We start from the raw sequence: 55,202 nt of genomic DNA on the forward strand, positions 1-55,202 counted from the left end.
GTGACGGCGTATGCTTTGGGAGTCACCGCGCTGGCCGCCTCCTACCACGTCGCCAACAACATCCCCAACATGGTCTTCGAACTGGTTGCCGGCGGAATCATCTCCTCCCTATTCATTCCCGTTTTCATGGAGCGATGGAAGCAGGATAGCGAAGAAGACGCTTGGCGCTACGCCAGCTCGCTGTTCAACATCACACTCATCGCACTTGGAATCATCGCTGTTCTTGCGACCGTGTTCGCCAGCGAGGTAGTGCGAACCCAGACCTTCAGGATCGATCCTCAAGATGCTGAGCTAGCCGTCTTTTTCTTCCAGGTCTTCGCCGTGCAGATCGTTTTTTACGGTGCTGGCGCGATCATCTCGGGACTCCTCAACGCCCATCGTGACTTTTTGTGGCCCGCACTCGGCCCTGTCTTCAACAACCTGACGGTGATCGTCACCCTGTTGCTCTACGTATACTTCTCCGCCGAAGATCCACTCCTGGCCAAGTGGGTGCTTGCTGTGGGCACCACGCTCGGAGTGCTGGTGATGTTCGCAGTCCAGATCCCGAGCCTGATCAAACTGAGGCCCCGGTACTCCTTCCGAATCGACCTACGTCACCCGGGATTGCAAGCCATGGGTCGCATGGCTGTCCCAACGATCATCTACGTCGTAACCAACATCGTGGCCGTATCGTTTCGCAACGCCTACGCTTTCGACGTCTCACTCGAAGGCCCAGCGATCCTTAGTTACGCGTGGATGTTCTATCAGCTCCCCTACGGAGTGCTCGCCGTATCGCTCGCCACCGCATTCTTCACCGAGCTCTCCGATGCCGCCGGCCGCAAAGACGACGAAGTCTTCCGCAAGAGGTTCGCCAAAGGCCTTTCGGCGACAGCGGTACTCGTGATTCCTTCGGCGGCGATGCTGATCGCCCTGGCCACACCGCTCATCACCCTCTACCGCGCTGGAAGATTCCTTGCCGAGGACATCGAGCGCGTCGCCCAGGTTCTGCAGTGGTGGGCTGCGGGCCTCTTCTTCTTCGCAGCGTTCATGTTCGTCCTGAAAGCGTTCTACTCCCTCAAGGACACGCGCACACCGATGCTCGTGAACCTTGTGCTCACGGTGCCGCACATTGGTCTCTACGCCATCTTGACGACCGGGGCTCTTGGGTTCCCTGGCATCGGGCTTGTGGGGATCCCGATCTCTGATGCTCTGTTCTTCGCTTCCGCCTTCGTCGTTTTGATCTACCTACTGCGGCGCAAGATCGGTGCCTTTGGCGGCAATGCGCTCGTTCGCACCATTGCCGGGATGACGCTGGCCTCAGTCGTGGGCGGTGGTATCGCTGCTGGCATTGCGTACCTAGTGCCCAATCCCGACTACTCGATGAAGATCGCACTCGCGACAGTGGTGGTTGCCGGAGCCTTCGGATTGCTGGCAACCTGGGGTGTAGCAAGATTGCTGAGGATCCAGGAGGTTTCAGTGGCCGTGAACCTGGTGCGTAAGGCTGTCGCAGTGGTTACTGGACGCAAGAGGTCGCAACAATGAGATCCCTCGCACTCGTCCCCGCCTTCAACGAAGGGTCGCGCATCGGCTCCACGGTACGGGCCATCCTCCAAAGTGATGCGGTAGATGAGGTGCTCGTGATCGACGATGGCTCCGCCGATGACACAGCGATGCAGGCCGAGGCTGCTGGAGCCCGTGTGCTCAGGCTGGATTCGAATGCCGGGAAGGGTGGAGCCCTCCAGGCCGGACTCGATAGCCTGGCCGAGCTTCCCGAGGTAGTCGCGTTGCTCGACGCAGACCTAGAGGAAAGCGCCAATCAAGTAGCGCTTCTCATGCAACCGATTGCCGACGGCACCGCCGACATGTCGATCGCAAGCTTCCCAAGACCTGCGGGCAAGGCCGGATTCGGGCTCGTGATGGGGCTCGCACGATTCGGCATACGCACGCTGGGGGGTCCGCTGGATGCCACTGCTCCCCTCTCCGGGCAGCGAGTGCTCAACAGGCGTGCGCTGGAGGCTGTGGGGCCATTCGCCTCTGGTTACGGCGTCGAGGTGGCTCTAACTATAAGAGCGCTTCGCCACGGACTCGCCGTAGTCGAGGTCCCGACCACGATGCGACACGCCGCGACTGGTCGCAACATAGCAGGTTTCCTGCACCGAGGGCGACAGTTCGTCCACGTGACGGCCGCACTCTTTCGACTGGCACTTGAGCGGCGACCGCGCTAGATGGGCACTCATGCTATCAGGCCCGAAGCGCCCCTCACTGCGTTGCAACGATAGGGAACCTGCCGTCGGCTTCATCCAGAAGCCCGAAATGCCCCTGGGCCTGCTGCGCCAACACCATGACGACCGAGTAGGCACCCTGCGGCGTGTCTACATGGTCCACAGCGGATAAGCCTCCCTCGACGGCGGCTAAGACGAGGCCTGCTCTAGCGGTGGTACCCTCGACACCCAAGACAGCAACGCCTCGGGCAGCAAGTTGCACACCAAGCTCAACAGCTAAGGCGTCCGGCCCGTCCTCCCAAGATGCCATCACTGCCAGGCCTCGAACTCCGACGTCATCGGGAAGGACTTCGCCACCCAGGACACCCAGTTCTCGCAAAGCATCCGAGACGGGCCTGGGCCCGGTAGTGGATAGTTCGGCGGCGAGCGAGGTAATCACCGAGGCTCTCAGGTCGGTCGTCGTGGGCGGAAACAGGGTGGCTACCGCCTCAAGTGTCTGAGTCTCGTCCAGGGAGAATCCTGGCTCGCTTATAGCAACCCGAAGCGGCTGGCCTCCGGCTTCGAGTACTGCATCCACTGTCGCCGAGTATGCGTCCTCGTTTTGTCCCTCTGCGATCAAGATCGCTACGGTTGCGCCATCGAGTCTGCCTCCTACTAGCGTTGGGAGTGCGCTGTCGATGAACTCCGCGTGGGCATCGTTGTCCTGGGACAGTCGACTGTTGGCCTCGGACAGGGCGGCGAAGTCCTTCTGCAGCCCCGCAACCAGAGCCTCGCGCTGCCTGTCGAGGACCCCTCGCTCGGCAACGACGGTGCCCAGCAAAAGTCCCACCGTGAGCGCCAAGAAGACTGCCACAAGTGAGGCGACGTGATAGCGAAGGTTGTACATTGCGAAAACCCCTAACTGTTCAGATCCCGATCATTGCCCGAAGGCGCAACAACACCAGCGCCAACATCTCTCGAACCGAAGGAGAGATCATGACGACAGCAGTGATGACTGCGATTCCAGCACCCGCCAACAACAGAAGGTCGCTCGTTCCGACCGTCGACCGATATAGCTTGTTCACGCCCTTGGCGTCGACCAGACGATGACCGACCTTCACCCTCACGATGAATGTGGAAGCCATCCCTTTACGCCCTTTGTCCAGGTAATCGACAAGGTTGGCGTGGGTTCCGACCGCCACGATCAACTCAGAGCCCGATTCGAATGCCAGCAGTAGCGCGAGATCCTCGCTGGTTGCCGAGAGCGGCCACGGCTGAGCGGTCAGGCCCAACCCTTGGATGCGCTCCATCCCGGGAGCCCTGCCGTCCTCGTAGGCATGAACGATCAGCTTGGCTCCGGATCGCAAAGCCTCATCTGTCACCGAGTCCATATCGCCGACGATAACATCAGGCTTAAAACCGGCCTCTAGGATCGCATCGGCACCGCCATCGACACCGATCAGTACGGGCCTGATCTCCCGAATGTAAGACTTCAGGGCATTGAGGTCCTTCTTGTAGTCGTAACCCCTGACTACGACCAATGCATGTTTGCCGTGAAAGTCGATGCCGGTTTCCGGAACAGCAATCGCTCCGGTCAACAGCTCCTTCTCGTTCTCAAGGTAGTCCAAGGTGTTCCTGACGAAACTATCGAGTTGCGCTCCCATCTCACTGTCGGCTTCAAGCATTGAGGACTCGATGGATTCAACTGTCAGCCACTGTCCAGAAGCTATGAGTTCGCCTTCAAGGAACACATCGTGCCCGATGATGTTTATGGCCGCTCCATCTTGGATGCGCTCGAAGACGGCGGGCCCGACGTCATCAAGGATGTGAACCCCACCTCTGGCCAAAAGGATCGGGCCGGTGTTCGGATATGCGCCCGAAATGGAGCGAGAGGCATTGATGACGCACTCAACGCCGACTCCGAGAAGACCTTCTGCGCTGACCTTGTCGATGTCCTGGTGGTCGATGATGGCGATATCATCGCTGCTCAAGCGCTTGACGAGGTCCTTGGTGCGACTATCGATCCTAGCGGTTCCCGACAAGCGCATCCTTGCGACCCTCCGTCCTGGATCGCTTTGCACTAGCGAGCAGCTCGCTCGCGTGTGCGAGTCCGGTCTCGCTGGAACCCCCCGAAAGCATCCTCGCCACTTCGGCGATTCGGGCTTCATCGGCGACGTGATCGACCTGCGTGCGCACTCCGTCAGAGTCGACAGACTTGGTGACAACCAGATGCCGGTCAGCGAATGCCGCCACCTGGGCAAGGTGCGTGACGACCAAAACCTGATGCTTTTCGGCCAACAGGCTCAAGCGTCGGCCGATTGCGGTGGCCGTGGCGCCTCCGATTCCGGCATCAACCTCGTCAAAGACGAGGTCGATGCCGGTTTCCGGAACAGCAATCGCTCCGGTCAACAGCTCCTTCTCGTTCTCAAGGTAGTCCAAGGTGTTCCTGACGAAACTATCGAGTTGCGCTCCCATCTCACTGTCGGCTTCAAGCATTGAGGACTCGATGGATTCAACTGTCAGCCACTGTCCAGAAGCTATGAGTTCGCCTTCAAGGAACACATCGTGCCCGATGATGTTTATGGCCGCTCCATCTTGGATGCGCTCGAAGACGGCGGGCCCGACGTCATCAAGGATGTGAACCCCACCTCTGGCCAAAAGGATCGGGCCGGTGTTCGGATATGCGCCCGAAATGGAGCGAGAGGCATTGATGACGCACTCAACGCCGACTCCGAGAAGACCTTCTGCGCTGACCTTGTCGATGTCCTGGTGGTCGATGATGGCGATATCATCGCTGCTCAAGCGCTTGACGAGGTCCTTGGTGCGACTATCGATCCTAGCGGTTCCCGACAAGCGCATCCTTGCGACCCTCCGTCCTGGATCGCTTTGCACTAGCGAGCAGCTCGCTCGCGTGTGCGAGTCCGGTCTCGCTGGAACCCCCCGAAAGCATCCTCGCCACTTCGGCGATTCGGGCTTCATCGGCGACGTGATCGACCTGCGTGCGCACTCCGTCAGAGTCGACAGACTTGGTGACAACCAGATGCCGGTCAGCGAATGCCGCCACCTGGGCAAGGTGCGTGACGACCAAAACCTGATGCTTTTCGGCCAACAGGCTCAAGCGTCGGCCGATTGCGGTGGCCGTGGCGCCTCCGATTCCGGCATCAACCTCGTCAAAGACGAGAACCGGGACAGGATCCGCGCCGCTGAGCACGCTTTTCAAAGCGAGCATGACGCGCGATAGCTCGCCGCCGGATGCGATCTTGGCGAAAGGGCGATATGGCTGTTCTGGACCGGGAGCGTAGGTGAATTCAACGCGATGAGGACCATCGTTGCTCCACGCATCGAGTTCAAGGGGCTCCATCGAGACCTCGAATCTTGCCCCGTCCATCGACAGGTCAGCGACCGCATCATGCAATCTGCTGACGAAACCCGGAATCGCAGCGGACCTGATCGAGGCCAGAGTCTCCGCCACAACCTGGTAATCGGCGACAGCGGCCTCCACTCTGGATGAGGCTCCAGCGATGCTGTGGTCCGCATCCTCTAACAGCGCAAGGCGCGCGACCGCATCGGCCCGGCACTGCAAGACCTCTTCGATGGTCACACCGTACTTCTTCTTGAGCAGGGTCAGGGTAGCAAGTCGGTCGTGCCCGAACTCGAGCTGATCGGTATCGTGCTCCAAACTCTCGCCGTACTCACGCAGCTCCCCCGCGATGTCATCGAGCCCGCCGAGGAGAACCTCTAGGCGACCTCGGAATGCCTCTACCGCGGGATCGAGCGAGGCAACTCGCGTGAGTGCCACGAGGGCTCGGCTAGCGCCTTCAGTGGCGCCGTCCTCGTCCCTCAGGGACCCGAATGCCTCGGCGGTGGCTTCCGTCAGCCTGCCGCTGTGCTGCAAGATGGCCACACGTGCTGCGATCTCCTCGTCCTCCCCCATCGCAGGGGCGACCGAGTCGATGTCGGCAATCAAAGACGTCAGCTCCTCAGCCTCACGCTGAAGATCCCCGATCGTCGCCTGAAGTTTCGCAAGAGCCTCGGTGGCAGCGAAGAACTCTGTGCGAGCCGCAGAATACGTCTCCCTAGCCGCCCGTGCGGTCGTGCCAATGTAGCCGTCAAGGTAAGAGACGTGGTTTGCGGGTCGCAACAACGATTGATGGTCATGTTGGCCGTGAAGATCTACCAGAGGGGCGAGCCCTCCCGCCAGCGCCGAAACCGATGACATTTCCCCGTCGACAACACAACGGGAGCGTCCATCGACTCCCACTCTCCGCTTGACGAGGATCTCGCGGGCTTCATGCTCGAACACGCCCTCTACCAGAGCTTCCGTAGCACCGGCTCGGACCATTCTCGAATCCGACCGGCCGCCTAACAACAACTTCAGGGCTACCACGAGTGCGGTCTTTCCTGCGCCCGTCTCTCCAGAGATGACGTTCAAACCAGGCTCGAACTCCAGCCAGGCCTCATCGATCAAAGCAAGATCGCGAACGTGCAACTCGCGAAGCACCCTACCTCCTCAAGAATTCATCGCGTACGACTTCGAAGAAGTCCCGACCCTGCAACTTCAGGAGCAAGACCTCGTGAGAAGCGGGCCCGATCTCGACCTTGTCGATGGCGCTTCGGCAGGGCATCATCACGCCGTCGACGTACAGACAGGCATCTCGCCTGGCCGGATTAGGGAACCGCAACTCCACGCGATCGCTCATAGAAAGCACCATTGCACGTTGGATCAGGGTATGTGGAGCAACTGGGATCACGATCTGACACTGCACATCGGGCGAAACGATCGGCCCTCCCGCGGAAAGCGCATACGCCGTCGAACCGGTCGAAGTCGCGATGATCACTCCGTCGCAAGTGAAAGTCGCCATGTTCATCCCATTGATATCCAGCGCGACCTCGATCACCCGCCCGGAGCCCGAGCGACCCACGAAGACCTCGTTGAGCGCCCTGTATCGGCCTCCTACCCGCCCATCCATCGTCACTTCGGCCGCAAGTGTGGTGCGCCGCTCTAAGCGCCCTTCGCCGGCCAACGCCGAAGCAACGACTTCGGTCAGTCGCTTTGCCGAAGCTCCGGTCATGAATCCCAGCCGGCCCAGGTTTATGCCGAGTATCGGAACCTCGACATCGCCAAGGATGTGCACCGCCTTCAAGATGGTGCCGTCGCCGCCCAGCGCCACCGCGAGTATCGGCGAGCCGATCTCCGAAGGCGACACACCATACGACCCGACGCCCATCTCGGCAGCGTCATCGAGCGTCAGGACCGGGTCAAAGCCGCCTTCATCAAGCCAAGCGATGAGCTCGGCAACCGCCGAGGAGCTCGCCTGCTTCGCTGTATTCGGAACCAGTAACACTCGCACCGGCATCATGCCCCTAACGTCTTGTGTGCATCGGCGACCGTAGTCTCGATATCGATGCCCGATTCGCCACAAGGCCCCTTGTTCGAGGCCCACAACCAATACTCAATGTTACCCTCTGGGCCCTTGATAGGCGAATTGCAGATTCCGGCAACGCGCAAGCCAAGCCCACAGACGTGCTCCGACACCTTGTGCAGGACTTCGACGTGTAGCGCAGGATCTTTCACCACACCCTTTTTTCCCACACGGCCCTTACCAACTTCGAACTGAGGCTTAGCCAAAGCCAAAAGATGCGCGTCCGGAGTAAGCATCGAGACCACCGGAGCGGCCACCAGCGTCAGGCTGATGAAGGACACATCGATGACAGCCAGCTCGAAAGGCCCACCCAAAACGGCGGGGTCCACATGCCGGATATTCGTCCGCTCAAAGACACTCACCCGTGGATCGTTGCGCAAACTCCACGCAAGCTGACCGTACCCGACATCCACAGCAGCAACGTTCGTCGCCCCACGCTGCAGCAAGCAATCGGTAAATCCCCCCGTCGAAGCACCCACATCGATCGCACGGCGTCCTGCGACATCCACACCGAAAGTCTCGAGCGCCCCTTTGAGCTTCAAGCCACCGCGGGACACGAACTCCAACGCCGATGAGACCTCTAGCACGGCTCCCTCATCGACCTGGTGGCCGGGCTTGTGCACCACCACCGAATCGGCCTTCACTGTTCCGGCCAACACTGCTGCCTGGGCCTTCTCTCGGGACTCGAAAAGCCCCCGATCAACGAGTGCGATGTCGATCCGCTGGCGCGCCATCTTCCTGTCTCTCCATAGTGTCGACGCCTGGCATGCCGAGAAGCCGCCCGAGTACCGCGCCTCGCACACCTTCGGGCGTAAGGCCGATCTCTTCAAGCAGCTTGTTCGTCGATCCGTGGGTGACGAAGCAGTCCGGAATCGCCATTCTCAGGACCGGGGTCTCAATCCCTAAGTCGGCGAGCGTTTCGAGAACGGCGGCCCCGAAGCCACCCGCTCCCGTATTCTCCTCGACAGTCACCACCAGCCTGTGACTCAAGGCAGCCTTGGAGATCGCGACGATATCGAGGGGCTTGAGCCACCTCATGTCCACGACGGTCGCCGAGACCCCGTCTGATGCGAGCAGCTCAGCGGCCTTCTCGGCGGTCTGGGTCATCCTGCCGATCGCGAGAATCGCGACATCGGTGCCTTCACGCACCGGCCTGGACTCGCCGGCAGGCAGCTCGACTGGGGTAGCTGGAATCGCCTCGCCGATGCCGAACCCGCGCGGGTATCTGATCGCGACCGGTCCATCGGCGGCAAGCGCTGTGCGAAGGGCGCTCGTGAGCTCGGCCTCGTTGGAGGGCGCGAGGATCATCAGGTTCGGGATCGACCGTAGGTAGGTGAGATCGAACACGCCATGGTGTGTGGGGCCGTCCTCGCCGACAAGCCCGGCGCGATCGACGCAGAAGGTCACCGGCAGGTTCTGCAGCGCGACATCCATCATGAGCTGGTCGTAAGCGCGCTGCAGGAAGGTCGAGTAGATGGCGACCACCGGCCGCAAGCCGCCCAGCGCAAGTCCCGCGGCCAATGCGACCGCGTGTTGCTCGGCGATACCGACATCGAAGAACCGCTCAGGGAATCGCTCGGCAAAAGTGTCGAGGCCGGTTCCGGCGGGCATGGCGGCCGTGATCGCAACGATGCGCTCGTCACGCTCAGCCTCGGCCACGAGCGATCTGCCGAAAACCTCGGTGTACGAAAGCAGCCCGTTCTTCTTCGAGGAGGTCTTGCCAGTAGCCACCGAGAACGGGCCGACACCGTGGAACTCGTCGGGTTTGTCCTCTGCGTGCTCGTATCCTGCCCCTTTGCGCGTGACGCAGTGGATGATGACAGGGCCGTCAACGAGCTTCGCCCTCTCCATCGCCGAGGAAACCGCTTCGATGTTGTGGCCATCGATGGGGCCGACGTACTTGAGGCCCAGCTCCTCAAAGAGCATCCCCGGGACCACCAGCTGCTTGAAGGACTCCTTCGCTGCCTCACCGGCGGCGACCATGACCGCGCCCAGGCGGGTCCTTGCCAGCGCTGACTCGACGTCATCGCGGAGGCGATTGTAGCGCGGGTCGAGGCGGACCTTGGCCAGGTAGCTGGCGAGCGCACCGACGTTCTGCGCGATCGACATCTCGTTGTCGTTCAGCACGATCACGAGCGGCGTTCCGATATGCCCGACGTGATTCATCGCCTCGAAGGCCATGCCTCCCGTAAGCGAGCCATCCCCGATGACCGCGACGACCGTCTCGTCCCTCCCGGCTGCGTCGCGCGCCAGCGCGAGCCCGTGCGCAACAGACAGCGAATCCGAGGCGTGCCCAGTGTCGAAGGCGTCGTACTCGCTTTCGGAACGCTTCGGAAAGCCGCACAGGCCGCCGTACTGCCTCAAAGTGCCGAAGCGGTCCCTTCGGCCGGTAAGAAGTTTGTGGACGTAGGATTGGTGCCCCACATCCCAGATGATCTTGTCCTTGGGGCACTCCAGCGCCAGATGGATACCGATCGTGAGCTCGACCACTCCCAGATTGGGAGCCAGATGACCGCCGGTTTTCGCGACCGTGGCGATGAGCTCTTCGCGGATTTCAGCAGCCAGGGTTTGAAGCTGAGCCGCCGAAAGGCCGCCAAGCCCACAAGGCGACTCGATGGTGTCCAGTATGCGTTCAGTAGTCAACCGGGCATCCTCACCGCTCAAGAGAGTCGGAACCCTCCACGCTCTCGCTGTGTGCCTTGCTCGCGCCCTCGGCGCGGTCATCGCTCGCATTACCGTCGGGCGTTTCGGACTCGACCTCGCCGTCAGCTGGACCCTCAAGGGCCTGCCTCAGATCCGTCTGGTCGGAAAGCTCGGTGCAGATGTTGGCTAGCCGAATCCCCTCCTCAAGCAGGTCCAAGCTCTGCTCCAGGGAGACATCCTTCTTGCGAACCTGCGTGACGATCTCCTCGAGACGCTCGCGCGCCATCGTGAATGAGTAGCGCTCATCGGACATCCTCGGGCCTCCAACCTTCCTTCATCCGCGCCGCCGAATCAGCCAACCTGCCGAGAACCCCGTTGACGAACTTCGAGGAGTCCTCTCCCCCGTAGAGCTTAGCGAGCTCGACGGCCTCGTTGATCGATACCGACACCGGGACGTCATCCGCGTACACGATCTCGTAAGCGGCGATGCGCAGGATATTACGGTCGACAAGCGGCATGCGGGCGACCGTCCAGTGCTCGGAGATGCGGCCCAGAAGGTCGTCGATCCCGCTCTGGTGTTGCTCCACGCCCTGTGACAGCTCAAGACCGAACGGAAGCAGCTCTCCCTCTTCGCGGCTGTAAGAGCCATCGCGCATGATATGCTCCACGCTCTCACCAGTGATTTCTCGCTGGTAGAGGATGTGAAGGGCCTGCTTCCTGGCCTTGGATCGCTCTATCATCATTCGGCAAACACCCGCCCGATAAACCTCATGCAGGAAAATCGATGCCGTCGATATAGACGTCGACAGCATCGGTCTTCAGGCCGACTTGGCTAGCCAGCGCATCGGCGATCGCTTCCTGCGTCCGTTGGGCGACTTCCCTGAGCGGGTGGCCGTACAGGGCTCGCACGTGGATAGCAACGTTGACTTCCGAGGAATCGCCCAGGCTGACCTCGACGCATCGACCGGGACCCATGCTACTCGACTTGCGGACCATTCCTGCAAGCCCCGGATAGCAAACCTGGGCCACGCCATCGACACTCTCGGCGGCCAAGGTCACAATCGTTTCAAGGACGCCGGGCGCTATGGCCAGTCCTTCGATCTTTATCTCTTCAGACATCATATAACCCCGCAGACTTCTCGGTTTCAGCTCGACGACATGTGACGGTCGACGAAATCAGTATAGACCTCACCGGCCTGGAATGCAGGATTCTCGACGACTCGTTGATGAAATGCAACTGTCGTGGGTATCCCGACCACGATGAACTCATCGAGGGCGCGCTTCGCTCGCGCTAGGGCCTCATCGCGATTCTCGCCCCACACGATCAGTTTTGCAAGCAAGGAGTCGTAGTTGGGCGGCACTCGATAACCTGAGTATAGGTGGCTATCGATCCGCACGCCGAACCCTCCAGGCGGATTGAAGACCTTCACCTCTCCGGGACCCGGGCGGAAGTCGTGCTCGGGATCCTCGGCGTTTATGCGGAACTCGATTGCGTGGCCCCGAATCTGGATGTCGCTCTGCTCGGTGTGGCGCATCGGTAGGCCGGCAGCGATCCTGAGCTGCTCTTTGATGATGTCGACTCCGGTGATCTGCTCGGTGACCGGGTGCTCGACCTGGACCCGGGTGTTCATCTCCATGAAGTAGAAGCTGCCATCGATATCGAGCAGGAACTCGACGGTTCCGGCGTTGCGGTAGTCAACAGCACGCACGAGACTCAGGGCCGCTTCGCCCATGCGTTCGCGCAGCTCAGGGGTGAGCGCAGGCGACGGTGCCTCCTCGATGAGCTTCTGATGGCGCCGCTGCACCGAGCAATCACGCTCGTAGAGGTGAACCGCGTTGCCATGGGAATCCGCCAACACCTGGAACTCTATATGCCGAGGACGCGACAGGTACTTCTCGATGTACACGCCATCGTTGCCGAAGGCGGCGCCTGCCTCGTTGCGAGCCGCGACGAATGCCGTTTCGAGCTCCTCGGCGCTGGTCACGACCCTCATGCCCTTGCCGCCACCACCAGCAGAAGCCTTGATGATCACCGGGAAGCCCACACGCTGGGCGAATGCCAGGGCGTCCTCAGCGCGCTCGACCTCACCATCGCTTCCGGGGACGCAAGGCACGCCTGCAGCCATCGCGGTCGAGCGCGCGACCGCCTTGTCGCCCATCTTCTCGATGGCTTCGGCGGACGGGCCTACGAACACCAGGCCGGACTCTTCGACAGCGCGCGCAAAAGCCGCGTTCTCGGCGAGAAAACCGTATCCGGGATGGATCGCCTTGGCGCCACTCATCAGCGCCGCCGAGATGACGTTCGCCATGTTGAGATAGCTCTTCGTCGAGATGGCCGGCCCGATACACACCGATTGATCGGCCATACGGGCGTGCAGGCTGTCGCGGTCGGCCTCGCTGTAGACGGCGACCGTTTCTATCCCCATCTCCTTGCAGGCCCGAATCACCCTCAGGGCGACTTCGCCCCTATTCGCCACGAGGACTCTGTCGAACATCAGCTGCTCGGTGCCGGGTCGTAGTAGAAGAGCACGGTACCGTACTCGACCGGCGTTGCGTCATCGACGCACACTTCCTTGATGACTCCGGATTCCTCGGCAGTGATCTCGTTCATGAGCTTCATGGCTTCCAGGATGCAAAGCGGCTGATTGACGCTGACGGCATCGCCGACGCTCACGAACTCAGGTGCGCCGGGTGACGGCGAGCGGTAGAAGGTGCCGACCATCGGGGCCGTGACCTGCTTCCATGCCGAAGGGCGCTGGTCGCCGTTGGGCGAGGTGGCCGCAGCCAACACAGGTGCTGCCGAAGGAGCCGCCGCAGCCGCCGGTGCGGCTACGACCGGGGCCGCCTCTTGTGCAGAAACCCCACCCTTGCGGATTGCGATCTTCGCGCCGCCCTCCTCGATGACAATCTCGCTGACATCCGATGCCTCGATGATCTTCACGAGTTCCTTGATCTGGTTCACGTCCATGGACTGATCTCCCTCTTTGGCTGACTTGATCTCTTCGCCCATCATGAATACGGCGTTCTTCAGGCCGTCCTTGTTTGCGGTCAGGTAAGCGCGTGCCTCGTTCGGGAAGAGGGCGTACATGAGCACGTCCTCCTCGGATTTGGCCAGATCACCAATCTCGGCTTCGACGTCGGCGTATGTGGTTGTCGCCATCGAGCCCGGACGTACGTCCGGATCGAGCGGAGCTGTTCCGCAAAGAACCTTCGCCACGACATCTGGGTCCATCGGACCTGGCGCCCTGCCGTACAGACCGCGAATGTAATCCTTCATCTCCTGGGGCACGATGTTCCAGCGCTTGCCAGTGAGCACGTTGATGACAGCCTGTGTGCCGACGATCTGCGAGAGTGGCGTGACGAGCGGCGGATAGCCGACCTCTGCGCGGACTCTTGGGATCTCCGCAAGGACATCAGTCAGCCTATCGCTGGCGTTCTGCAGCTCCAGCTGACTAAGCAGGTTCGAGAGCATGCCTCCTGGCACCTGGTGGCTGAAGACCTCCATGTGCATGAGTGATGTCACACCGCGCTTGAAGTTATTGCGGATGCGGACATCCTCCCAGTACTCGGCGATCTCGAAGAGCAGCTCCAGGTCGATGCCTGTGTCGTACTTCGATTCCTTCAGAGCCGCGACGATCATCTCCACCGCAGGCTGACTGTTCCCAAAGGCAAGCGCCACGACCGCTGTATCCACGATCTGCGCCCCGGCCTCAATGGCTTTGAGGTAGTTCATGGGAGCCATTCCGCCGATGTAGTGGCAGTGCACCCGGATCGGAAGCCCGATCTCCTTCTTGAGTGCCGCGACCATCTTTTCGGTCCGAAACGGGGTGAGCATTCCGGCCATATCCTTGATACCGATCAAATCAGCGCCGGCGTCTTTGAGCTCTTGAGCGTGCTCGATGTAGGAGTCCAAGGTGTGGACCGGGCTCACAGTGTAGCTGAGTGCGCCCTCGAACAGTCCCCCACACTCCTTGATCGCCTCGGCGGTCACCTGGACGTTTCGGATGTCGTTCAGGGCATCGAAGTTGCGGAAAACATCGATTCCGTTGCGCTTAGCGGCGAAGACGAACCTTCGGCAAAGGTCATCGGAGTAGTGCCTGTAGCCGACCAAGTTCTGGCCGCGGAGCAACATCTGCAGCGGAGTGTTCGGGCAATGCCGCTTGATGGCCCTCAGGCGATCCCAGGGGTTCTCGTCAAGGAAGCGCAGGGCCGCGTCGAATGTCGCGCCGCCCCAAACCTCGAGCGACCAATAACCGACCGAGTCCATCTTCTCGAGGATTGGCAGCATGTCGCCCAGACGCATCCGAGTCGCCCACAGGGACTGATGTGCGTCGCGCAAAGTGGTATCTGTGATGAAGACGCGTGCCATGCCGTGCTCCTTGCCCAATTAAGGATCGAACGTCCGGCCCGCTAGACGCGGGTGACGTAGCGCCCATCGCGTGTATCAATACGTAGCTTATCGCCGGTCTCGACAAAAAGCGGAACCTGCACCACGGCACCGGTCTCAAGTGTGGCCGGCTTGGTTCCGCCCTGGACCGTGTCGCCCTTGAATCCGGGATCGGTCTCCGTGACTTCGAGTTCAACGAACATCGGAGGCTCCACGCCCATATACTCGCCGTCTGCGGTGAGCATCTCAACCTCGTCGGTCTCGCGGAGCCACTTAGCCGCCGAGCCTACGAAATCGGAATCAAGCTCCACCTGCTCGTAGCTCTGCGCGTCCATGAAGTGGAACGTCACGCCATCTGAGTACAGGAACTGCATCTTCTTGTTCTCAACTCGGACGTCATCGAACTTCTCGCCAGCCCGAAACGTGTAATCAACGATCCGGCCGGACTTGAGCTCCTTTAGCTTGGTGCGCACAAACGCACCTCCCTTACCGGGCTTGACGTGCTGGAACTCCACAATCACCCATCGCTTGCCTTCATGGACGATGCACATACCGTTCTTGAAATTGCTCGTAGATACCGCCATATAGTCAGTACTTTCCTTCCAGGATCAAAGCTCGAGGAGCTCACGCGGAGAACCGCTCAACAGGGTGTAACCCTCGGACTCCACAACAGCGAGGTCCTCTATTCTAACACCGCCAAGCCCCGGGATGTAGATACCAGGCTCCACAGTCACCACACTTCCCGTGAGCACAGCCGCCCTGCCGCGAGGGCTCACTGTAGGCAACTCATGAACCTCCAGCCCAACACCATGCCCTAGCCCGTGGCCGAAGCGTCCGGCAAACCCCGCCGATTCGATGACTTCGCGAGCCTTCGCGTCGATATCCTGGCCGCGCAGTCCACCTCGAAGCGCCTGCAAGCCGGCAGCGTGCGCCTCCAGTACGACCGCGTGAAGCTCCCTCTGCTGTTCCGACGCCTTGCCGATGACGACTGTCCGGGTCATGTCGGCGCAATAGCCATCGACTTTCGCTCCAAGGTCGATCGTCACGAGATCCCCAAGCTCAAGCACCTTTTCCGAGGCGATCGCATGCGGCCTCGAGGAGTTCAGCCCGCTCGCCACGATGGGCGGGAATGCGAGGCCGTCGGCGCCCTCAGAGCGCATGAACGCCTCAATCTCCCAGGCGATCTCCCGCTCGGTAACTCCAACGCCCAAACGAGTGAGAATATGCTCGAAAGCGCGATCCGTGAGCTTGGCCGCTTGCTGGATTCGATCTAGCTCCTCAGGCTCCTTGACCTGACGCTGCTCCTCGATCCACTGGTCGATCATCTCAACATTGCCGTCGAAGCACTCAGAGATGAAACGAAATCGTCCGTACGGCATCGAGGATTCGAGCGCGAGCGAACCGACTCCTGAACCTGCAAGTACGTCACACAATTCGACGTAAAGGGACTGGTCGACTGCGCGGACTGACCAGTCCGTGCCCACAGCGGCCTCAACGGCCGCCTCGGTGTACCGAGAGTCTGTGAATGCCTGGGCAATTGACTCTGTCACCAGACACGCAACGTTCGCGTGACTGAACCTGCAAGTACGTCACACAATTCGACGTAAAGGGACTGGTCGACTGCGCGGACTGACCAGTCCGTGCCCACAGCGGCCTCAACGGCCGCCTCGGTGTACCGAGAGTCTGTGAATGCCTGGGCAATTGACTCTGTCACCAGACACGCAACGTTCGCGTGATCGTCGAAAACACCCTCAAAGCCGGTGATGTATCGGATGTTGACCACATCAGTGACCACGATCGCTGGAATCCCAGAATCCGCAAGCCGCTTTCGGAGCAGTCCCAGCCTGCGGCCAGGGTTCATCGGGCCACTCCAGCAGCCGCGATCGCAGCGTGGACGCCAAGGACATACGAATATGCCCCGAAGCCGCATATCTGTCCCGAGCACACGGGAGCGATGACACTGCTTTTCCTGAAATCCTCTCTTGCGGAGATATTGCTCAGGTGGACCTCGACCACTGGCACCTTACAGCCAGCCACAGCATCCCTGATAGCGTAAGAATAGTGGGTGAAAGCTCCTGGATTGAACACGACGGCATCGTATCTGCCGACAGAATCCTGTAAGGCATCGATCAACGATCCCTCGTGATTGGACTGGAAGAAGCCGACGTCCACGCCTAAGGCGCTGGCTTCCTGAGCCACTGTGGCTTCCACATCATCAAGGGTTACATTGCCGTAGACTTCAGGCTCACGGGTTCCCAGCGTGTTGAGATTCGGTCCGTTCAGTACTAGAACTCGCAACATGACGCTCCCCCTGTTCGGTGAGGCTCACATGGACTTGTGGCGTTCGATATCGGCAGCCAGAAACGCATTCAGCTCGTCGGCAATAGTTCTCTCGTCTACCGGGACGACTACCCACGATCCGGGTTCGGTCGCAAAGACGAAGCGTATCTCACCAGCGCGCACCTTCTTGTCGGACCGCATGGCATAGCGTACCGCATCGACGTCCAAATCGGCCAGAGCTGGACTCAGACCAAGTGCGTCGAGCAGGGCGACTTGCCTAGTGCCGAAGTGTTCGGAGGCCATGTCGAGCCGAACAGAGAGCCCTGCTGCGAACCTGAGTCCGGCTGCGACGGCAAGACCATGCGGAATGACGCCGTAACCAGCAACCTTCTCGATCGCGTGTGCCAAAGTGTGTCCAAGATTGAGGGATTCCCTGGGGCCAGCCTCGCGTTCGTCGGCTTGCACGACCGAAGCCTTGGAGCGCACACAGTCGGCCACAACTTCCGTAAGAACCGCAGTCTCACCTGCAAGCAGACTCTTCGAGTCGCGCTCCAGCCGGGCCAGAAGCGATTCACCATCCAGGAATGCGGTCTTGACCACCTCCGCAAGTCCGCTCTTGAGCTCACTTTCCGGCAGCGTTGCGAGGAGCGCCGTGTCCGCGATGACCGCCCGTGGCTGGACGAACACTCCGGCTAGGTTCTTCCCGGCAGCCAGATCCACCCCCGTCTTCCCGCCCACCGAAGAATCCACCTGGGACAGGAGTGTTGTGGGAATCTGGTAGTAGTCGATGCCTCGCATATAGACCCCGGCCGTGAAGCCTGCGATGTCGCCCACTACTCCGCCGCCGAAAGCGATGATCGCTTCATCTCGCTCGACGCGTTCATGGGCCAGCTGCTCCAGTAGCCGACCGGCTAACTGCCAGTTCTTGGATTGCTCGCCGGGAGGTACCTGCATGACTGTGAACGATATTCCTGCGCCTGCAAGCGACTTTTCGAGTACGGACCCGTGAATTTCGTATGCGGTCCGGTCGGCGATTATCGCGACTCTTGGTCGACGAAGAAGGTCAGCAAGGACGGGTCCCGTGGCGCCGAGCGCACCAGGGCCAACAAGAACCTCGTAGCTACCCCCTGAGCACTGGACTGGTACCACAATCATGGCGTTGTCCTGTCCGAGAGCACCTTCAATGCGGTCTGGGCCACGTCAGAGATAGAAAGCCCACGAGTGTCGATGGTTGCGTCGGCAAGTGCGTCGTAGAGGCACTCGCGCGCAGCCAGTAGCGATGTGGCTGCCATGGAGCCCGCAGGGCCCGCAAGCAAGGGTCTGGTCGAAGTGTCGCCGATCCGGGCCAGCGCCTCCGCGGCATCGACCTTGAGGTACAAGACCATGCCCATACGCTTCAGTGCCGCCCTGTTGGCAGCAGTGAGGACGACTCCCCCTCCGCACGCGACCACCGAAGGCGTCGAGTCTTGCAAAGCAATGAGTGCGTCGGTCTCCAACTGCCTGAACGCCACTTCACCCTGGGACTCAAAGATCTCAGGAATGGTGCGTCCGGCATTGGTGACAATGGACTCATCCAGATCGATGAAGGGAACGTCGAGATCCGCTGCCAGCAGTCGCCCAACGCTCGACTTGCCCGCCCCCATAAAGCCGATCAGGAACAGATGCCCTACCATGACTCGAGCCTCTGCAGGTAAGCGTGCTGTGCAACCTGGATGTCCATCAAGTTGTTTCCGCCGAAGGCTTCGATGTGCGCAGCAGCCAACACAAGGCACACCTCGGCTTCCGCAACCACAGCTGCTGCAGGGACCGCACACACGTCGGATCGCTCCTTGGAGGCGTCCACGATTGCGTGAGAGTCTATGTCGACGGACGCTAGTGGCGTCATCAGTGTCGGAATCGGTTTCATCGCTGCGCGAACGACCAGCGGCTGTCCGTTGGTCATGCCACCTTCGAGACCGCCAGCGTGATTGGTCAGCCGATGATAGCCCCGAGTAGCATTGTGATAGATCTCGTCGTGTACTTGGGATCCGACCTGCCCCGCCGAAGCGAACCCAGTGCCGAACTCGACGCCCTTGATCGCCGGTATGGATATCACCGCTGCAGCCAATCGTGCGTCGAGACGCTGATCGGCCTGTGCGTACCCACCGAGTCCGGGCACAAGGCCCGTCGCAGTCACATAGAAGGTCCCGCCGAGGCTCTCCCCTGCGGCTTGAGCCTGATCGATAGCCACACGCATCCTGCCTGATGCCTCAGCATCCGGACAGCGCAGGTCACTACCCTCAACCACCTTGTGGTCAATAAGCTCGGGATTGAGAGGGGCTTGGATCGACACTTCGCCGACAGAAGCAACAAAGGAGTGAACCTCGACTCCAAGTTGGCGGAGGAAGGCGCGTGCCACCGCGCCGGCTGCCACCCTAGCGGCAGTCTCTCTGGCACTTGCACGCTCAAGGATGTCGCGCACATCACGGGTCCCGGTCTTCATGATGCCAGCTAGGTCTGCATGGCCGGGACGAGGAGCCTTCACTCGGGCTTCTTCGCGAAGATGGCCAGGTGCGGCCTGCATCACATCGGTCCAGTTGTCCCAGTCGCGATTGGCCACAGTCAGGGCGATAGGCGACCCAATAGTACTGCCAAGCCGCACCCCCGCCGAGATAAGCGCCCTGTCACGCTCGATACGCATACGCCCGCCACGGCCGTAGCCGACTTGGCGGCGTGCTAGATCATGGTCGATCATTGCCTGATCGATGGGAATGCCAGCAGGGACGTCACTAATGATGGCAGTCAAGGCTCGTCCGTGGGACTCGCCGGCGGTGACATAGCGCATGGGGATTCTTCCTCCGAGCTTGGTTGGCTACTTGCCCACTGGAGTGATGACCCCTGGCTCATTCGGGTCAACTACCGCACCAACCCCGACTGCAAGTCTGATGGAGGCGTCACCATAGGCGAATGTAGCAGATCGATCGGCGATACTCCGAACCATCCAGGGAGTACCAGCGATGGACTCTCCTGCGGCCAAGGTGTGGGTTACGCCGTTCAAGTCAACGACCACGTTTGGAACCCCATCCTCGACAACGATGTTGACGAGAGTCAGTCGATCGACCCCCGCAGTCCCCGTAGCTACGGCACCCGGGGTGACAGCTGCTGACGGTCGAATAACGGGCTTGAAGATATCCCTGAATGTGAATAGCTCCGACGAAGGTATCGCTGCAGGCTCAACGATCTCTTCGGGCACAGGCGTCGGTGACGTCTCGGCTGGCTGTTCCACAATGACTTCGATCTCATCGAGGGCCTGCGCCTGCATCACATCGGTCCAGTTGTCCCAGTCGCGATTGGCCACAGTCAGGGCGATAGGCGACCCAATAGTACTGCCAAGCCGCACCCCCGCCGAGATAAGCGCCCTGTCACGCTCGATACGCATACGCCCGCCACGGCCGTAGCCGACTTGGCGGCGTGCTAGATCATGGTCGATCATTGCCTGATCGATGGGAATGCCAGCAGGGACGTCACTAATGATGGCAGTCAAGGCTCGTCCGTGGGACTCGCCGGCGGTGACATAGCGCATGGGGATTCTTCCTCCGAGCTTGGTTGGCTACTTGCCCACTGGAGTGATGACCCCTGGCTCATTCGGGTCAACTACCGCACCAACCCCGACTGCAAGTCTGATGGAGGCGTCACCATAGGCGAATGTAGCAGATCGATCGGCGATACTCCGAACCATCCAGGGAGTACCAGCGATGGACTCTCCTGCGGCCAAGGTGTGGGTTACGCCGTTCAAGTCAACGACCACGTTTGGAACCCCATCCTCGACAACGATGTTGACGAGAGTCAGTCGATCGACCCCCGCAGTCCCCGTAGCTACGGCACCCGGGGTGACAGCTGCTGACGGTCGAATAACGGGCTTGAAGATATCCCTGAATGTGAATAGCTCCGACGAAGGTATCGCTGCAGGCTCAACGATCTCTTCGGGCACAGGCGTCGGTGACGTCTCGGCTGGCTGTTCCACAATGACTTCGATCTCATCGAGGGCCTGCTGGGCACGAGTCTCAAGAAAGTCCAGAACGAAGAATGTGGCAGCTCCGGCCACAACAAAGAACAGAAGGACTGCTCCGATTATCAGGATCAGACTCTTGCGCGCGAAGCCTTTAGTAGCCGAAGCGTCCTGAGTCGCGCCGCTTGCTGAGTCCACCTTCATCTTATCTGTCATCATGTCGCCCACGTAAAGTCATCCTTCATCTCTCACTGGGCCGGTACCTCCGCAGGAGGAGCTTCAGCGGCTGGCGGGGTTGGTGCTAGGGAGTAGATCTCTAACTGCATGGTTACGTCAACTTCTTGCTCGGGAGCCGGGGCGCCCGGGGTAGGAGTAGCCTCAGTAGCCGGCTCAGCGTACGGTGTTACATCAAAGCTGACGATACGAACTTGCCTGACCACCCGTCTTAGGCGCTGGGTGAGGTCAATGATATCGGCCCATTCGCCCCTGATCGTCACCGAGATACCGATGGTGCTAAATCCAAGGCCCCCATCAACGGGCAGGGTTGGTGAAAGCATGGAGAACTCCAAGCCAGATTCATTGATGACATCTTGCAGTTCAATAATGAATGCAGGTAGTTCAGGGCTGGCAGGCAGCTGGTTTGAGAGACGTAGAAGCTGTGTCTCTGTCTGTGCAGACTGTGCCTTGATTTCCTGTCGCTGCTCAAGCAGGAGTCGTGCAGCATCTGCCTCACCCTGCGCAGCTTGAACTTGGGATTCGATTTCTGCCAACCGAGTGAACTGAGGTACGACGAGAAGTGCCACAATCAACACGGCGACAAGGACCATACCAACAACGATGGCTAGGAGCTTCTGTTTGGGCGTGAGTTTCATCTCAGTGAAGCCTCATCTCACGGAGTCGCTGTGGTCGAGGGGTCAGGGGCATCGGTCGATATCGCTTCCATCTGATCAGGACTCATGACCTCACAGGTGACCTGGAATCTAAGTACCGGCTGGCCAGGAGCATCTGCGACCCCGGGCAACTCTGTCTTCTGGGAGCTCGTCAGCCAGACGCTGCTGAGCATCTCGATGTTCGCCAAACGAGCAAGCGTCCTTGCGACCGCCTTGTGGCCCATGTCGGGTACGTCAGTTGCAGAGTCAACTGCAATCGCACTTAGGGTCAAGCCTGTGTCCTGTGCAGCCTGGAGGCTGTCCAGCCATACATCCGTAGGCAAAACCAATGAAAGCTCGTTGAGAAGCCTGCCCCAGTCGATACGTTGCTTGACCGCCTCCTGCATGACAATTTGACGTTGAGCCAGATCGGCCTCTTTGTCTTCGAATATCTGCAATGCGCTAGCCTGTGCGCTAAGAGTAGCCGCCAGGTCTTTGTGTGACTGGAGTTCGGCGGTGCGCTGAGATAGCATCCACTGCGTGAACCCGAAGACTGCGAACAGCACCAAGTAAACAACAAGTGCGGCTAGCGCTGCGATCTTGATCGCAGTCTCGAAATTTCTCTTTTCGCTGATCTCACGAGGGAGTAGGTTGATGCGAACCATCTACCCTGCACCCCCCATTGACAGGCCGACTGCTGGCGCAATTCCCATTCTGTCGCTCATGACCACGGGCTCCAGCGCTGCGGGAACCTGGAGAAACTGCATAGGGTCAACGACACGCACTTCTGCCTGGAGACCCTTCGAAAGATAATCAGTCAGATGGGTGAGTTGTGACCCACTTCCGGTGACATATATCTTAGAAATCGACCTGACCTGTGTTGCCTGCGTCAGGTAGTAGTCCAACGACCGACGAACCTCCGCGATGAACTTGTTGACTTCACGCTCCAGGGTGTCCTGAGCAACTTGTACCGCATGATCCTCCGTCACTGGTGCCCCGCCCTCGATGTCAGGGAGGCCAGCTCTCAGCTTGAGCTCCTCAGCCTCGTCGAACGTCAGATTGAGCACGTTCGAAATCGCTTGAGTGAACTGATTTCCTGCGATTGCAGAGACGCGCGTGAAGCGAGGAACGCCCTTTTCCACCACTGCTATGTTGGTCACGCCCGAAGAGATATGGATCACGCCGATCGCCTCGCCTGGCGCCTCTTCGTGCGCGGGTAAAACGCTGTCTACTGCGCCGAAGAGCGCTCTTACTAGGGCGAACGATGTTACGTCGATTCTTACAAGCCGAAGGCCGGCGGCCTCGACTGCTGAAACAGCGTTGTCGATCATGTCGCGGGCGGCGGCCACCAACAAGACCTCCATCATATGCTCATCGGTCGGGGTCATATAGTCGCCGATGATCTGGAAATCGAGGATAGCATCCTCTACGGGGATCGGGATGTAATCCTGAGCCTGATACTGGATCGCGCCTTGAAGCTCCGCGCGCTCCATGTAGGGAAGGTCGATCAAACGTACTACAACCTTCTGATTGGATACCCCGATAGCGACGTCCTTGCCCTTGAACCCCCCGAGTCGCCAAGCATCCTTGACGGCATGGGTGACAGCCATCTGATCGAAAATCTCCCCTTCGACAACAGCACCCAAGGGCATGCCGACCTTGCTGTAAGCAGATAGTATGAAGCCAGAGCCTGACGGCTTGACCTGTGCGATGCGTACCTGATCGGTCCCAATATCGAGACCAACCGGTATCGTCTGAGCTCCTAAGGATACGAGACCCAACGGAGGCCCCCTTCTGCCATCACTGCTACGAAACTGCTACGACTGTTGCTGCATCAAAACAATCCTGTGAAAGATTGTACCCATAGCTTGTGAATATACGCAATACCCGAGTTCACTGGCGGGACCAACCACTCATGCTGACGGCATTCATGCCGTGACCCGGCATTGCTGGGGAAAGCACTTCCCCAAGATTTGGGCTGGTTCTGAGGTCCATATTGTTGTTGCCTACAATATTCATTCCCCCGGTTATCAAAGAGCCCACGACTAGCACTTTCTTGTCGATGCTGATCGTTCCGTTGGAGAAGAAAGCCCCTGCATGAGTGGGCGGACCGTACGGGTTCTGCTGATTGCTGTCCGTGGACGGAGACAGGTGTATGCTAGAAGGAGTAGCCAGTCCTATGACCGCTTCACTTCTGAACAACTGATGCGGTAGGCCGTCACGCACACCATCCTCAGGGCGGCCATCCATTAAGCCCCCAAGAGGAACGAAGTTTGTATTTTCGAACCTGATTTCGCCGTTCGCAACTATTGTGCCCTGACCTTGGTAGCTCACGAGGCTGCCTACGGCGATTGTCAAGGGGCCGTCGACGAACACAGTTCCCCGCACGGTCAGCACACGATTGGTGCCATCCCACGCAAAGTCGTCGGTAAGGCGCCCAAACGAGGGAGTCGAAGCATCTATCCGCAAGCCAGTATCCCCGTCCACATCGTTATCGCTATCGACAACTTTGTAGCGCTCAGGACTCGCCCCAGGGGCGTGTATGCCCGGATAACGGCCACTTTGGTCCCTTTCGTCGTTGGCGATCCCCCCCGCATGCCCTTGAACATTATCCCTCGACTGTGCAGCAGCATCAGAATATGCCCTCTGGAGATAGGCCTCATCAACCCTGGGCACAATCATCCTTGGCACTGGCCGGATGACTGTTGTGCCAGCTACATCCGGAACAGTAGCCCCTTGGTCGGCATACAATATTCGAACTTGATCTCTTTGAGAATTTCCTCCGCTAGCATTGAGGGCCTTTTCCGGATTGTTCATGATGAAGTGCCCGTTCGTTACAAAGAGCGGACCCCAGCCAAATTCTACACTTTGTCCGATCTCAGCATTCCCCCTAAGGCTGCCATGACTGTAGAATGGCCCGAACACGGTAGAGTTTCCGCCCATCTTCCCACCGGCACTCGTGACCCCTGTGCTATGTGCGATATTCATCCCATATAGATCCATGACCCACAGACGCATGCTGATCGTCTCCTGACTCCCATCGGCTCCACGACCGACCGAAGTCAAGACATATTCGAAAGGATTGGTAGGCCTAACAGTCACAGTTGCGCTGCCCGAAACCAGTTCCTCCGCACTAAAGATCATGGGAGCAGTTGCGACGGCGGATGCCCCATGACGAAATCGCGCGACGGCAGCGTCCAGAGCGCCGTTGGCGGCCTGGAACGCCTGGGTCTCCTGCCGATTGACGCTCGCCTCGTGGATCGCCTGTCGCGACATAGCGAATCCCCCGAAAGTGACAACGGTCAGAACCGCAATGATCCCCATCACTACCACGACTGCGTAGCCTGAGTCGGATGCGGTGCTTGTGGGTATCCCACACTTGAGTCGACGCTTCATCGCACGTCCTCCATTGCTATCGGTCGCGGTTTCTAAACACGACAACCACCGAATCGGTGATGGTTCTATCATCGTTTCTCGCCTGTATCGTGACACGAACGCTACGTGCTTGCCCTCTGACTAAACCCATGTCTGTAATCGCTTGCGGTTCGGTTCCAGAAGGGTAGTATGTGAACAATGGTACTCCGTCCTGCAAGTTGGTTATTCCGGGCCCGTAAGTGTTTCGGAGTCTAGCTGGCGTTATGCGTACTCCGGCAGCAGTCATGTTGTAGGACACATGCTCGATGTAAGTTTCGCCTGCGATGGTGATGATCCTGAAGTTATGCTGCTCAGGAATGTCATCGAGATTCTGGTCGGTTCTGACCGACAGCGAGTATGGCGTTGGAGCAGGGTTGACCTCGATTGTGGTGTTCTGAATCAGGATCTCGCTCATCCTACTCATGGGGTACGTTATGGCTCTCGCCTGATAAGTCTCTCTATCAGCCGTTCGCTGGCCGGCAGAGACAACCTGGGCGACTGTGAACGCCATGGTAAGAATCACTCCAAGCAGCGCCATGAACACCAAGAGCTCTGCCAGGGAGAACCCTGACTCCCTGTGTGACGGGATTCCGCGAAGCGTCATTGACCCCACATCTCCCAATTGATTTCAGGTGTTACCGTGGGCGGTGTCTCCCAACGAGTCCATTCGTCAACGCCGCGTGTGGTGTGGCCCCTTGCGCTATCCTGACGCGTGAACCGAACCACTGAGGATGGAATCTGCATAAGGGCGCCACCATTGGGCGTCACAGTTACCAGGCAACGGAACTCTATCCAGCCCCTTGGAGCGCCTCCGATGAGGCCAGCGAACTCTCCGTTGAGCGGTGCGGACCAGTTGTTCAGTGTGAGAGCGGCCAAGGTCGACGGCGTGATTCCAATATTGATCCAAGCGGTCGTAGGCTGGCCATCTATGAAGTATCGGTACTGCCATCTGTAGTTAGTCACTGCAGTGGTATGAAATCCTGGAGTGTTACTGGTCAGCGAGATATTGAAAGTTGCCGCACGGTTGTTTCTCCCCCTATCGATCATCTCAACGGTTCCCGTGAACGAAGGTCTCGAAATGAAGGTTGCGCTGACTGGGCTGGAAGTGTGAAACGGCACCGTTTGCCCTTCTGCGATGGGCCCCTGCGAAGTGACATCAATGCGATACCTGCGGAAAGCCTGCGTGCTGCCAGTCCACTGAATTGGATCATCCATATCTGGTGGCGTAACTTCCGCAGAAGAAGGTGCAAGAAAGGTGCCGTTCACCGGAGACTGCTCTGACCAACTGACACTATATCGAGGCACCCACCAATTCCCGTCCCTGGCTGGATCCCAGCCAAAGGTCACAGAGGTGTTGCCAGCTGTAGAGCGCACCACAGGAGTAGTTGGAGCCTCTGGCGGATTGTTATCTACAATCAGGTTCCAGTCGAAGGAAGTTACCTGACCGCGACTGTCTAGAGCTTCTGCTCTCATCATATAGAGGCCGTCTGGGAAACGCTGGGTGCCGCCTGGGTTCAGTGCCAGGGTGTTCCACTGTCCTGAAATGGAGTCACTGGGTTCGGTTATACCCGATTTGAACAATATGCTTGCTGGATTCACTCCTGTTGAACTGGTCAGTATCTCAATCTCATTCAATGTCACCCCGGAGCCACCGGCAACCGCTGTCATGCCCATCGGCACAGCACTTCCACGAACGGCGCCGCCTCGTGGGGTGTTGGGTGTCAAAGTGATTGTGGCTGGATACAGCGGAGGCTCAGGAACCCCGGGGGGTCCGGTCGCATTAGGGGTTCCGGGAGGTGATCCAGTGGGCCGCAGCTCGCTGACGAAAGTGCCGGTCCTCAGAACGAAGGGCCTTCCCACCGGACCTGTCGCGCGCACCGTAACGGCCACATGCTTATAGGGGGGATACAGTGTGCTTTGGTTCTGGTCCTGAAACCAATGTGGAGTCACAGTGGCCGACATCGAGACGGTAACACCGTCAATGGTCGTCGACGCGCCCGAAGCCAGCGTATTGATTCTAGCCTGGGTGACTTCTGTGTAAGCAAGGCGTCTGACCTGCTCCAAGAAGGAACTGGCTGCGTTTACTGCGACAGCATCCGCTTTGGCAGTGACGCTAAGCATGGTGGAAGTGGAGACCAGCCCAAAAAGAGCTGTCGCCACAAAAAACATGATCGCAGAGGCAACCAGAATCTCAACAAGCGTAAACCCAGCGTCATTGTGGGCTAGCCTATGGGATTCTCTGTTTCCCGACACTGTTGTCTTCCGCATAAGTCCTTCACTCCCATCGATGAGAGTTTGGTAGGCAACATGAATTCAGCACACTTCTATTATACCTATCGGTTCAAGAGTCCCCGAACTTGACACCCTCAGTCAGGCCTAACTGAGACCAATCAAGCGAAGGTACCAATCCCAAATCTGGGCACCGAACAGGGCAATCAAAACAGCTGCGCCCGCAAGGAACGGACCGAAGGGCACTTTGAGCCGGGAGTCCACCCCTCGACGGTAGGCACGACATGCGACAAAGCCGGCCCCCAGGACGCTACCAACAAAAATCACGGCGACCGTGTAGAGGCCCAGGAACGGCCCGATGGCCGCAAGTAGCTTCACGTCACCCATGCCAAGCCCGGCCTGACCTCGCATACGTTCGTAAGCTGCAGCTATCCCCCAACTCAACCCGGCTGCCGTGACGGAGCCTAAAAGCGCTGCGGCAATGGGTGAGGCTACTGTCGCGGCTGGAGTCAGTGGTGCAAGATGAAGACCGGTGAGCTGGGACGCTGCGGCCGCTGCCATCCCTACGGCGCCCAGAACGGCTACGATTGGATTGGGGAGGCGCATAGTGTCGATGTCAATGAAGGTGAGGACGAGCAGCATCCAGAAGAAGAAGCCCGCGATCACGGCTTGCGGTCCGACACCGAAAGCCAACACCGCGAGGAGCCACAGTATGCCAGATGCAATCTCGACCCCCGGATACCGCCATGATATCGGTCCGCCACAGTCACGGCACTTCGCCCTCAGGGCAAGCCAAGAGACGACGGGGATGTTGTCCCGCCAGCGGATGGTGGTGCCGCAGTGCGGGCATCGCGACCTAGGTGCTACGAATGATCGACCAGCCGGAACCCGCGATATCACGACGTTAGCGAAGCTGCCTAGGGCCAGACCAAGGATGAAGACAATAGTCGCTGGAATAGTGAATTCAAGTCCGGACAAGTTCTACTCCTTGCAGGCTGGCGATCTCTCACTGAATCTGGAATGAGGCTGGTGCTTGAATTCTCGAAGCTCAAAAAACATTTCAGAGGCCGGTGCTGAAGGCACCGGCCTCTGTTGTCTCATCTGATGCTGTCAGAGCTTTACTGGAATCGTCCGTGGTTGGCACCAGTGGAAGTGTCGGGGCAAATAGTCTCACCATTTGTGAGGACGTAGGGAACGTTATTCGTTGGGCAGAGTGGAGCCTGAGCGATGAACCGCGGCACTACTGCACTCATCGTGTCCACTGTCGAAATATCCCCGCCAGCATCGGCCACGAACTGCTGGGCGGCACCCTCGATAGTGCGCTGATTGGCGTGACATGTACGCCTTTCAGCTGTGGCGCGCGCAGCATTGAAGACTGGTATTGCGATAGCGACTAGTATACCAATAATAAGGATAACGACCATGAGCTCGACTAGGGTGAAACCCTCGTCCTTCCTGCGGAACATCTTCATCGATGTCTCCTTCCCTTAGGTCACGCAGTCGTCTGACTGCCTTTACATTGTACCCTATCGGCATCTTTTGCTATCAACATTAGGGAAAACCAATAAATCAGGAAAGTTCTTGTTCACTGCACCAACGTGATGACCTGAAACATCGGCATATACAGGGCAACCACCATGGAGCCTACCACTCCGCCAAGAGATGCCATCATCAGAGGCTCGATCAGCGAGGTGAGTGAATCGACCTGAGCTGCGACCTCCTCATCATAGAAGTCAGCGATCTTGTTGAGCATGGCATCCAGCGCACCGGTCTCCTCGCCGACCGCGATCATCTGCACTAGCATCGACGGGAAGACCTTCGATTCTGACAGCGGCTTAGCTATGGCTTCCCCCTCCTTGATGGCAGAGCGAGCCTTTCTCACCTCCCTCGAAACCACCTCGTTGCCTGCGGTGTCCGCCACGATGTCCAGCGCAGACAAGATGGGCACACCAGCGGACACAAGAGTTCCGAAGGTTCGAGTGAATCGCGCAAGAGCAACTTTCCTGGTTAGCGGACCGAACACCGGAGCCTTGAGAACGAATGAATCCCAAATGAAGCGGCCTGACGTGGTCCCTTTCCAAAACTTGAAGCTGAAATAGGCGACAAAAAGCGCAATCGCCGTGATCACGCCCCCAATGCCCGCTACGAAATTCGAAATGTCCACAAGCACCTGTGTCATGAACGGAAGTTCCCCGCCCATACTCGCGAACATCTGCTCAAAAGTGGGTACGACGAAGACCATCATCGCCACCAGGATGATCAGCACCAAGGCCGCCATCGCAATCGGGTAGGTCATGGCAGACTTGACGCGGCCTTTGAGCGCCTGCTCGCTCTCGAAGTGATCGGCCAGCCTGACGAGGACCTCATCGAGTACACCGCCTGTCTCACCGGCCCGTACCATGTTCACGAAGATAGGTGGGAAAGTCTTGGGGTGTCGGCCCAGGGACTCAGAGAGTGACTGGCCTGATTCAACGTCCTTGGATATCGCTCCGATGATTGTGCGTAGAGCCTCGCTCTCGGTTTGAGAAGCAAGGATTGATAGGCACTTGGTAAGGGATAGTCCTGCGTTAATCATCGTGGCAAACTGGCGCGAGAAGATGGTGATGTCCTTGGGCTTGACTGCGCCTCCACCAATTTTTAACTGACCAAGTGCTGCGAGCGCACTCTGTTGATCGAGCTCGAGAATGATGAAGCCCATCTGCCTGAGCTTGGCACTGACGGCCTCTCGGCTTTCGCCCTCAAGGGAGCCCTTCTGTACCTTGCCGGCTTTATCGCGAACAGAATAGTTGAATGTCGCCATCAGTTACCGCTCCTCGTACACGTCATCCGCTGGAGACCAGCGCCTGAAAAGTCTTGAGATCTATCGAGTGATGCATGGCTGTATCATACGATATGCGTCCTCTCAGATACATATCGGCCAAAGACGAGTCCATCGTTACCATTCCTTGCTGAGAACCTGTTTGCATGATGGTGCACAACTGGTGGGCTTTGCCTTCTCTGATTATGTTTCGTACCCCGTGTGTAGCCACCATCACCTCTACGGCTAGCACTCGGCCATCCCCGTCGGGAGTTGGAAGTAGCTGCTGGCTGACTACGCCCTGCAATGCTCCTGCCAACTGAGTGCGCACCTGGCTTTGTTGGTAGGGCGGAAACACATCGATGATGCGGTCCACCGTTTGGACGGCGTCATTGGTGTGCAGCGTCGCAAAGACCAAGTGACCGGTCTCCGCAGCTGTCAGTGCGGATGAAACGGTCTCTAAGTCGCGCATCTCACCAATCAGGATCACGTCAGGATCTTGCCTTAGTACGTGACGCAATGCCCGCATGAACGACTGGGTGTCGGAGCCGACCTCCCGCTGATTGACCACGCTCTTGATGTGCGTGTGAAGGTACTCGATTGGATCCTCGATGGTGACGATGTGTTCGGATCGAGTTCTGTTGATATGGTCGATGGCGGCTGCCAGAGTCGTGGATTTACCGGATCCTGTCGGGCCTGTCACAAGTATCAGACCTCGGCGCTTGTCAGCCATCTCCTTGAGTACCGGCGGCAAACCAAGTTCCTCGAAGGTCCGGATATTCTTGGGGATCAACCGGAATGCTGCGCCGAGGCTGTTCCTCTGGTAGTACGCATTCGCCCTGAAGCGAGCCTCCCCGGGCAATGAATACGCGAAGTCGTGTTCGCGCTCAGTCTCCAAAGCTGCCCGTTGGGTTTCCGTCATGATGGAGAGCACTAGCTCTTTGGTATCCTGAGCCGTGAGCGGAGGGCCATCCACCGGACACAATTTCCCGTGGATTCGAATCACGGGAGCAATGCCGACGGTCAGGTGTAAATCGGAGCCCCCTTCGCTTCGAACCCTAAGCAACAACTCGCCGATGTCGTACATATCCAACACCCCACAATCGTCTCGTGTCGAGTCCTAGACTATCACACGCACAATCTCTTCGACAGAGGTGACGCCTGCCCTGACCTTCTCGAGGCCATCTTGTCGCAAGGTCAACATTCCCTCGGCGACAGCTACAGCCTTGATCTTCTCGGCGGTTGCTTCCTCGACAGTGAGTCGGCTGATTTCTTCGGAGAGGAGGAGGACTTCGTGGACCCCCATGCGGCCTCGGTAGCCCGTCTTGCCGCACTTCTTGCAGCCTTTGGCCTTGAAGAGGGTCTCGGGCAGGTTGTCCGGGCTATAGCCCGCTTCGAGGAGCATCTTCTCCGAGGGCTTGTACTCCTGCTTGCAGCCTGAACAGAGGCGCCGGGCTAATCTCTGAGCTAGGATGCAGTCCAGTGCCGATGCGACGAGGAACGGCTCGATGCCCATCTCGATGAGGCGCGTCAGGGCGCCCGGGGCATCATTGGTGTGGAGTGTGGAGAGCACGAGGTGACCGGTGAGTGCGGATTCGATAGCGATACGCGCTGTTTCCTGGTCGCGGATCTCTCCCACGAGGATGACGTCGGGCGAACATCGCAGGAATGAGCGTAGGGCGCGGGCGAAGGTGAGGCCGGCCTTAGGCGAGACCTGACACTGGTTTATGCCGTCGAGCCGGTACTCGACCGGGTCCTCGGCGGTAAGGATGTGGCGATGTGGCGAGTTGAGCACGTTGATGGCGGCGTACAGCGAGGTCGACTTACCCGAACCGGTTGGGCCGGTGACCAGGATGGCGCCGTACGGCTTTCGGAAAGAGGACTCGAATCGCTCCAATACCGATGGCAAGAAGCCTAAGTCCGAAAGTTGCAGCAGGATTGCGTCCTTGCGCAGGATACGCAGTACGACTCGCTCGCCGTAGACCGTTGGCAGCGTCGAGACGCGAAAGTCGATCTTGGTCCCGCTGATGGTGACCGCGCAGTGGCCGTCTTGGGGTTTGCGGGATTCGGCTATGTCCATTTCGGCCATGATCTTGAATCGGCTGATGACGGCGGCTTGGATTGCCCGGGGGCTTCGCATGATTTCATGGAGCACACCGTCGATGCGGAAGCGGACCCGAAGGTCGTTCTCTTGCGGCTCGATGTGGATGTCGCTGGCTCGCTCGGCAACTGCTTTTTGGATGACGAAGTTGACGAGCTTGACTATCGGGGCTTCCGACGTGACGTCTGTGAGTGCGTCGAGTTCGGCGTGGTCCATCTCATCGGTGCCGATGAATGTGTCCATCTCGGTGTGCTCGGCCACTTGGTAATGCTCTTCGATAGCGGCCATGATCTCATCTTTGGTCGAGATCGCCGGCTTGATCTCATGGCCGGTGATGATCTTCAGGTCATCGAGCGCTAGGACGTTTTGGGGGTCGGCCATCGCAATGATGAGCTCCCCCTCTTCGGAAATCCCGACGGGCATCAAGGCGTACCGCTGTGCGAGCTCCTTGGGAACAAGGGTGACGGCCACGGGATCAGGCCTGCGCTGAGAGAAGTCGATGTATGGGATGCCGATCTGAGTCGCCATGACGGCCAGGATTGCGCCTTGCGTGGCATAACCGAGGTCCACAAGAACGCGACCTAGCGGACTACCCGTTGCTGTGTGGACCTGGATCGCATCGCTGAGCTGCTTGTCGGAGATGACTCCGGCTCTTACCAGTAGCTGACCAAGTCTCTGTCCCGATTCTGCCAATGCCGCCCCTTGACTGCTCAAATTTGGCTGATTCCTGCAGGAACGATTCCCCAGGATTTAGAGTCGCCTCTTCAGCGATATGGTACCCCACCGGGGGCTATTCGGGAAATTGCTCGCGCATCAGGCTCATGGTCGAGAGCGCTTGAGATCGTCGAAGAGGGTTTGCGCATAGCCAGTGAGCAAGGAGTAGGTGCGCGAACCCTCTTTTACGCCGACCCGTGCCTCTCCGAACCACATCTCAACCGGGGCCACCGGGACGAACTGATGGCGCTCAGGTTCGGGCTCGGGTTCGAGTGCAGCCTCGGGCTCGGGGTCGGGTTCGGGTGCAGGTTCGGGCTCGGGTTCGGGAGCGAATACCGGCAGCGGCTCGGGTTCGGGTTCGGGCTCGGGCTCGGGTTCGTGTGCGGGCTCGGGCTCGGGGTCGGGTTCGGGTTCGGGTTCGGGCTCCAGGGCGAATACCGGCAGCAGCTCGGGCTCGGGCTCGGGTTCGAGTGCAGCCTCGGGCTCGGGTTCGGGTTCGGGCTCCAGGGCGAATACCGGCAGCAGCTCGGGCTCGGGCTCGGGTTCGAGTGCAGCCTCGGGCTCGGGTTCGGGCTCCAGGGCGAATACCGGGAGCGGCTCGGGTTCGGGCTCGGGTTCGAGTGCAGCCTCGGGCTCGGGTTCGGGCTCCAGGGCGAAGATCGACTGCAGCTCAGGTGAGGGCTCGGACACGGGTGCGGGAGTCGCGCTGACGTCAGGGTTCCAGCTCCCGGCCCGGATAGGCTCGGACAGCCAGTCAGCGGTGGTTTCCTCGGCTTCTTCGAAAGGGCACTCTTTTGGGTCCACGGGTAAACCGATCGCAGCACTCTCTTCGGCGTCATGGAAATACCCTTGGGAGGCAAAGACGTCATCGCGCTGTTTCGAGCGCGAAGCCCGCATCATCGCAACGACAAGAACCGTGAGCGAGATCAAAACTAGGGCTACGCTCAATCCGAGGATGAGGATTCTGGAGTCCATCATCAAGCCATGCTGTTCAGAATCTCGTACAGGAGGCCCAGCAACACCGCCTTGACCGAATCCCTGTCGCGGGCATCCACGGGCAGCAGCGCGATGGAGTCCTCGAGCTCGAGTCTCTCCCGAACCGCCCTGATCGCTTCGACATCACCTGGGTCGACCTTGTTGGCAGCCACCACGAAGGGCACGTCGGACATGCTGCGAAAGAACTTGATCATGGCCAACGCGTCTTCGAACGAGTCATCGTCGGTGGCGTCCACCAGAAGGACGAAGCCGAGCATTCCCTCAGACAGGGTCTCCCACATGAACGAGAATCGCTCTTGGCCGGGTGTGCCGAACAGGTACAAGACTATGTCGTCGGCAATCGTGATCCGACCGAAGTCCATAGCGACTGTAGTCTCGCCGCTCCCCTCGCCCGATATCCCGGATACCTGGCGCTCAGTGGAAAGCACCGTGATTTCGCTCACCGCCTTGATGAACGTGGTCTTTCCTGCGTTGAACGGTCCGGTTACGACCACCTTGACTGACTGCATGCGACTATCGGCTCCTTATCACAATCTCTCCAGGCCTTCGATGATCTTCATCACCAAAGCCTTGTCAACGGCCCGATCACGGTGGAGCTCCATCGGCTGTCCCTCCTGGGGGAGTCTGTTGACACTGGCCACCGGGCGTCTTGGCTCCCCGACGCCGGTCAAGGCCGATATTTCGGCACCTATGCTACGCGATAGCCCCATATCGACATCGGTTGCCGAGAAGTCTGCTAGGAACGCATCGGTAGAGATTACACCGGGTCGAGGCTGTGGGGTGTCGTCCGGGTCTTCGGCAAGGTCGACGCTCTCTGACTCGTCAACCTCCAAGGACCAGTCCGGCAAGGCCGGGGCGTCCGACTCCGTTTCGGGCTGCGGTGTGCCCACATCAAAGTCCGGGCTCTCCTCAAGAGAGTCCATGATGTACGAGAAGTCCGCCGGTGTTGGGTCGACAGATACCTCAGTCTCGATCGCCATGGGGTCATACGCTGTCTCCGCAGCCACAACCTCAATCTGATCGATGAGCACGAAGTCTCCGCTCACAACCTCGGGGGGCTCTTCGCTGTCCAGCAGTTCCTCGGTCAAGAACTGGATGTCCCCTGACGGCGCCGTAGCGACATCTTCCTGCCCGATAGGCTGCAGTAGTCCAGCATTATCCGGAAGCTCGCCGAGGCCGAGGGCCATGAGATCGCGCTCAAGGTCGCCTGTGATGATCGGAGTAGAGGGCTCGGGTTCGGGTTCGGGCTCGGGCTCGGGCTCCGGTTCGGGTTCGGGTTCGGGCTCCGGTTCGGGCTCTGGCTCGGGTCCGGGCTCTGGCTCGGGAGCGAGTACCGCGCCCATCATCTCCTCAAGCGCCGCCATATCCTGCGAGGTGGTCTGGGCCGAGCCTCCCGACAGAAATTCTGGGACCTCGGGCTCTCTGGATTCAATCTGAACCTCAGCAGCGACGGCAATCTGGGCGGCAGCAAGGAGCGTCCGCTCTTCTTCCTTGCGAGCACGCTGTTCTTCTTCCTCGCGAGCACGCTGTTCTTCTTCCTCGCGAGCACGCTGTTCTTCTTCCTCGCGAGCACGCTGTTCTTCTTCCTCGCGAGCACGCTGTTCTTCTTCCTCGCGAGCACGCTGTTCTTCTTCCTCGCGAGCACGCTGTTCTTCAAGCCTGCGGGCCTCTTCGGCGGCAGCAATCTCTGCTGCAAGCGCATCTGCTCGAGCGGCTTCCTCGGCTCTTTGACGCTCGAGAAGGGCCTGCTCTTGCTCAAGTCGCTCAGCCCTGAGGCGCTCGACCTCATCGACATCTGCAACTTCAAGCAGGCCAGCCGAGTACAGGCCGTACATGATGCGTGCGACCTCGAAATCGGTCCTACTCTTCTGTGATGCGAGTTCAGCCACGGAACGCGAGCCGTCTACGAGCAACAGTAGATTCCACTCGGCGGGCTTGAGGGAAATCTCGAATGTTCCCTCACCGGGCGCTGTGGCCATCTTGAAGACCATTTCCATGGACGGGATCTTCTTCTTGATCCGGGTCCACTCCTCGAGGCGGCGGCTCCCCTCCATCACGATGTTCTCGATGGAGACTGCGATGCCGATGTCCTCGTGGGATATCTCGGGAAGGATTTCGAAGTCGAAATCGCCCTCGTCCCACCTCATGAGATCGAAAATCGTGTCCTGAATCTGCTCTTGAACGAAAGCTTCGAGGACCTTGTCGGTGATGTAGCCTTCGTCAACGAGGATCTGGCCGAGGCGTCTGCCTTGCTGGGCCGTCGAATCAGCGATCTCGAGGGCGCGGGCTAATGCAGGCGGAGTTATGCGACCGGCCTGAACGAGTCGTTCTCCCAGCAGTTCGACGCGCCAGTTGGACTGGGCGAAGAAGACTTCGCCGTCTCTGAACCACACAGAACCCAGCGGCCCGTCGGAGCGCGCTATACGTAGAACCCCGGTCTTCTTGCTGAAAGTTATCAGCTGAAAGACGTCGGGAAGGCTGAAGTCTCTAAGGTTACCGCGCAGAGCCATGAGCTATGTTCGAACCCTTCTACGATGCGGCATCCGCACTCGATCTATCCTAGAATCCCGGCCATCTCTTCGGCCGAGGTCTTCATGTCGTACAACACCAGTCCTAGCTTGCTCTTCGACAGCGTGAGAGCTGTCAGAACAGCACGCTCACCGGCTGCGATTAAGATGACATACCCGTCCTCGCCCTCGATGAACACTTGGGTGAGGTGACCCCTGCCCAGCTCCGCCGCGGCCCGTTCTCCCAAGCCGAGGATGGCGGCGGACATAGCGCCTACTCGGTCTTCCTGCATCCCAGCAGGTAGCGCAGAGGCCATCACGAAGCCGTCCATGCTGACCAGTGCTGCAGCCTCGACATCCGGCGATACGAGCATCAGGTTGTTGAGCGCCTCAGCCAAGCGGTCTTCTCGGGAGGTTGGCTTCACGCTCACCTCGACTGGCGGCGTCTGTACCTGGGCTACTGGAGCTGCGGCCACTGGGGGCGCTTCGGCGACTGGAGCGACGGGGGCAGCAGGTGCTGGTATGACCTCTGGGACCACAGGTGTCGGGACGACCTCCGGTATGGGGAGCACTGCGGGTGGTTCCGCAGCAACGACTACTGAAGGCAAGATGATGTCTTCATCAGGCTCGAGGTAATCCTCATCCTCGTCGCTGATGAAATAATCTCCCACGCCACTCTTCGTCATGCGCCCGTGACACCTCCCTTAGCTGCTTGACCGCCAAATATCGTGTGCGCCGGCCGAGACCGGACTCATCCGCTAGTCTCTCACGAACGAGGCACAAGAAACAACAGCTTACTGCATGTAGGATGCGGAGTGTGATGCCGTGGATCAGACGACGACCCGCAAGATCTCCTCAATGGACGTAAGGCCCATCTTGACCTTCTCGAAACCGTCGTCCCGAAGGGTCAGCATCCCCTCTTCGATGGCCTGCCTCTTGATGTCGTCGGCGGAGGCATGCTCGACTGTCATGCGCTCGATGGTCTCGGACATCGTAAGGACCTCGTGTATGCCCATCCGGCCCTTATAGCCGATGTTATTGCACTTCTTGCACCCTTTGGCCCGGAATATCTGTGGCGGTGAGCCCGGCGTGAAGGGAAAGCCCACCTTCACGAGGGCCGCCTCATCCGGGACATACGATTCCTTGCAGCTGCTGCACAAGCGACGCCCGAGCCTCTGGGCGAGCACACAGGTAATCGCCGAGGCGGTCAAAAAAGGCTCGATACCCATCTCGGTGAGTCTGGTGACTGCCGAAGGGGCGTCGTTCGTGTGGAGAGTCGACAGCACGAGGTGGCCCGTGAGGGCCGCTTCGATGGCGATGGTTCCGGTCTCTTTGTCGCGGATCTCACCAATCATGACTTTGTCGGGGTCCTGACGCAGGATGGAGCGCAGTGCGGCTGCGAATGTCAGCCCGGCCCTCTCGTGCACCTGGACCTGGGACAAGCCAGCAAGTCGGTACTCGACGGGGTCCTCAACCGTGATCAGGTTGGACTTGGGGTCGTTGGTCTCGTTGATCGCGGCGTATAGCGTGGTTGATTTTCCTGATCCGGTCGGGCCTGTCACCAAGATCGCGCCGTACGGCAGCTTGAGGGCATCGAAGAGTCTATCCATGTTGTGCTGCAGGAAGCCCAAGTCCTTGAGGGACATCATGATCGAATCCTTGCGAAGCAGTCGCAGAACAGCGAGCTCACCGTTGACGATTGGAAGAACCGCCACTCGGAAGTCGACGCCCTTGCCATCCAGCGTGACACCGAAACGGCCGTCTTGAGGGATGCGCCGCTCTGCGATGTCCATGCCCGCCTGGATCTTCAGGCGGCTGATGAGCTGCCTATTGAGCTTCTTGGGGCTGCGCATGATCTCCTGGCACACGCCATCGACGCGGAATCGGACGCGCATCTCCTTCTCATAAGGTTCGATGTAGATGTCGCCAGCACCCTGTCGGATACCTTCGGTGACGATCTGATTGAGTAGCTTAGCGACGGGTGCCGAGTCTTCGTCAGATTCCTTGTCCCCGGCATCGACCGTGACGCTATCTTCAACGTCGCCCACGATGTCATCGATATTCTGGCGCGATGATGCGAACCTCTCGATGGCCGCAAGAAGATCACCTTCGGCGGTGACTACGGGGCGGATCTCTTGCCCCGTGACGATCCTCAAGTCATCGATGGCGAAGATGTTAGCGGGATCGGCCATGGCGACGATGAGTTCGTCGTCCTGGACCTTGATGGGAAGCACCGTGTAGCGTCGCGCAAGTTCCGAGGATAGATTGACTGCAGCGTTGGGATCGATGTCGTAGGTTCCCAGGTCGACGTAGGTCAGGTTCATCTCCTCGGCGATCACCTGGGCAATCCTGACCTCGTCGACGAATCCGAGTCGGTCCAGGGTCGAGGTCAAGGTGGCGCCACCCGACTGCGCGATGGCCTCCTCGAGTTGCTCGGGCGTCACCAGACCGGACTGGACCAGAAGTCGCCCTAGGCGCTTTCCGGTAGCTGCGCTCACTCTGCCACCTCGCAGCATCCCTCGGCGGCAGCCTCGGCCGCTGCGCGCATGATGTCGCGCGGAGCCGATTGTTGTGCGGCTGGATTCCAGATGTCTATCGCGAGAGCAGCCTGATGCACGAGCATCCCGAGGCCACCTATCGCCGTCGCTCCAGCTCGGCGAGCTGCGCGGAGAAGCGGCGTCTCGGCCGAACAGTACACCATGTCGCAGACGATCTGGTCGGGGCTGAGCCACTCGGCGGGCACAGGCGAGGGGTCATCCTTCGCCATGCCGAGCGAGGTTGCGTTCACGACCAGCTTTGCGCCGCGTACAGCCTCCTCGGCATCTTGCGATTCCACCGCAACAACCTCCATCGCACGAGCGCATGGCCTGACGCGATCCGCAAGCTCTTCGGCGCGCTCGATGGTGCGGTTCACGATAGAGACGCTCTTGGGCTTCTCGAGGATGAAGCTCAGGGCAGCCGCACCGGCGGCTCCCCCCGCCCCCAGTATCGCTATGCTCTGGTCCTGCGCCGAGAAACCGGCATCCTGTTTGAGGGACTCGACGATGCCTCGGCCGTCGGTGTTGTAGCCGATGAGACGACCGTCGACGCAGTGTACGGTGTTCACCGCTCCAGCCATCTGGGCAAGCATGGCGACTTCATCGCAGTGGTCGAGCATGACTTGCTTGAAAGGCATGGTGACATTGAAGCCGACGAACGGGAGCACCTTGAGCCCCTGAAGAACTCGCTCGAGATCGTCCTCGCTATCAAGCCCGAGCGGAACGTACACCCAATCCAGGCCGAGCGCCTTGTATGCCGCATTGTGCATCACAGGAGACAGCGAGTGGGCCACCGGCATGCCGATGATGCCTGCCAAGCGCGTCCTACCGCTGATAATCATTCCCGGCCAGCCCTCCATCCTTCGTGTCAGGGGGACACATCCCCTGAGGTCAGTCTAATCGAGGGGCTCTCGGCCCGCCAGCACCAACCTCTCCAACCTGCGCAGTAGTAGCGTATGCGGGAGATCGCTCGCCGACAAGGGCTTCACGAGCACAGTCTTCATCCCAAGAAGATTGCCGCCCAGGATGTCGGTGAAGATCTGATCTCCGATCATCGCTGTTCTGGAAGGCTTTGATCCCACCCGCACCAACGCCTGCCTAAAGGCGAACGGTAGCGGCTTGATCGCTTTGGCGACGATGTCCATCTGTAGCTTCTCGGCATGTACGATCGCCGATGAGTGCCAGTTGTTCGACACGATGCAGGTAATGAAACCGGCCTGCTCAAGCGAGGTCACCCACTCCAAGATGCTACCGGTGACTTCGGCGGCATCCCTGGAGAGGATCGTGTTGTCCAAGTCTATGAACAGGGTGTCGATACCGTCTTGCTTGAGTGCATCAAGGTCGATTCCAAGAACATCGTTTACATAGATATCGGGCTGCAAGACCTTCATCAAGCGGAACTCCTTCTGGGAAGTCTAGTGGTCCGGGACTCCATCACCATCATGGTCGTGAGGGACCGGGGCAAGGGAGTCGTCGATGAGAGCATCAAGACGCACAAGTTCTTGTTGGATGTAAGCGTTGCGGTCAGTCATGCCTGCGCTTCGGTAGATCGCACCGAACCCAGCGTAGGCATCGTGCTGCTCGATGTAATCCCGCCACTGGGCGCGCTCAAGGGCAACATCGGCTTGCTGGACTGCGCCCTCGAGGTCGTCTGCGAACAGGTAGAGGACCTGCGCGTAGTTGAAGCGAAGGAGGCCAGAATCCGGGTTGTTCTCTACACCCTGCCTTGCAATGTCTAGTCCCGTCTCCACGTCACCCCTTTGCGCTAACATCCACGCTGCGATGTAGTACGAGTCCACGAACTGCGGATCAAGGGCAATGACCATCCTAAGTGTCGGCAGAGTCTGCAGCTGCTCATGGAGCGGTAGGTGCTCGTAAAAACCGTGATAGATCGGTTCGATACGATTCCACAGCACAGCAGCGATGAAGGTCCTGACTCCAGTAAGGTAGGCGAATCCGGCCCTGCCGAGCGCTGAGGCGTCCCTGGAAGCCTGTACGGCCTGCGCATCGGCACCGAATTGTGCACCAAGCAGCGCCGCCACCAGGAGCACGAGGATGCCTATGCGCTGGATGCAATGGCGGCCTCTTGTCTTTTTGGGGGCCATGGCGATCCTCACAGATCCCTTCGCGTGAAGCTGAAAGTCGCTACGGCAAGGCAGATGGCGCTATAGATCGCCCAAAAGGCCAGCATGGTGAGGCCGTAGAACAGCGAATAGCCGGTCCCATGTGCTACGGGGTTGATAACGTTGAACGTGTCTAGCGATGGATAGAGTGTGAACAACAGTGTTCCCGGATCGAGCAAAACAGACCTGACATGGCCAGCGAAGAGAAACGCCAGGGCCGCGACACTGGTGACTATGGGACCCGCCATGGTTGCAACCAAGACACAGAAAGCCGCGATCACACCCGCCTCGAACCAAATCGCCAGCACGCCAGAGAGCAGCACGGGCATCAGCTCGCCGTAGTTGAAATACCCGAGCACGATCGTCACCACGCCCAAAGCCAATAGAGTTGCTGCGAGAACAGCGATGGTGCCCAGCCAAGTGCCGAAGATGTACTCACCCCGACCGACCCCGCGAGCCAGCACCGGGTACAAGGTACGTCGCTCAATCTCCGATGGCATCCGCGTAGCCGAAAGGGCCACCACGATAACCATCGCAAAGATGTAAGTGAGGGCAAGCGCCACCTCTCTGAACACACCCTCAACGATGCCCTGGCCGTAACTAGGAAGCATGGGAATCGCGAGCATCATGACGACGGCAAAAAGTGCAATCACGTAGATCAGTTTACGGTGCATGGCGTCCAAGATGACGGCCATCGCGATCGCTAAGACACGGGCGAGCATCTAGGACCCCTCCCTTTCCTCGGCGACTAAGTGCGCGAAGTAGTTCTCAAGCGACTCGCGCCTGGGCGCAAGAGTGACCAACTTGAACCCACCGTCATACAGAGCGTCCACGACTTCGCGAACGGAATCCTCAGGCGCTGCGAGCGACCACTCGCCGCCGTTAGCTTCGATCGAATGGGTCAGCGCGGTCACCGAAGACGGTAGCTCGCGACCGTCTCCCTCAACACGCATGGCGACCTGCCCGTCGACACGCAACAAATCCTCTATGCGTCCGCGAGAAGCGACCTTGCCTGCAGCGAGGATGGTGACCTCGTCGCAAACGGCTTCCACCTCGGAAAGCTGGTGCGAGGAGAGCAGAATCGATATCCCCTCCGCACGCAAGGAGTTGATGAGGTCACGCACATCGCGTTGCCCGAGCGGGTCGAGGCCGGATGCGGGTTCATCGAGAACCAGCACGCGAGGCTCGCCGAGAAGCGCCTGCGCCAAACCGAAGCGCTGCAACATGCCCCGCGAGTAGGTCGAGAGCTTGTCGGTTCCGCGTCCGGCGAGGCCCACTTTGTCGAGGAGCTCTTCGGCCTGGGATGCGACCTGGCTTGCTGGCATCTCCAAAGCCTTGCCGATGAGCGACATCACCTGCCGAGCTGTGAGGTGAGGCGGGAAATACGGTTGCTCCGGCAAAAATCCGACATAGCGTCGGATCTCCGGGGTCGCTTCGTAGCCGAGGATCTCGAAATGTCCCGCGGTCGGGCGCAATAGGCCGAGCAGCATCTTGATGGTGCTGGTCTTTCCTGCGCCGTTGGGGCCAAGCAGTCCATGGACGCTTCCTTCGGCGACAAACAGAGAGACGTCGCGAACGGCCTCTCGGACTTTACCTCCACGCTTGTACTGCTTGTGGGCGTTCTCTATGCGGATGGCGAACGCTTCCTCAGCAGCGGTGACGCAGGCGCTCTTGGTTTCTTCGGGGGACATCTCACTCACCTGCCAAACACCTCCCTGGATACTTCCCTTGCCGCCTGGTGCTCGGCCCAGGTCCTGGTGAACGTGTGCGATCCATCTGGCGATGTCAGGACGTAGTATATGTATTCGGTGTCAGCTGGTCGAACCGCAGCCTCTATGGAGGCTAGTCCGGGATTGGCTATCGGTCCGGGCGTGATTCCGAAATTCCGGTAGGTGTTGAACGGGCTGTCGATCTCGAGATCGGAGTAACGCAATCTGAATCGGTTGCCGGGAAGGACGTACTCGACGGTCGCGTCGATCTCGAGGCGCATGTTCTTCGCGAGCCGGTTGTAGATGACCGAGGCGACCTTGGGGCGCTCCCTGGGCACACTGGCCTCGCGTTCGATGATCGATGCAATGATCACGATCTCTTCCAGTGACTGACCCCGCTGCTCAGCCGGGGACATGTCGATAGAGGCAATCTCTTTGTCGAACTGCCGAAGCATCATCGAAATCACGTCGCGAGCCGTAGCCCCTTCGGGGACACGGTAGGTCTTCGGGAACAGGAATCCCTCAAGCGAGTCGCCGAAAGCGCCTTCGAGATATGGATGCGCTTGGGCGAACTCCGGTGCGCCATCCTGAGCCAGAGCTAGGAACTCCTCTGCCGGAATGCCAGCCTGCTCTTCAAAACGCTGCGCGATCTGTTCGATGACGAAGCCCTCAGGGATGGTCACCGTTGTGAAGGCCTTCTGCGGGCCAGTCGTGAGTTTGTCGAAGACCGCCTGGTAATCCATGCCGGTCGTAAAGGTGTAGTCTCCCGCCTTCATCTGTCCGTCCACTTCGGCGAGTCGAGAGCGGAGTCTGAACATGTTCGCGTTGTCGATAACGCCAGCCTCGGCGAGCGTCCGGCCTATGGACGCCGTCGATGAGCCCATCTCGATGGTGATCGGCACGCTTCGGCCAGGAGGAATCGGGGTTTCGGGGCTATAGAAAACACTCCAGACACCCACGCCTGCCATGGCTATGAGCACTCCCATCGTGACCAGGATGACGCCCAGCCGCCGCTTCGTCTTGCCCTTTGGGGGCCTTGCTCGTCGGACTGTTGGTCTAGCATTCATTCGCATCTTCCTCAATCGCCTTAGAGTCCAAATATGCCTGCAGCAGTATCGCTGCTGCCACCATGTCCACGCTACCTCTACGCTTCTTCTGTGAGACCCCACACGCCGACATGTGTCGATTCGCCTGGGCGCTAGTCAGGCGCTCATCCACGAACACCGTTTCCACCGGCAAGAGTCGGGCCAACTCCTCTGCTTCGAGGCGAACTGCACGGGCCTGGGGGCCTTCGTCGCCTCCCAGCGTGAGAGGAAGGCCAATTACCAGGCGTTTCACGGAGTACTCTTCCACAAGCGACTCAAGGCCAGTAACGTTCGCCGAAAGAGGCGCCTCCAACACGCAGAGCGGCGTCGCGATTCTCGAACGCGAATCGCCGAGAGCCACACCCACCCTGCGCTCGCCTATGTCCAGCCCCAGCATGCGCACCGCGATCAGCCCTGGGCGCCTGGAACCGACAGCATCTGGCGCGCGCGGTCGAGCGCCGAATCGATCCGGGAAGCGTCCTTACCGCCAGCCTGGGCCATCGAGGGCCTCCCGCCGCCGCCACCACCGATATCCGGGGCAATCGCCTTGATGAGCGCACCAGCATCGAAGCCGGCGTCGACGGCCGTCTTGCCGCCTGCGGCGAGCAGGAGCGGCGCGCCTCCCTGCGGGTCAACGCTCGCGAGCACGACCGCCGCGGATTCCCCGGCACGCACCTTGAGGAGGTCCCATATCTCGCGCAAAGCCGCCGAGGAGCGGTCGGGCACTCGGGCAACGACAAGCTTGTAGCCGACGTCGACCGCCGAGGCGATCAGCTCATCGACCAAAGGTGCCGCAGAGTCCGCCAGTGGGCGCTTGGCGGCGGTCTCGGCATCCTTCAATCGCTTCTGCAGAGCGGTCACTCGGTCGAACACATCGGTCCTTGAGACGTTGAGGGCTCCTGCGACTCGCAGTAGCTCCCCTTCGGCATTGTCGAGCCACTCGAAAGCATCGAAGCTCGTGACTGCCTCGATGCGCCGCAGGTTCGCGCCGACCGAGCCTTCCGAGACGATCTTGAGCAGGCCGATCTCGCTGGTGCGGGCCACGTGGGTGCCTCCGCAAAGCTCCTTGGAGAAGTTTCCGACCTCGAGCACGCGCACGAAGTCCTCGTATTTCTCGCCGAAGAGTGCGGTCACGCCCGATTCGCGGGCGGTAGTGAGCGAAGTCTCGTACGCTCTTACCGAGTGGTTCTCCATGATCTTGGCGTTGGTCATGCGCTCGACCTTGTGCAGGACTTCGGCTCCGGGCGCCTCGAAATGGGTGAAGTCGAAGCGCATCCTGTCGAAGGTGACGTAGGAGCCCGCCTGGCGGACATGGTCGCCGAGCACGAGCTTGAGCGCCCAGTGCAAGATGTGCGTCGCGGTGTGGTTGCGGCGGATACGTTCTCGGCGAGCGACGTCAATCTCGGCCATCACGGCATCGCCGACCGACAGCGATCCTTCCTCGAGCACACCGATGTGCGCCGTGAGTCCGGGAAGCGGGAGCTTCGTGTCGCTCACTTTGAAAACGGCACCGGCCTCGCTGCTGATTGCGCCGGAGTCTCCGACCTGGCCGCCCTGCTCGCCATAGAACGGGGTCGCACTCAGTACGATGTCGGCGGATTGCCCCGCTGCAAGTGAGTCGACCCGCGAGCCATCCTGCAGAATCGCAACGATCGTGGCCTCAGCCGCGTCGCGACTCCAGCCCACAAACTCGATGGGCGGCCCCTCGGCGGCGATATCGTCGAAGGCACCGGCGAAGCTCGTCCACGACTCGTCCTTGACGGCAGCGCGGGCCCTTTGGCGCTGCGCCTCCATCTCCTCGGCGAATGCGGGCATATCGACGCCGAGGTCCTGCTCGGCGAGTATCTCAGCGGTGAGTTCAATCGGGAAGCCGAAGGTGTCATGCAGCTTGAACGCCTGCTTGCCATCGAAGAGCGCAAGGCCGGCCTGGCGCATGCGGTCGGCCTCCTCGGCGAGGAAGGCAAGGCCCGAGCGGAGCGTCTCGGAGAAGCGCGCCTCCTCGGACTCGCAGATCTGCGTGATGAGCCCGCGATGCTCGACAAGCTCCGGATACTGACCGCCGAAGCGCTCGACCACGACTTCGACGAGTGGGCGCATCGAAGGCTCCTGGCGCCCCAGCAGGCGTGCGTGACGAACTGCACGGCGCAGCAGGCGACGGAGCACATAGCCGCGGCCTTCGTTGGAGGGCAGAACGCCGTCGGCGACCATGAAGGTGACCGCGCGGCTGTGATCGGCCATGATCCGCATGCTGGTGTCTCGCTTGGCATCGGCTCCGAATCGTGCGCCGGTGAGCCCCTCGACCACCGAGACGATCGCCCGAAGGTCGTCGGTCTCGAAGTTGGATGCCACCCGCTGCATGATGGCCGCGACCCGCTCCAGCCCCATGCCGGTGTCGATGCTCTTGTTGGGTAGCGGCTCAAGCGAGCCGTCCTCCTGGCGGTCGAACTGCATGAAGACGAGGTTCCAGTACTCGAGGAAGCGGTCGCAATCGCAGCCAGGCTGGCAATCGGGCGAGCCGCAGCCCACCGCCTCTCCCTGGTCGTAGTAGAGCTCCGAGCACGGCCCACAAGGACCCGTCGGTCCGGCGGACCAGAAGTTGTCGGCCGCGCCTAGGCGCACGATGCGCTCGGCAGGTACGCCGACCTCGTCGCGCCAGATCGCCTCAGCTTCGTCGTCATCCTCGTAGATCGAGTACCATATCCGGTCAGGATCGAGGCCCAGAACTTGAGTCGAGAACTCGTAAGCCCAGGCACACGCCTCGCTCTTGAAGTAATCGCCGAAGCTGAAGTTGCCCAGCATCTCGAAGAAGCTGTGGTGCCTACCCGTAGTGCCGATAATTTCGATGTCGGTCGTGCGCAGGCACTTCTGGCAGGTCACAGCCCTGCTGAACCCGAGACTCTTGATGCCGAGGAACACGGGTTTGAATTGCACCATTCCTGCGCTGGTGAAGAGCAGCGAAGGGTCGTCAGGCACCAGCGAGCTGGACGGCAGTCGGAAAGCCCCTTTCTTCTCGAAGAAGGAAAGGTATGCTTCGCGTATTTCGGCGGACTTCAATTACGTGCGCTCCTCGTTGTCTGTCCCATCGGGGGTGGATACTTCTTCGGTGGCCTCGCTGTCACAGCTGCTATTGTCTGCAGGCGACGAATCGGTCCTGCGGAACAACGCACCTTGCTCGGTGGCAAGCTGTGAGTCCGTGTGTTTCTCGAAATAGTATACGAATAAGGCGTTGAGCACACCGGCTACGGGTACAGCGAAGAGCATCCCTGCGAATCCGGCGACCTGTGCTCCGACCAGTAGCGAGAAGATTATGAGGACTGGGTGGATGTTGACGGTATCTGACATGATCCGAGGCGAGAGCACCAGGGATTCGAGCTGCTGGAGCACGAAGATCCAGAGCACCGTGTAAAGGACCAGGATAGGACTGACGAATGCCGCCGATATCGCCGCGATCAGGCCCGCTACGAGCGGCCCCACGTACGGAACAAAATTGGTCACTCCTGCGATGATTCCGATGATGGCCGCGTACGGAACTCCCAGTATCTGAAGCCCGAGCCAGGTGAGTGTCCCAACGATGACTGCGATAATGCTTTGCCCGCGGAGCCACCCCTCGACCACGTCAGTGATTCGCCGCAACACGGCAACCAGGTCTTCTCGTCTCCTCACACCGCCAAGGCGCAAAAGCTCGTCCTTGAAGACCGGCATATCCTTGAGCACGAAGAAGGCCAGCGCCAAGGCGAGGAACAGCATGATAATGAAGGTGGCCAGCCTACCGCCTACCCCGAGCACTGCGGTGGCCAGTGATGCCGACCACGCGGCAAGCTGTCTCGATATGCTCTCCTGAGCGGCGAAAACCGCATCCTTGACCCAAGGGGGGACCTGCATGTCGGTATATTGGGCCTGCAGTCGGAACCAAAGCCTACTCGCAGATTCGTAGTACCCCGGAAACGCCGAGATGAAATCCCGTCCTTGCTCCACCAAAGATGGAATCACAAACACGCCGAAAAGGGAGATGACGATGATGCCGATCAGGTAGCAGACTGCTACGGCCTTGCCGCGCGACAGGCCCTTGGCCTCCAATGCAGCGACAGGCCGCCGAAGAACAAATACCAGCAGCATCGCCAGTACGAAAGGTGCGAAAACCGCCGATATCCTGGTCAGCAACCACAAGGCAGCAACAAGCAGTATAGCAACACCGATGATCGTCCAGACCATGAGTCCGCGTCTAAGCAGCCGGTCTGAAAGGCCCCCTTGCTCCACTTGCCTCATCCTTCCTTCATGATGTTCTCGCGCAAGATTCGCAACGACCTTCTAAGGATCCGCGATACCTGCATCTGTGAAAGTCCCATCTTCGCAGCAATCTCGCTTTGGGTCATGCCACGATAGAATCGCCAATAAAGCACACCCTGCTCGCTGGGGTCCAGCTTCTTTAGCGCCGAGGAAAGCACATCGCGGTCTTCGACCAGCTTCATCAGCGCATCGTCTTCGCCGATGTACTCAAGGATACTAAAACTCGCGCCACCTTCGGGGCCCTTTTCCCCATCGAGAGACATGAAAGTATATGCCTCGCTGGTCTCCATGGCCTCGAGTACGGACTCGGTCGTGACTTCGAGGTGCGCGGCTATCTCGGCGATCGTTGGCGAACGCTGCAGGTCTTGAGTGAGCGTCTCAATTGCACGGTTGACCTTGAAGTACAGCTCCTGCAGGCGCCTTGGTATCCTAATAGCCCAGCCTTTGTCGCGGAAGTGACGCTTGATCTCACCCACGATCGTCGGTGTGGCGTAGGTGGTGAACTCGACGTTGCGCTCGACATCGAACCTGTCGATCGCCTTGATCAGGCCGATGGTCCCGACCTGCACAAGGTCATCGATGGGTTCGCCTCTGTTGCGGAACTTGCTGGCTAAGAACCGCACCAGCTTCAGATACGAACTTACGAGTTCATCACGGGCGAGCTCGTCGCCATCCTCATGGTACCGCCTGAACAGCTCACGAGTGTGTCGCTTGTTCCAGCTCAGCCTTCCTTGTGTCGCCTTATCGGCAGGTTCAATCGACGGCATCTTCCGGCTCCGCAGGCAGATTCTTAACGACTTTCAGATGGGCGCCGGTCTCATCGGAGTACATCTCGAATCGGTCACAAACAGCCTGCAATATGAAGGTAGCGTAGGTCGCTCTGCGTTCGTCCTCCTCCCCTGTGTTGCGGACGAAATCACCCACGCTCACCCTGATCTCAAGGGTATCCTCCCCCTTGTCGAACACCATGCACACTTCTCCGGAATCAGCGCAATCCGACGCGTAGACGAAAAGCTCCTCGGCGGCGATCCGAACCTCATCGACTCCCTCGTAGGAGAGATGACTGCGGCTGGCTAGTTCGGATGCTGTCACCCGCACAGTACGGGCATACTTGGGGGTGGCTGGGACGATCAATGTGATTATGTCGCGCTCCATTTTCCCTCCCAAGTCTCCGTCGGTGGTCCGTGTGCCCTCACTACCTGGCCCTGCGCGAACGACGCCATCTGGCAACAGCGCCGAGAAGACCAGTTCCGACTGAAGTCAGGACCTCCATTGGGGCGTTGACGACCTCTTGTACCGCATTGGTCGTCGAGGTCACCCTGTCGGTGACGGATTCGAATCGCGACACTACCGAGTCTATGCGCTGTAGCTCACCGTTGATCGAATCCAGCGTCATCTCAGCCTTGTCTAACAGCGGTAGGAGTTTGCTGCGTGCCTCCGCAACGGTCGACTGCAGCTCCTGCATCATGCGGATGGCAACCCATATACCCCAAATCGCCATGGCGCAAACCGCTATGGCGACCACAATCAGGATAATGAGCAGCACCCCAGTTGTATCCACTTGGTTAGTTCGTGGCTCGGGAGGTCTCGCGGTCGATGAGGGTCCGATCGACGAAGCCTTGGAACCTGTAAGTAATGTGCCCCTGGTCGTCCACGAAGATGATGTACGGCGTGGCGGTGACATTCAGGTTCTCGGCGGACATCAGTCTTGCGACCTTATCGGCGCTCTCGTCTTCGGTTATGCCGGGCTTGAGGGTAATCGCTCCCGACTCGCTGGTGGTGACGAACCTGCCCACATCGAAGGTGACGAGGTCAATCACGCCCCGGTAATCTTCCATGACGGCTTCAATCTCAGTGCGCTGGTCATCTGTAGTCCTCTGCGCCGGATCGAAGAAGAAGATCAACATCGGCTGATCGGTCTCGAGTCTATCGAGGATCACCTGAGGTACCAGGTTCACGTCGGTCGGGAAAGGCACGAATGCCTGGGTCGGCCTCGGCGAGAGATCCGGGGTTGGTGCCGCTGCAGGGTCGACAGGGGCAGGTGCTGCAGGGGCTGGAGCTGCGTCAGCCGGCTGCTCGGGCGCGGGCTCTTCGGCGGGTGCACATCCGAACATGAAGAGTGCACATAGTGCTACGACGAAAACTGCGATTCTTCTGTCCATATACTTCCTCCAGGCTAGTGGCCTTGTGCAGGCCAGCCTTGTACGTGGCCGGCGCGGTGAACCTGCCTCAGCAGGTGGGTGCCCGCACCGTCGGCTTCTCAGTGTCCCCTAGTATCAGGGATTCCTGTCCACCGCAGAATACTAAGGCTCCCATTAGATAAGTGTTGGTACGACCGCAACGTATCCGGAACCACGCGCAAGGCTGGGCCCGAGGACAGTTTACCGCTCAGAAGCGTTCTAGTCGACCTTTAGATGAACTTCGCGCAATTGTTGGGTCGAGACGGAATCCGGAGCACCCGTGAGCGGGCACGATCCCGAGGACGTCTTGGGGAATGCGATGACCTCGCGAATCGATCGAGCGCCCGCCAGAATCATCACTAGGCGATCGAAGCCTAGGGCGATGCCACCGTGAGGCGGCGCGCCCTGTGACAGCGCCTCTAGCAGGAAACCGAACTTCTCGGTGATCTCCTCGGCAGATAGGCCCATGAGGGCGAGCACGCGTGCCTGCAGTTCGCTATCGTGAATCCGCAGCGTGCCGCCGCCGATCTCCACACCGTTGAGGACGAGGTCGTAGCTGAACGACAGGACCGAGGCGGGATCCGAGCCCAGCGTGTCGAGATGCTCGTCGAAGGGGCGCGTGAAGGGATGGTGGTTGGCCGTCCAGCGCTTGGCCTCCGCATCCCACTTGAGCAGCGGGAAGTCCACGACCCACAGCGGGTGGAAGCCTTCGAGCGGCAGGTCGAGCCCGCTCGCGACCTCGAGGCGGATGATGCCGAGGACCTCGTTGGCGACCTCGCGCTGGTCGGCGACGATGAGCACCAGGTCTCCGGGAGCGACATCGAGAGTCTCGCGCATCGCGGCCATCTCCTCTGCCGAGAAGAACTTCGCGATCGGTGAGCGGACGTCGCCCTCGCTCGGGAACGCCACCCACGCGAGGCCCTTGGCCCCGGAGTCGATCGCAAGCTGGTTCAGGGCATCGATTCGCCCGCGGCTGAAGTCGCCGCAGCCCTTGGCGTTGATCCCCTTGATCATGCCGCCGGACTCCAGCGCCGCCGAGAAGACTTTGAAGCCGCTCTCGGAGAACACGCCCGAGAGATCGGCGAGCTCCATCCCGAAACGCACGTCGGGGCGATCGCTGCCGAAGCGGTCCATCGCATCAGCGTACGTCAGGCGCTCGATGGTGGTAGGCCACTCGATGCCGGCGTCGGCCATGACCTCGGCGAAGACGTCCTCAACTAGCGAGAGGATCTGCTCTTGCGAAGCGAAGCTCATCTCGATGTCGATCTGCGTGAACTCCGGCTGGCGGTCAGCGCGAAGATCCTCGTCGCGGAAGCACCGGGCGATCTGGTAGTAGCGCTCGATGCCGGCCACCATCAGAAGCTGCTTGAAGAGCTGCGGGGATTGCGGCAGCGCGTAGAACTCGCCTGCGCTCATCCGGCTAGGCACGATGAAGTCACGTGCCCCCTCCGGCGTGGACTTCGTGAGGATCGGCGTCTCGACCTCCAGGAAACCGCGCTCACCTAAGCTTCGGCGGAAGCTCTGCGCCACGCGGTCGCGCAGCACAAGCGCAGAGAGCATCTCGGGCCTGCGGATATCGAGGTAGCGCCACTTCAGGCGCGTGAGTTCGTCCGCGTCCGTGGTGCCTGCGATCTCGAACGCCGGCGTCTGTGAGGCATTCAGCACGACTGCCGAGGCAACCGCCACCTCGATCGCGCCGGTAGTCAGATTCGGGTTGACGGTGCCCTCGGGGCGTGGCCTGACGGTGCCCTCGACCTGGACCACCCACTCGGGGCGAAGCGATTCGGCGATCGCGAAAGCGGCCGCATCCTCGGGTCCGAAGACGCACTGGGTCAGGCCGCTGCGGTCGCGGATGTCGATGAAGATGAGCCCGCCGTGGTCGCGTCGGCGATGCACCCAACCGGCGAGCGTGACTGAGGCACCTGCGTCATCGGAGCGCAGGGCCCCGCAAGTGTGCGAGCGAGATGAATAACGAGCGTCGAACATCAGGTCATACCCTTTCTTCGGGGGAATACGATTCCCAAACAGCCTCGACGAGCTCGGTTAACGCGACCCGGGACTCCTGCTTGGTGTCCATGCGTCGCAAAGTGACCTCACCGGCCGCGATCTCCTCTGGGCCCACCACCACGACGAGTGGCGCACCCAGCTTGTCTGCATACTTGAACTGCGCTTTGAGCGATCTGCCCAAGTGGTCCATCTCGGCTGCGAAACCTGCGTCGCGCAACCTTTGGGTCGCCGAGAAGACCTCGCCTGCCACCGTCGCGTCCACGCGGGCGACGAACACCTGGATCCGCGGCTCGGCAGGCGGGTTGGCACCGGTGGCCTGCAACGCGAGCATCATGCGCTCGAATCCCACAGCGAAACCAAGCCCCGGCGTCGACTTACCGCCGAACTGCTCGAACAGGCGGTCATACCGTCCGCCCCCGCCGATCGCGTTCTGTGAGCCTAAGCCTGCGTCTACCTGCACCTCGAACACCGTGCGGGTGTAGTAGTCGAGTCCTCGCACGAGCCTGGGTGCCTCTTGGTATGGAATCGCCAGGGTATCAAGGTGCCCCTTAACCGCCGAGTAGTGATCAGCGCACGCGCCGCAGAGCTGATCGCGGAGTAGCGGTGCTTCGGCCATCACCTCGACACACGCAGGGTTCTTGCAGTCGAATGCACGCAGCGGGTTTGTCTGCGCGCGACGCGAGCACTCCTCGCACAGGCGAGATGCGTTCTGGACGATGAATCCGGCTTGCAGTTCGCGATATGCGGGCCGACACTCCTCATCGCCCATCGAGTTGATGAGCAGGCGCATCGATTCGGCGGGTATCCCCGCGTCTTGGAAGAAGCGCCACATGAGTGCGATCGCCTCGGCATCTGCAGTGGGCTCGGGTGCACCGAGGATCTCCGCGCCGACCTGCCAGAACTGGCGCATTCGGCCCTTCTGTGGGCGCTCGTAGCGGAACATCGGACCCATGTAATAGAGCTTGGCCGCCACGCCGGGCGGCACTAGGTTGTGCTGGATGGCAGCCCGCACGACGCTTGCGGTGCCTTCAGGGCGAAGTGTGAGCGAGTTGGGCGGATCGCTGCGGTCCAAGAAGGTGTACATCTCCTTGGAGACGATGTCCGTGGCCTCGCCTATGCCGCGCGAGAAGACCTCGGTGTGCTCGAAGAGCGGCGTGTAGACGGGCTCGTATCCGTAGCGCCAGAAGATATCCTGCGCTATCCCCGAGATGCGCTCCCACTCACTGGCCGCGTCGGGAAGCATGTCCACGGTCCCTTTGGGTGCACGGTAATCCATGGAAGTCGCAGCGCCTTTCGTCAGATGGGGTGGTCAGTCAGGCTTCCGAGTGTATCCTATGCGCCGACCGATGCGAAGCGGTGCCCACCAATCGGAAGCATCACAAACTGGGGGGCTGGTTGACAAAGATGCGGACTCGTCCTTCAGTGAGGTTACCAAACCGAGAGAAGAGAGGAGTCCGCATGTCTATGATAGTCCGTATCGAACTCGGTGTGCTAGAGATCGAGCTTCCAGAAGAAGTGACTTGTGCACAGCTCGATGCAGAGATAGAAGAGCGAACCCGAAAGATCCAACGACACGCTTTCACAGAGGCATGCTCACAACTGGAAGCCAAGAAGGTCGCGGACAGGAAGTGTCCTGGGTGTACAGGACTCATGACCATCCGCGACGTGGATCACCGAGCGGTGATGATGCTTGCGGGCGTGGCCTCGGTTCCGGTACGTCGACTCCGTTGCCCAGCGTGCGGTTATCGCAAGGCACCGCTGCAGGATTTCTTACCGACCTCGCGCCACACCCTGCCTGTGGTCGAACGTGCGCTGCGCCTGGCAACAGAGGTCGGCTACGTAAGATCGGCAGACATCCTCAGGCGACTGATGGGCGCGACTATAAGCCACGAGCAGATCAGACGCATGGCGCTTCTTGAGGCGAAGCGTCTCGGTCGTGATCTCGAACAGCAGGCTGAAGAGCTTTTCGAGTGGGGTGTGTGTCCTCCGGATGTGACCGAGCGAAAAAGCGATGACACCGTTGTGGTCGCCATGGATGGAGGGCTGGTGGCCGACCGTGGGACGAAGAAGAGCTTCGAGGCCCGTGTCGGAGTGGTCTTCTGTGGCACGGCCGATGTCTCCAAAGATAGGCGAGTACTGCGAAACCGCACCGCTCACGTCGGTATCGAGGACACACAGACCTTCGCACGCAAGATGTCGGTGCTCGCGATCCAGGCAGGCATGCTCACCGCAGGGCGAACGATCGTGATCGGTGACGGTGCGGGTTGGATCAGACGCACGGCGCGCGACTGGTTCCCCGAAAGCGTCTACGTTCTCGACCTCTACCACCTCAAACGCCGTATCAGCGAGGTCTTGGGGCAAGAGCAGGACGCGTGGTGGCATGCAGCGGTGGTCAGAGCATGCATCGAAGGACGGCCTGCAGAAGCGATAAGGGTCCTACGCGGATACGATCCGGGTGATGACGAGCGTGCAAGGCTACTCCACGAACGGTTGATCGGCTACATCCGCTCCAACGCCGAAGGTATCGAGAACTACACGCGCACGGACCTCTTCGGCTCGGGTTCTGTCGAAAAGGCGGTCGACGTCATAGTCTCCAGACGGCTGAAATGCCGAGGCATGAGCTGGCTCAAGCCCGGTGCACTTGGAATCCTCAAACTCAGGGTGTTACGCTACAACAACGAATGGGACTCTCACTGGGCGTCAAGGTTCGCGGAAGCGGCCTAACCCCCCAAGATTAGATGCTTCT

At 59.8% G+C, this 55,202-nt stretch carries 54 protein-coding genes and 1 pseudogene (1 of these 55 only partly in view); 3 read left to right on the forward strand and 52 right to left on the reverse strand.

Annotated elements, in window-relative coordinates:
- Positions 1 to 1,521: the 3' portion of a murein biosynthesis integral membrane protein MurJ gene (gene murJ / locus M1617_03300; protein ID MCL5887315.1), read on the forward strand. It extends 51 nt beyond the left edge of the window; 1,521 of the gene's 1,572 nt are visible here — the last part of the coding sequence; its start codon lies off the left edge, out of view; it ends in the stop codon at positions 1,519 to 1,521.
- Positions 1,518 to 2,204: a glycosyltransferase family 2 protein gene (locus M1617_03305; protein MCL5887316.1), complete on the forward strand. Its 687-nt coding sequence runs from the start codon at positions 1,518 to 1,520 to the stop codon at positions 2,202 to 2,204. Before murJ ends, M1617_03305 begins: the two co-directional genes overlap by 4 nt.
- Before the next feature lie 34 nt (positions 2,205 to 2,238).
- On the opposite strand, the gene M1617_03310 is transcribed toward M1617_03305, so the two are convergent.
- The 52 genes and pseudogenes from M1617_03310 to hisS form a co-directional block, all read right to left on the reverse strand.
- Positions 2,239 to 3,087: a copper transporter gene (locus M1617_03310; GenBank protein MCL5887317.1), complete on the reverse strand. Its 849-nt coding sequence runs from the start codon at positions 3,085 to 3,087 to the stop codon at positions 2,239 to 2,241.
- A 19-nt stretch (positions 3,088 to 3,106) separates the two neighbouring features.
- Positions 3,107 to 4,228: a putative cytokinetic ring protein SteA gene (gene steA / locus M1617_03315; GenBank protein MCL5887318.1), complete on the reverse strand. Its 1,122-nt coding sequence runs from the start codon at positions 4,226 to 4,228 to the stop codon at positions 3,107 to 3,109.
- Positions 4,206 to 5,039: a putative cytokinetic ring protein SteA gene (steA, locus tag M1617_03320; GenBank protein MCL5887319.1), complete on the reverse strand. Its 834-nt coding sequence runs from the start codon at positions 5,037 to 5,039 to the stop codon at positions 4,206 to 4,208. The genes steA (M1617_03315) and steA (M1617_03320) overlap by 23 nt, the downstream gene beginning before the upstream one ends.
- On the reverse strand, positions 5,017 to 6,681 hold the full coding sequence (locus tag M1617_03325) for a DNA repair protein RecN (GenBank protein ID MCL5887320.1): 1,665 nt from the start codon (positions 6,679 to 6,681) through the stop codon (positions 5,017 to 5,019). The genes steA (M1617_03320) and M1617_03325 overlap by 23 nt, the downstream gene beginning before the upstream one ends.
- A gap of 1 nt (position 6,682) precedes the next feature.
- A complete protein-coding gene (locus tag M1617_03330; protein ID MCL5887321.1) occupies positions 6,683 to 7,531 on the reverse strand; it encodes an NAD(+)/NADH kinase in 849 nt (282 codons plus the stop codon).
- A 5-nt stretch (positions 7,532 to 7,536) separates the two neighbouring features.
- Positions 7,537 to 8,337, reverse strand: coding sequence for a TlyA family RNA methyltransferase (locus tag M1617_03335; protein ID MCL5887322.1), 801 nt, complete (start codon positions 8,335 to 8,337; stop codon positions 7,537 to 7,539).
- Positions 8,303 to 10,246: a 1-deoxy-D-xylulose-5-phosphate synthase gene (dxs, locus tag M1617_03340; GenBank protein ID MCL5887323.1), complete on the reverse strand. Its 1,944-nt coding sequence runs from the start codon at positions 10,244 to 10,246 to the stop codon at positions 8,303 to 8,305. The genes M1617_03335 and dxs overlap by 35 nt, the downstream gene beginning before the upstream one ends.
- A gap of 10 nt (positions 10,247 to 10,256) precedes the next feature.
- Positions 10,257 to 10,559: an exodeoxyribonuclease VII small subunit gene (gene xseB / locus M1617_03345; GenBank protein MCL5887324.1), complete on the reverse strand. Its 303-nt coding sequence runs from the start codon at positions 10,557 to 10,559 to the stop codon at positions 10,257 to 10,259.
- Entirely contained in the window at positions 10,549 to 10,989 is a 441-nt protein-coding gene (gene nusB, locus M1617_03350) for a transcription antitermination factor NusB (GenBank protein ID MCL5887325.1), read from the reverse strand. Before nusB ends, xseB begins: the two co-directional genes overlap by 11 nt.
- A gap of 25 nt (positions 10,990 to 11,014) precedes the next feature.
- The gene (locus M1617_03355) at positions 11,015 to 11,365 is read right to left on the reverse strand and encodes an Asp23/Gls24 family envelope stress response protein (GenBank protein ID MCL5887326.1); all 351 of its coding nucleotides are present in this window, start codon (positions 11,363 to 11,365) and stop codon (positions 11,015 to 11,017) included.
- Positions 11,366 to 11,391: 26 nt separating this feature from the next.
- Positions 11,392 to 12,741, reverse strand: coding sequence for an acetyl-CoA carboxylase biotin carboxylase subunit (gene accC / locus M1617_03360; GenBank protein MCL5887327.1), 1,350 nt, complete (start codon positions 12,739 to 12,741; stop codon positions 11,392 to 11,394).
- Entirely contained in the window at positions 12,741 to 14,615 is a 1,875-nt protein-coding gene (gene accB / locus M1617_03365; GenBank protein ID MCL5887328.1) for an acetyl-CoA carboxylase biotin carboxyl carrier protein, read from the reverse strand. The genes accC and accB overlap by 1 nt, the downstream gene beginning before the upstream one ends.
- A gap of 41 nt (positions 14,616 to 14,656) precedes the next feature.
- Positions 14,657 to 15,217 (reverse strand): elongation factor P, encoded by a 561-nt coding sequence (gene efp, locus M1617_03370; GenBank protein MCL5887329.1) that lies wholly within the window; start codon positions 15,215 to 15,217, stop codon positions 14,657 to 14,659.
- 24 nt (positions 15,218 to 15,241) lie between these two features.
- Positions 15,242 to 16,183, reverse strand: a complete 942-nt coding sequence (locus tag M1617_03375) for an aminopeptidase P family protein (GenBank protein ID MCL5887330.1) — start codon at positions 16,181 to 16,183, stop codon at positions 15,242 to 15,244.
- On the reverse strand, positions 16,180 to 16,494 hold the full coding sequence (locus M1617_03380) for an aminopeptidase P family N-terminal domain-containing protein (protein MCL5887331.1): 315 nt from the start codon (positions 16,492 to 16,494) through the stop codon (positions 16,180 to 16,182). Before M1617_03380 ends, M1617_03375 begins: the two co-directional genes overlap by 4 nt.
- Positions 16,491 to 16,934 carry a type II 3-dehydroquinate dehydratase gene (gene aroQ, locus M1617_03385; GenBank protein ID MCL5887332.1) on the reverse strand — a complete coding sequence of 148 codons (444 nt, stop codon included), beginning with the start codon at positions 16,932 to 16,934 and terminating at the stop codon, positions 16,491 to 16,493. The genes M1617_03380 and aroQ overlap by 4 nt, the downstream gene beginning before the upstream one ends.
- A gap of 24 nt (positions 16,935 to 16,958) precedes the next feature.
- Positions 16,959 to 18,068 carry a 3-dehydroquinate synthase gene (gene aroB, locus M1617_03390; protein ID MCL5887333.1) on the reverse strand — a complete coding sequence of 370 codons (1,110 nt, stop codon included), beginning with the start codon at positions 18,066 to 18,068 and terminating at the stop codon, positions 16,959 to 16,961.
- Positions 18,065 to 18,586: a shikimate kinase gene (locus tag M1617_03395; GenBank protein MCL5887334.1), complete on the reverse strand. Its 522-nt coding sequence runs from the start codon at positions 18,584 to 18,586 to the stop codon at positions 18,065 to 18,067. The genes aroB and M1617_03395 overlap by 4 nt, the downstream gene beginning before the upstream one ends.
- Positions 18,580 to 19,737 carry a chorismate synthase gene (gene aroC / locus M1617_03400; GenBank protein ID MCL5887335.1) on the reverse strand — a complete coding sequence of 386 codons (1,158 nt, stop codon included), beginning with the start codon at positions 19,735 to 19,737 and terminating at the stop codon, positions 18,580 to 18,582. The genes M1617_03395 and aroC overlap by 7 nt, the downstream gene beginning before the upstream one ends.
- 27 nt (positions 19,738 to 19,764) lie before the next feature.
- Positions 19,765 to 20,475 carry a chorismate synthase gene (locus M1617_03405; GenBank protein MCL5887336.1) on the reverse strand — a complete coding sequence of 237 codons (711 nt, stop codon included), beginning with the start codon at positions 20,473 to 20,475 and terminating at the stop codon, positions 19,765 to 19,767.
- A 27-nt stretch (positions 20,476 to 20,502) separates the two neighbouring features.
- Complete coding sequence (locus M1617_03410; GenBank protein MCL5887337.1) at positions 20,503 to 21,129, reverse strand: hypothetical protein; 627 nt, start codon at positions 21,127 to 21,129, stop codon at positions 20,503 to 20,505.
- Positions 21,130 to 21,149: 20 nt separating this feature from the next.
- Entirely contained in the window at positions 21,150 to 21,773 is a 624-nt protein-coding gene (gene pilO / locus M1617_03415) for a type 4a pilus biogenesis protein PilO (protein ID MCL5887338.1), read from the reverse strand.
- A gap of 17 nt (positions 21,774 to 21,790) precedes the next feature.
- On the reverse strand, positions 21,791 to 22,435 hold the full coding sequence (locus M1617_03420; GenBank protein MCL5887339.1) for a PilN domain-containing protein: 645 nt from the start codon (positions 22,433 to 22,435) through the stop codon (positions 21,791 to 21,793).
- Entirely contained in the window at positions 22,436 to 23,551 is a 1,116-nt protein-coding gene (locus M1617_03425; protein MCL5887340.1) for a pilus assembly protein PilM, read from the reverse strand.
- 112 nt (positions 23,552 to 23,663) lie between these two features.
- Positions 23,664 to 25,166, reverse strand: a complete 1,503-nt coding sequence (locus tag M1617_03430; protein MCL5887341.1) for a hypothetical protein — start codon at positions 25,164 to 25,166, stop codon at positions 23,664 to 23,666.
- Between the two features lie 16 nt (positions 25,167 to 25,182).
- The gene (locus M1617_03435) at positions 25,183 to 25,788 is read right to left on the reverse strand and encodes a prepilin-type N-terminal cleavage/methylation domain-containing protein (GenBank protein ID MCL5887342.1); all 606 of its coding nucleotides are present in this window, start codon (positions 25,786 to 25,788) and stop codon (positions 25,183 to 25,185) included.
- On the reverse strand, positions 25,785 to 26,858 hold the full coding sequence (locus M1617_03440; GenBank protein MCL5887343.1) for a hypothetical protein: 1,074 nt from the start codon (positions 26,856 to 26,858) through the stop codon (positions 25,785 to 25,787). Before M1617_03440 ends, M1617_03435 begins: the two co-directional genes overlap by 4 nt.
- Positions 26,859 to 27,560: 702 nt before the next feature.
- Complete coding sequence (locus M1617_03445) at positions 27,561 to 28,391, reverse strand: prepilin peptidase (GenBank protein ID MCL5887344.1); 831 nt, start codon at positions 28,389 to 28,391, stop codon at positions 27,561 to 27,563.
- Between the two features lie 140 nt (positions 28,392 to 28,531).
- Positions 28,532 to 28,885, reverse strand: a complete 354-nt coding sequence (locus M1617_03450; protein MCL5887345.1) for a prepilin-type N-terminal cleavage/methylation domain-containing protein — start codon at positions 28,883 to 28,885, stop codon at positions 28,532 to 28,534.
- Between the two features lie 113 nt (positions 28,886 to 28,998).
- Positions 28,999 to 30,213, reverse strand: coding sequence for a type II secretion system F family protein (locus M1617_03455; GenBank protein MCL5887346.1), 1,215 nt, complete (start codon positions 30,211 to 30,213; stop codon positions 28,999 to 29,001).
- A 22-nt stretch (positions 30,214 to 30,235) separates the two neighbouring features.
- Positions 30,236 to 31,297 (reverse strand): type IV pilus twitching motility protein PilT, encoded by a 1,062-nt coding sequence (locus tag M1617_03460; protein MCL5887347.1) that lies wholly within the window; start codon positions 31,295 to 31,297, stop codon positions 30,236 to 30,238.
- Positions 31,298 to 31,330: 33 nt separating this feature from the next.
- Positions 31,331 to 33,025, reverse strand: a complete 1,695-nt coding sequence (gene tadA, locus M1617_03465) for a Flp pilus assembly complex ATPase component TadA (GenBank protein ID MCL5887348.1) — start codon at positions 33,023 to 33,025, stop codon at positions 31,331 to 31,333.
- 281 nt (positions 33,026 to 33,306) lie between these two features.
- Positions 33,307 to 33,528, reverse strand: a pseudogene (locus M1617_03470) (hypothetical protein).
- Between the two features lie 474 nt (positions 33,529 to 34,002).
- The gene (locus M1617_03475; protein ID MCL5887349.1) at positions 34,003 to 34,530 is read right to left on the reverse strand and encodes an ATP/GTP-binding protein; all 528 of its coding nucleotides are present in this window, start codon (positions 34,528 to 34,530) and stop codon (positions 34,003 to 34,005) included.
- Positions 34,531 to 34,548: 18 nt separating this feature from the next.
- Complete coding sequence (locus M1617_03480; protein MCL5887350.1) at positions 34,549 to 36,531, reverse strand: DUF4388 domain-containing protein; 1,983 nt, start codon at positions 36,529 to 36,531, stop codon at positions 34,549 to 34,551.
- Between the two features lie 44 nt (positions 36,532 to 36,575).
- Entirely contained in the window at positions 36,576 to 36,902 is a 327-nt protein-coding gene (locus M1617_03485; GenBank protein ID MCL5887351.1) for a roadblock/LC7 domain-containing protein, read from the reverse strand.
- Positions 36,903 to 37,358: 456 nt separating this feature from the next.
- A complete protein-coding gene (gene tadA / locus M1617_03490) occupies positions 37,359 to 39,026 on the reverse strand; it encodes a Flp pilus assembly complex ATPase component TadA (GenBank protein MCL5887352.1) in 1,668 nt (555 codons plus the stop codon).
- On the reverse strand, positions 39,023 to 39,907 hold the full coding sequence (locus M1617_03495) for a shikimate dehydrogenase (GenBank protein MCL5887353.1): 885 nt from the start codon (positions 39,905 to 39,907) through the stop codon (positions 39,023 to 39,025). Before M1617_03495 ends, tadA (M1617_03490) begins: the two co-directional genes overlap by 4 nt.
- Positions 39,908 to 39,961: 54 nt before the next feature.
- Positions 39,962 to 40,456 carry a YqeG family HAD IIIA-type phosphatase gene (locus tag M1617_03500; protein MCL5887354.1) on the reverse strand — a complete coding sequence of 165 codons (495 nt, stop codon included), beginning with the start codon at positions 40,454 to 40,456 and terminating at the stop codon, positions 39,962 to 39,964.
- Between the two features lie 24 nt (positions 40,457 to 40,480).
- On the reverse strand, positions 40,481 to 41,170 hold the full coding sequence (locus M1617_03505; GenBank protein MCL5887355.1) for a hypothetical protein: 690 nt from the start codon (positions 41,168 to 41,170) through the stop codon (positions 40,481 to 40,483).
- Positions 41,171 to 41,178: 8 nt separating this feature from the next.
- A complete protein-coding gene (locus M1617_03510; protein ID MCL5887356.1) occupies positions 41,179 to 41,910 on the reverse strand; it encodes a hypothetical protein in 732 nt (243 codons plus the stop codon).
- The gene (locus tag M1617_03515; protein MCL5887357.1) at positions 41,911 to 42,879 is read right to left on the reverse strand and encodes an ABC transporter ATP-binding protein; all 969 of its coding nucleotides are present in this window, start codon (positions 42,877 to 42,879) and stop codon (positions 41,911 to 41,913) included.
- A 5-nt stretch (positions 42,880 to 42,884) separates the two neighbouring features.
- Positions 42,885 to 43,964, reverse strand: coding sequence for an endolytic transglycosylase MltG (mltG, locus tag M1617_03520; protein ID MCL5887358.1), 1,080 nt, complete (start codon positions 43,962 to 43,964; stop codon positions 42,885 to 42,887).
- Positions 43,954 to 44,379, reverse strand: coding sequence for a Holliday junction resolvase RuvX (ruvX, locus tag M1617_03525; protein MCL5887359.1), 426 nt, complete (start codon positions 44,377 to 44,379; stop codon positions 43,954 to 43,956). Before ruvX ends, mltG begins: the two co-directional genes overlap by 11 nt.
- Positions 44,380 to 44,390: 11 nt before the next feature.
- A complete protein-coding gene (gene alaS / locus M1617_03530; GenBank protein ID MCL5887360.1) occupies positions 44,391 to 47,036 on the reverse strand; it encodes an alanine--tRNA ligase in 2,646 nt (881 codons plus the stop codon).
- Positions 47,037 to 48,239, reverse strand: a complete 1,203-nt coding sequence (locus tag M1617_03535; protein MCL5887361.1) for an AI-2E family transporter — start codon at positions 48,237 to 48,239, stop codon at positions 47,037 to 47,039.
- 5 nt (positions 48,240 to 48,244) lie between these two features.
- Positions 48,245 to 49,036 carry an RNA polymerase sigma factor SigF gene (locus M1617_03540; protein ID MCL5887362.1) on the reverse strand — a complete coding sequence of 264 codons (792 nt, stop codon included), beginning with the start codon at positions 49,034 to 49,036 and terminating at the stop codon, positions 48,245 to 48,247.
- Positions 49,023 to 49,424, reverse strand: a complete 402-nt coding sequence (locus M1617_03545; GenBank protein MCL5887363.1) for an ATP-binding protein — start codon at positions 49,422 to 49,424, stop codon at positions 49,023 to 49,025. Before M1617_03545 ends, M1617_03540 begins: the two co-directional genes overlap by 14 nt.
- Positions 49,425 to 49,464: 40 nt before the next feature.
- Complete coding sequence (locus tag M1617_03550) at positions 49,465 to 49,815, reverse strand: hypothetical protein (protein MCL5887364.1); 351 nt, start codon at positions 49,813 to 49,815, stop codon at positions 49,465 to 49,467.
- Between the two features lie 19 nt (positions 49,816 to 49,834).
- On the reverse strand, positions 49,835 to 50,431 hold the full coding sequence (locus M1617_03555; protein MCL5887365.1) for a hypothetical protein: 597 nt from the start codon (positions 50,429 to 50,431) through the stop codon (positions 49,835 to 49,837).
- Positions 50,432 to 50,668: 237 nt separating this feature from the next.
- The gene (gene aspS / locus M1617_03560) at positions 50,669 to 52,435 is read right to left on the reverse strand and encodes an aspartate--tRNA ligase (GenBank protein MCL5887366.1); all 1,767 of its coding nucleotides are present in this window, start codon (positions 52,433 to 52,435) and stop codon (positions 50,669 to 50,671) included.
- Positions 52,436 to 52,439: 4 nt separating this feature from the next.
- Positions 52,440 to 53,732 carry a histidine--tRNA ligase gene (gene hisS / locus M1617_03565; GenBank protein ID MCL5887367.1) on the reverse strand — a complete coding sequence of 431 codons (1,293 nt, stop codon included), beginning with the start codon at positions 53,730 to 53,732 and terminating at the stop codon, positions 52,440 to 52,442.
- A gap of 182 nt (positions 53,733 to 53,914) precedes the next feature.
- On the opposite strand from hisS, the gene M1617_03570 reads away from it, so the two are divergent.
- Entirely contained in the window at positions 53,915 to 55,180 is a 1,266-nt protein-coding gene (locus M1617_03570) for a UPF0236 family protein (GenBank protein MCL5887368.1), read from the forward strand.
- The last annotated feature ends 22 nt before the right edge of the window (positions 55,181 to 55,202 follow it).

This window comes from Actinomycetota bacterium (genome assembly GCA_023488435.1).
Classification (GTDB): Bacteria; Actinomycetota; Coriobacteriia; order Anaerosomatales; family UBA912; genus UBA912.

Excerpts from the sequence above, each read along its gene's own strand:
- steA (MCL5887318.1), bottom strand. The coding sequence starts at position 4,228 with ATGCGCTTGTCGGGAACCGCTAGGATCGATAGTCGCACCAAGGACCTC.
- M1617_03310 (MCL5887317.1), bottom strand. The coding sequence starts at position 3,087 with ATGTACAACCTTCGCTATCACGTCGCCTCACTTGTGGCAGTCTTCTTG.
- aroQ (MCL5887332.1), bottom strand. The coding sequence starts at position 16,934 with ATGTTGCGAGTTCTAGTACTGAACGGACCGAATCTCAACACGCTGGGA.
- M1617_03455 (MCL5887346.1), bottom strand. The coding sequence starts at position 30,213 with ATGGCGACATTCAACTATTCTGTTCGCGATAAAGCCGGCAAGGTACAG.
- aroB (MCL5887333.1), bottom strand. The coding sequence starts at position 18,068 with ATGATTGTGGTACCAGTCCAGTGCTCAGGGGGTAGCTACGAGGTTCTT.
- M1617_03335 (MCL5887322.1), bottom strand. The coding sequence starts at position 8,337 with ATGGCGCGCCAGCGGATCGACATCGCACTCGTTGATCGGGGGCTTTTC.
- M1617_03435 (MCL5887342.1), bottom strand. The coding sequence starts at position 25,788 with ATGACGCTTCGCGGAATCCCGTCACACAGGGAGTCAGGGTTCTCCCTG.
- M1617_03305 (MCL5887316.1), top strand. The coding sequence starts at position 1,518 with ATGAGATCCCTCGCACTCGTCCCCGCCTTCAACGAAGGGTCGCGCATC.
- M1617_03430 (MCL5887341.1), bottom strand. The coding sequence starts at position 25,166 with ATGAAGCGTCGACTCAAGTGTGGGATACCCACAAGCACCGCATCCGAC.
- aspS (MCL5887366.1), bottom strand. The coding sequence starts at position 52,435 with ATGTTCGACGCTCGTTATTCATCTCGCTCGCACACTTGCGGGGCCCTG.
- M1617_03420 (MCL5887339.1), bottom strand. The coding sequence starts at position 22,435 with ATGGTTCGCATCAACCTACTCCCTCGTGAGATCAGCGAAAAGAGAAAT.
- M1617_03515 (MCL5887357.1), bottom strand. The coding sequence starts at position 42,879 with ATGTCCCCCGAAGAAACCAAGAGCGCCTGCGTCACCGCTGCTGAGGAA.
- mltG (MCL5887358.1), bottom strand. The coding sequence starts at position 43,964 with ATGAATGCTAGACCAACAGTCCGACGAGCAAGGCCCCCAAAGGGCAAG.
- M1617_03495 (MCL5887353.1), bottom strand. The coding sequence starts at position 39,907 with ATGATTATCAGCGGTAGGACGCGCTTGGCAGGCATCATCGGCATGCCG.
- M1617_03540 (MCL5887362.1), bottom strand. The coding sequence starts at position 49,036 with ATGCCGTCGATTGAACCTGCCGATAAGGCGACACAAGGAAGGCTGAGC.
- efp (MCL5887329.1), bottom strand. The coding sequence starts at position 15,217 with ATGGCGGTATCTACGAGCAATTTCAAGAACGGTATGTGCATCGTCCAT.
- M1617_03485 (MCL5887351.1), bottom strand. The coding sequence starts at position 36,902 with ATGCTCGTATCGCCGGATGTCGAGGCTGCAGCACTGGTCAGCATGGAC.
- M1617_03355 (MCL5887326.1), bottom strand. The coding sequence starts at position 11,365 with ATGTCTGAAGAGATAAAGATCGAAGGACTGGCCATAGCGCCCGGCGTC.
- xseB (MCL5887324.1), bottom strand. The coding sequence starts at position 10,559 with ATGTCCGATGAGCGCTACTCATTCACGATGGCGCGCGAGCGTCTCGAG.
- M1617_03440 (MCL5887343.1), bottom strand. The coding sequence starts at position 26,858 with ATGGGCATGACAGCGGTTGCCGGTGGCTCCGGGGTGACATTGAATGAG.
- M1617_03460 (MCL5887347.1), bottom strand. The coding sequence starts at position 31,297 with ATGTACGACATCGGCGAGTTGTTGCTTAGGGTTCGAAGCGAAGGGGGC.
- M1617_03510 (MCL5887356.1), bottom strand. The coding sequence starts at position 41,910 with ATGCTCGCCCGTGTCTTAGCGATCGCGATGGCCGTCATCTTGGACGCC.
- M1617_03405 (MCL5887336.1), bottom strand. The coding sequence starts at position 20,475 with ATGCGCTATGTCACCGCCGGCGAGTCCCACGGACGAGCCTTGACTGCC.
- M1617_03475 (MCL5887349.1), bottom strand. The coding sequence starts at position 34,530 with ATGCAGTCAGTCAAGGTGGTCGTAACCGGACCGTTCAACGCAGGAAAG.
- hisS (MCL5887367.1), bottom strand. The coding sequence starts at position 53,732 with ATGGATTACCGTGCACCCAAAGGGACCGTGGACATGCTTCCCGACGCG.
- accC (MCL5887327.1), bottom strand. The coding sequence starts at position 12,741 with ATGTTCGACAGAGTCCTCGTGGCGAATAGGGGCGAAGTCGCCCTGAGG.
- nusB (MCL5887325.1), bottom strand. The coding sequence starts at position 10,989 with ATGATGATAGAGCGATCCAAGGCCAGGAAGCAGGCCCTTCACATCCTC.
- M1617_03500 (MCL5887354.1), bottom strand. The coding sequence starts at position 40,456 with ATGAAGGTCTTGCAGCCCGATATCTATGTAAACGATGTTCTTGGAATC.
- M1617_03545 (MCL5887363.1), bottom strand. The coding sequence starts at position 49,424 with ATGGAGCGCGACATAATCACATTGATCGTCCCAGCCACCCCCAAGTAT.
- M1617_03380 (MCL5887331.1), bottom strand. The coding sequence starts at position 16,494 with ATGAACCCTGGCCGCAGGCTGGGACTGCTCCGAAAGCGGCTTGCGGAT.
- M1617_03570 (MCL5887368.1), top strand. The coding sequence starts at position 53,915 with ATGTCTATGATAGTCCGTATCGAACTCGGTGTGCTAGAGATCGAGCTT.
- accB (MCL5887328.1), bottom strand. The coding sequence starts at position 14,615 with ATGGCACGCGTCTTCATCACAGATACCACTTTGCGCGACGCACATCAG.
- ruvX (MCL5887359.1), bottom strand. The coding sequence starts at position 44,379 with ATGCTGGGGCTGGACATAGGCGAGCGCAGGGTGGGTGTGGCTCTCGGC.
- pilO (MCL5887338.1), bottom strand. The coding sequence starts at position 21,773 with ATGAAACTCACGCCCAAACAGAAGCTCCTAGCCATCGTTGTTGGTATG.
- M1617_03480 (MCL5887350.1), bottom strand. The coding sequence starts at position 36,531 with ATGGCTCTGCGCGGTAACCTTAGAGACTTCAGCCTTCCCGACGTCTTT.
- M1617_03555 (MCL5887365.1), bottom strand. The coding sequence starts at position 50,431 with ATGGACAGAAGAATCGCAGTTTTCGTCGTAGCACTATGTGCACTCTTC.
- steA (MCL5887319.1), bottom strand. The coding sequence starts at position 5,039 with ATGCGCTTGTCGGGAACCGCTAGGATCGATAGTCGCACCAAGGACCTC.
- M1617_03395 (MCL5887334.1), bottom strand. The coding sequence starts at position 18,586 with ATGGTAGGGCATCTGTTCCTGATCGGCTTTATGGGGGCGGGCAAGTCG.
- M1617_03450 (MCL5887345.1), bottom strand. The coding sequence starts at position 28,885 with ATGAAGATGTTCCGCAGGAAGGACGAGGGTTTCACCCTAGTCGAGCTC.
- M1617_03505 (MCL5887355.1), bottom strand. The coding sequence starts at position 41,170 with ATGGCCCCCAAAAAGACAAGAGGCCGCCATTGCATCCAGCGCATAGGC.
- aroC (MCL5887335.1), bottom strand. The coding sequence starts at position 19,737 with ATGCGCTATGTCACCGCCGGCGAGTCCCACGGACGAGCCTTGACTGCC.